The following is a 54,553-nucleotide window of genomic DNA, read 5'->3' on the forward strand; positions in this document are numbered from 1 at the left end:
GCGCTGCCAGTTCAACGGCGACCGCGACGCCGTGCGCCGGCAGACGGTGGCGACCGCGCTGACCGGCCTGCTGCGCATGAGCAACGGCGAGAACCCGGGCTAGCCGCGCCTGCGGGCAACCGTTCGGAACATTCTTCCCGTCGGGGGTAGGCGAGCGACTTGCCCTGTGGAATAATACTGTCTACTTATACAGTTGTTCGTGGCCGTCCGGCCGCCCTGACTTCGCGAGGACTTCAATGGACGAGAACAAGAAGCGCGCCCTGGCCGCGGCCCTGGGACAGATCGAACGCCAATTCGGCAAAGGCGCGGTCATGCGCATGGGCGACCATGAGCGCCAGGCGATCCCGGCCATCTCCACCGGCTCCCTGGGTCTGGACATCGCCCTCGGCATCGGCGGCCTGCCCAAGGGCCGGATCGTCGAGATCTACGGTCCGGAATCCTCGGGCAAGACCACCCTGACCCTCTCGGTGATCGCCGAGGCCCAGAAACAGGGCGCCACCTGTGCCTTCGTCGACGCCGAGCACGCGCTCGATCCCGACTATGCCGGCAAGCTGGGCGTCAACGTCGACGACCTGCTGGTCTCCCAGCCGGACACCGGCGAGCAGGCCCTGGAAATCACCGACATGCTGGTGCGCTCCAACGCGGTCGACGTGATCATCGTCGACTCCGTGGCCGCGCTGGTACCCAAGGCCGAGATCGAAGGCGAGATGGGCGACGCCCACGTCGGCCTGCAGGCACGCCTGATGTCCCAGGCGCTGCGCAAGATCACCGGCAATATCAAGAACGCCAACTGCCTGGTCATCTTCATCAACCAGATCCGCATGAAGATCGGCGTCATGTTCGGCAACCCGGAAACCACCACCGGCGGTAACGCACTGAAGTTCTACGCCTCGGTCCGCCTGGACATCCGTCGTACCGGCGCGGTGAAGGAAGGCGACGAGGTGGTGGGTAGCGAAACCCGCGTCAAGGTGGTGAAGAACAAGGTTTCCCCGCCGTTCCGCCAGGCCGAGTTCCAGATCCTCTACGGTAAGGGCATCTACCGTACCGGCGAGATCATCGATCTGGGCGTGCAATTGGGTCTGGTCGAGAAGTCCGGCGCCTGGTACAGCTACCAGGGCAGCAAGATCGGCCAGGGCAAGGCGAACGCCGCCAAGTACCTGGAAGACAATCCGGAAATCGGTTCGGTACTGGAGAAGACCATTCGCGACCAGTTGCTGGCCAAGAGCGGCCCGGTGAAGGCCGACGCCGAAGAAGTGGCTGACGCCGAAGCCGATTGAGGCCAATGGCGATCGTGCTCGATACGCCCGTCGCCGTGCGGCGGGCGGCCATGGATCTGCTGGCGCGCCGTGAGCACGGGCGCGCCGAGCTTTCCCGCAAGTTGCGCCAGCGTGGCGCGTCTGCCGAGTTGATCGATCCTGCCCTCGACCGCCTGGCCGAGGAAGGTCTGCTCGACGAATCCCGCTATCTCGAAAGCTTCATCGCCAGTCGCGCCCGTAGCGGCCATGGGCCGTTGCGCATCCGTGAGGAACTGGCGCAGCGCGGTCTGCCGCGCGCCGATATCGAAAGGGCGCTGGGTGCCTGCGAGGTCGACTGGAGTGCGCAATTGCGTGAGGTCTGGCGCCGCAAGTTCGCCCGCCTGCCGCAGGACGCCAGGGAAAAGGCCCAGCAGGGCCGCTTCCTGGCGTACCGGGGTTACTCCATGGAGTCGATCAGCCGCCTGTTGAACGGCCGCAGCGACGATTGAGCGCGTGCCGGAGCGGCAGCTTCAGTCCCAGTTTTCCGGCAGGTTGATGTAGTCCAGCAATTCCCGCAGCCGCCCCTGGTCGCGCCCGTTGAACACGAAGGCGAGGCGGGTCAGGTTGCGGAACTCCGGTTCGTCCTGTTCCTGCTCGCTGTAGGCCTGCTGCTGGAAGCCGCCGCTCAGGCAGAGGCTGGCGAAGTGTTCGTGCAGGTGCGCCAGCGCGGCTTCGTTCAGGGCGTGGTTCAGGCGAATCACGAAAGTGCCTTTCAGCCAGCGGCTGGAGTGGAAGTTGCGGTAGAACTGGGCGATTTCCTTCACCGCGTCTTCGGCCGAATGCACCAGGCGCATCAGGCGCATGTCGGCCGGCAGGATATAGTGATTCTCCAGCAACTGTTCCTGCATGAACTCCAGGGCGTGTTCCCAGTAGCGGCCGCCCGGCTGGTCGAGCAGCACGATCGGCACCAGCGGACTCTTGCCGGTCTGTACCAGGGTCAGCACTTCCAGTGCCTCGTCTAGGGTGCCGAAGCCGCCGGGGCAGAGCACCAGGCCGTCGGCTTCCTTGACGAAGAACAGCTTGCGCAGGAAGAAAAAGTGGAACGACAGCAGGTTGCCGCTGCCGTCCACCGTATGGTTGGCGTGCTGCTCGAAGGGCAGGGTGATGTTGAAGCCCAGGCTGTTCTCCAGCCCGGCGCCTTCGTGGGCGGCGGCCATGATGCCGCCGCCGGCGCCGGTGATCACCATCAGGTCGTAGCGGGCCAGTTCCTCGCCCAACTTGCGCGCCAGGGCATAGACCGGATGTTCGACTGGCGTGCGCGCCGAGCCGAACACGGTGACCTTGCGTCGCCGCTTGAACTGCTCGAGGACGCTGAAGGCATGCTCCATCTCGCGCAGGGTCTGCAACATGATCTTGGCGTCCCAGCGGTTGCGGTCGGCCTGGGCCATGCGCGTCACGGTGAAGAGCATCTCGCGGTAGAGCGCGAGATTGGGGCTGTCGCCGGGAGCCGCAAGGGCCGCCAGTTCGTCGACCTTCCGCGCCAGGTCGGTGCCGCTGGTCTGGAAGTGCCGGGAAAGATAGTCATCGGCTTCGTAGGGCATTCGCATACTCCTTCTACAACCACCCTGGACAGGCGGTCATCCGCATACTGCCACGGACTGCGTGACAGTTGCGGACGGCGGCTCAGATCTCGATGCGTTCGCCGGGCTCCGGTATCTCGGCATCCCAGTCGAGACGCTCGCGGATCGCGCCCTGCAGCGCTTCCATCTTTTCCCGCTCGCCATGTATCAGGTATAGCGCTGGACGGTGGGCGAAGTGACCGACCCAGTCGAGCAGCTGCGATTGCCCGGCGTGGGCGGAGAAGCCGCCGAGGGTATGGATCTGCGCCTTGACCGCGATGCGCTGGTGGAACACGCGAACCGCGCTGGCGCCGTCGACGATGTTGCGGCCCAGGGTGCCGCGCGCCTGGAAGCCGGGGAATACCACATGGCATTCCGGGCGCCAGAGGTTGTGCTTGAAGTGATGGACGATACGGCCGCCGGTGCACATGCCGCTGCCGGCGATGATGACCGCGCCGCTCTTGATCCGGTTGATCGCCATCGACTCGTCGGCGCTGCGGGTTACGCGCAGCACCGGCAGCCATTCCTCCAGGCGGGTGGTGCCGGTGCCGCGAATGTACTCGCGGTCGCGGTCGTCGAACTCGTTGCTGTGGCGCAGGTAGATGCCATTGGCACGGGCGGCCATCGGGCTGTCGAGGAATACCGCCTGTTGCGGCAGGCGGCCCTCCTGGTAGAAGCGGCCGAGGTAGTAGAGCAGGTCCTGGGTGCGGCCGACGGCGAACGACGGGATCAGCACGTTGCCGCCGTCGCGGTGCGCCTGGTCGAGAATCGCCGCCAGTTCCTCCAGGGTGTCGTTGCTGTCGCGGTGATCGCGATCGCCATAGGTGGATTCGAGCATCACCACGTCGGCCCGGCTCAGCGGCGAGGGCGCGCGCATCAACGGCGAGCAGGTGTTGCCGAGGTCGCCGGAAAACACCAGGCGGCGCGGTTGCACCTGGTCGTGGAATTGCACTTCGACGATCGACGAGCCGAGGATGTGCCCGGCGTTGTGAAAGGTCACCCGCACGCCACGAGCGACCGCCACGGTGCTGCCGAGGCTGATCGGCCGGCGCAGCTTGAGCGCGCGTTCGGTGTCGGCCTGGGTATACAGCGGCTTGATGCTCGGCTTGCCGATCCGGTTGCGCCAGCGGTTCTCCCAGTCGGCGTCCTTTTCCTGGATGTGCGCGGAGTCCAGCAGCATGAGTTCCAGCAGTTCGCAGGTGGCCTCGGTGGCGAAGATCGGGCCCTTGAAACCCTCGGCCGCCAGGCGCGGCAGCAGGCCGCTGTGGTCCAGGTGGGCGTGGGAGATGACCACCGCGTCGATGCTCGCGGGATCGAAGGGGAAGGGCGCGCGGTTGCCGTTGTCGGCTTCGCGGCGCCCCTGGCGCATGCCGCATTCGAGCAGGACCTTCACGCCATCGAGGGTTTCCAGCAGATAACAGGAGCCAGTGACCTCCTGGGCGGCGCCTAGAAACGTCAGTGATGCCATCGAGCCTCCTCCGTCAGAGCTCTGTCGACACCCCGATACCTTTCGGGGATCGTGGAATGCCATGGAACCTTCGTACAGGGCCAGGGTGAACGAATCGGGGGCGGGGAGCTTGATGCAGGTCAGCGCCCTTTGCCGTGTGCTGCCTAGACTGCAAGGCACCACTAGGGAGGCTACCCACCATGAGTCAGATTCTGCCCAGTCAGGACGAGTTGCTTGCCCATGCGGCGGCCGAGCCGGCGTTTGCCGCGTGGCTGCAAGGCCATGGTCCGCTCCAGCATAGCGCAGAGACCCGCGCCGCCGTGTTCCGCACCGCTCATCAATTGGTCCAAGCCGGGCTGCAACCGGACCTGGCCAGCGTCTACCAGCTGTTCCGCGCCCTCGACCGGCTGACCGCCAGCGCCCTGCGCATCGTCGTGCACATGACCTACGCCCGGCGCATCCGCCTGGACGGCCAGCCGTTGCAGGCCGAGGATTTCAAGACACAGCCCGAGGGCCACACCGGCGGAGCCCTGAACATGGTCCCGGCCTACGCCGGCTATCTGGCACTCAACGTCCTGACCGGCAAGACTCGCGCCTGGCTGATGGGCCAGGGCCATTGCGTGGCCGCCATCGACGCGCTGAACGTCCTGACCGGCAACCTGCACCCGGAGCAGGAGCGCGCCTATGCCGACGGCGAGGAGGGGCTGAACCGCTTGCTGCAGGACTTCTACGGCTACGCCCAGGCCCCCAACGGCGCACCGGCGGCGCCACTGGGCAGCCACGTGAATCCGCATACCGCCGGCGGTATCGCCGAGGGTGGCTACCTCGGCTTCGCCGAATTGCAGTACGCGCACATGCCGTTGCCCGGCGAGATCCTGGTGGCGTTCCTCTCCGATGGCGCCGCCGAGGAACAGCGCGGCAGCGACTGGATTCCGCGCTGGTGGCGAGCCGAGGATTGCGGGGCGGCGCTGCCGGTGATGATCGCCAATGGCCGGCGCATCGAGCAGCGCACCGAACTGGGAACCCATGAGGGCCTGGAGGGCTTCAAGCTGCACCTGCGCCGCTGCGGCTTCGACCCGATCAGCTTCGATGGGCGCGACCCGGCCGCCTTCGTCTGTACGCTCTGGGAGATGGAGCAGCGCCTGGAGCGACGCGTGCAGGAAAAGAACAGCGGCATCCTCCGCTACCCGCTGCCGATTCCCTACGGCATCGCCGAGACGGTCAAGGGCTTCGGTTTCTATGGCGCCGGCAGCAACGCCGCGCACAACCTGCCGCTGCCGGGCAATCCGCATAACGACGAACAGGCCCGGCAACTGTTCAACCAGCATGCAAACGAACTCTGGGTCGAGCCTGAGGCTCTCGAATTGGCCCGCCGGCTGTTCGCCGAGCAGCGCGGCGAGCGCCCCCTCGAACGGGACAACCCGCTGGCCCTGCGCCATCCCATCGAACCGATCATCCCGCCGCTGCGCTATCGCGACGACCCCTGCTCGCCGATGGCCGCGCTGGACCGTTTCTATACCGAGCTGGTGGAGGCCAACCCCGACCTGCGCGCCCGTGTCGGCAATCCCGACGAATTGGCCAGCAACCGCCTCGGCGGCGTGCTCAAGGCGCTCAAGCATCGGGTCAGCGAGCCGGAGAGCGAACTGGAATCGGTGAGCGGTCGGGTCATCACCGCGCTCAACGAGGAGGCGGTGGTGTCCGCCTGCCTGGCCAACCAGGGCGGACTCAACCTGGTTGCCAGCTACGAGGCGTTCTGCGTGAAGATGCTCGGTGCGGTGCGCCAGACCCTGATCTTCGCCCGCCAGCAGAAGGAAGTCGGGCGTCCGGCCGGCTGGCTGGGCTGGCCGCTGGTCGCTACTTCGCATACCTGGGAGAACGGCAAGAACCAGCAGTCGCACCAGGACACCACCTTCTGCGAGGCCCTGCTTGGCGAGATGAGCGACATGGTCCGGGTGCTCTTCCCGGCCGACTACAACAGCGCCCTGGCGCTACTACCGACGATCTACCGCAGCCGGGGGCAACTGGCCTGCCTGGTGATTCCCAAGCGCGACCGGCCGATGGTGTTCGACGCCGTCCAGGCCGAGCACCTGGCCCGTGACGGCGCGATCCTGGTCGAAGAGCGCTGCGGCTCCGATCCGCTGCTGCTGATCGCCAACGGCAGCTACCAGCTCGAACAGATGCGCCGCGCCGCGCAGCGCCTGGCCGAGGCCGGGCAGGCCTACCGGCTGGTCTACCTGCAGGAGCCGGGACGCTTCCGCGCGCCGCGCGATCGCTGGGAGGTCGAGGCGGTGGCCGAGGAAGCGCTGGTGGAGCGGCTGTTCCCGGATAGCCATGAACGCCGGGTGCTGCTCACCCATATGCGTGCGGAAGTGGCGCGTGGGCATCTCTGGCCGATCCTGCCGGATGCCCGGCGCACCTCGGTACTCGGCTATCGCAACCGCGGTGGCACCCTCGACGAGGCGGGCATGCGGTTCGCCAACCGCGCCTGCTGGGGCAACGTGCTGGCGGCTTGCGCCCGCTTGATGGAGGTCCCGCGCACCGCGCTGCTGACCCCGGAGGAAGCGGCGGCGGTGGCCGGCAAGGGCGATCCGGCGTTGTTGCGCTGAGTTCGGCTGCGTATCGGCGGATAACGTCTGTGGCGTTATTCGCCCTGCCGAACGGGGGCGGGTGTCTGGCGAAGGCTGGGTGTGGGCAGGGTATCGGCGGATAGCGTCGGCGACGTCATTCGCCTACGGAGCGGGGGGACGAAGCGGCTTGAGCAGCCCGTCCAGCCCGTCGATCTTCAGTTCCAGGGTCAACTGCATCAGCCGCCCGAGTTCACCGGGCGGGAAGCCTTTCTTGTAGAACCACAGCAGGTACTCCTCCGGCAGGTCGACCAGCATCCGTCCCTGGTACTTGCCGAACGGCATCGGCGTCCTGGCGATCTTCAGCAGATGCTGCTTGTCCAGCATGGCGACCGCGCGGCGCGCTTACTTCTTGCCCTGGATGCGGCAGCTGCCGGCATCGAAGCGTTCGGTGGCGACCGGCTGGTTGGTCTTGTACTCGGTGAAGCTGTAGGTGAGGATCGCGCCGCGGGCGAGCAACTGGCGATAGCCGGTGTTGCTGCACACGCTATCGCCGAGCTGGCTGCGCACGCTGTCCGGGTTGGAGCGCATGCGCTCGGCGTGGCTGGCGCGTACGCTGAGGTGATTGATCAACTGGTTGCCTTCGACGGTGTAGCCCTGGTCGAGGATGTCTTCGTTGATGGCGCGAGGAGTGCCTACGCTGCTTTCCTTGGCCACTTTCTCCAGCATCTTGCTCAGTTCGAAATCCTTGAGCGAGGCGGCATGGGCGGCGGTGGGCAGGACGAAACAAAGGGCAAGGGCCATGAGGCGCGACATCGAAGATCTCCTGGGGCAATAAGCGGATTCGACCGATGAAGGGGCGAATTGTTTCCGTCGGCCCTTTCCCGGGACGGACGGTGGCGAATGGGCGCCATGTTACCGCGTTCGGGGCGGGGCACGGAAACGCAAAAGGGCGACCGAGGGTCGCCCTTTCGTCGATAGCGGTGCGGATCAGCGCAGCTTGATCTCGGTCCAGAGCTTGTTCAGGGCGCGTCGCTGGCGCGAGTTCAGGTCCTTCAGCGGCTCCAGCCTGGCCTGGGTGGCGGCGTCCGGGAACAGTGCGGCGAGCGTCTTGATTTCCGGCCTGATGAAGGGCAGGGCGGCGGCGTTGGGCGTGCCGGTACCGATCTGGTTGGTCAGCTCGGAAGCGTTCCGACCGTCGAGCATGAAGTCGATGAAGCGGTAGGCCAGGTCGGGGTTCTTCGAGCCCTTGTGGATCACCATGTTGTCGATGGCCAGTACCGCGCCCTGGCGGGGCAGGGCGAAGTCGACCTTGAAGGCGCGGCCGGCAGCCTCCGCGTCGGCCCTGGCCTGGTACATGTCGCTGGAGTAGCCATGGGCGACCCAGATGTTGCCCAGGGTCAGCTCCTTGATATAGCTCGACGAGTTGAACGCGGCCCAGTACGGCTTGGCCGCGAGGATCAGCGCCTGGGCTTCCTTCCAGTGCTGCGGGTCGGTGTCGTTGGCGGAGTGGCCGAGGTACTTCAGGGCGGCGCCGAACAGTTCCTGCGGGTCGTCCATCACCGTGACCCTGCCCTTGATCTTCTCCAGGACCGCCGGGTCGAAGATCACCGACCAGTCGGCCGGGTCGATGCCCAGCTTGTCCAGCTCGGTCTTGTTGTAGCCGACCAGGGTGGTGGTGAAGGCGTAGGGCAGGGAATAGCGGTTGCCCTTGTCGAAATCCTTGTCGAGGTAGCCCGCGGCCTCGTTGCTCAGGTTCGCCAGGCGACTCTTGTCCAGCTCCAGCAGGTCGCCCTTGCGGATCAGCGCCTCGACCGCGTTCTGGGTCGGGATGATCACGTCGTAGCCGCTGGCCCCGGCGGCCAGCTTGGCCATCATTTCCTCGGTGCCGGAATAGAACTCCTGCACCAGCTCGCAGCCACATTGCTGCTCGAAGCGTTTCAGCGTGTCCTCGGCGATGTAGTCGTTCCAGTTGAACAGATACAGCTTCTCGGCGGCGGTGGCCTGGGCGGCTCCTGCCATGAGGGTTGCGACGAGCAACAGCTTTTTCATCATGGTTCCTTGTTACGGGGTGGCAGGGCTCCGGAAACCGGAGCAGGGCAAGGCCGCGGGCCTCTCCGGGAGGCCCGCGGGTTTCGGCGGATCAATGGCCCTTGATGGCGCTGGGGGAGAGTTTCGAGGCGATCACGATCAGCACCAGGGTGAGCAGCATCAGCAGGGTGGAGACGGCGTTCACTTCGGGCGTCACGGCGATCTTGATCATGGTGTAGATCTGCGTCGGCAGGGTGGCGAAGCCGCCGCCGGCGGTGAAGAAGGTGATCACGAAGTCGTCGATGGACAGGGTGAAGGCCATCAGCGCGCCGGCGACGATGCCCGGCATGATCAGCGGCAGGGTCACCAGGCGGAAGCTCTGCCAGGGCGTGGCACCGAGGTCGCGGGCCGCCTCGGTGAGGCTTTCGTCCATGCCCGACATGCGCGCCTGCACCACCAGGGCGACGAAGCCGACCGAGAAGGTGATGTGCGCGAGGGTCACCGAGAGCATGCCCAGGCTCATGTTCAGGCCGATGAAGAAGATCACCAGCGAGACCCCCATCAGGAGTTCCGGAATGGCGATCGGGGTCAGCACCAGCAGGGGCAGCACGCGCAGCTTGAAGCGATGCAGGGCGACCCCGGCGAGGGTACCGAGCAGGGTCGCCACGCTGGCCGAAACCAGCGCGATGACCAGCGAGTTGGCGGCGGCCTGGAGCATGTCGCGATTGCCGAACAGCTTGCGGTACCAGTCCAGGGTGAAGCCGACCCACTCGGCGTTCAGTCGCGAGTCGTTGAAGGAGTACAGCACCACGATCACCAGCGGTACGTAGAGGAACAGGTACACCAGCGCGGTGGCGCTCCAGAGCAGGTAGGGCCTACGCATGGGCGCCTCCCTTGCGGGCGCGCGCGGCGCCCATGCCGAGGGCGACCAGCAGCAGGATGCAGCCGGTCAGGGCGATCGACAGCGCGCTGCCGAACGGCCAGTCGCGGGAGTCGAGGAACTGGCTCTTGATCAGGTTGCCGATCATGATGCCGTCGGTACCGCCGACCAGGTCGGGGATGGCGAACATTCCCAGCACCGGGATGAATACCAGTGCCGCGCCGGCGGCCACGCCCGGCAGCGAGAGCGGGAAGGTCACCCGCCAGAAGCGTTGCCAACGACCGGCGCCGAGGTCCTGAGCGGCGTCCAGCAGGGCCGGGTCGTGTTTCTCCAGGTTGGCGTAGAGCGGCAGGATCATGAACGGCAGGTGCACGTAGACCATGCACAGGATCACCGCGAACGGGGTGAACATCAGGCTGATCGGCTGCGCGCCGAACAGGTCCAGCGCGGCGTTGATCCCGCGGGTCAGGGCACCGGACGGCGAGAGGATGATCATCCAGGCGTAGACGCGTACCAGCAGGTTGCTCCAGAACGGCAGGATCACCAGCAGGATCAGCAGGTTGCGCCACTTCGCCGGGGCCCGGGCGAGGGTGGTCGCCACCGGGTAGGCGAGCAGCAGGCAGGCCAGGGTGGTGACCAGGGCGTAGCCGAAGGATTTGACGAACAGTTGCAGGTACACCCAGCTCTCGGTGAGCCGGGTGTAGTTCTCCACGCTGAGGTCGTAGACGGTCTGCCCGTCCTCGCTGTACATCCAGGGCGCCAGGCCGCCGTAGTCGCCGGGAAAGCGGAACGAGGCGAACAGCATGATCAGCGCCGGAACCAGGAAGAAGAACAGCAGATACGCTTGCGGTGGCCAGACCAGCAGCCACTTGCCGAGGTTCTTTCTCATCGTCTCAGGCCCTGACCAGGTGGCCGGCATCGAAGCGCCAGGCGGCTTCCACCGCGTCGCCCACCTCGAAGAACTTGGCTCGGCCGGGCGTGGCGTTGGGCAGCAGGGTTTCCAGGCGCTCGCCGTTCTCCAGCTCGACGATGTACAGGGTCACGTCGCCCAGGTAGAGCAGTTCGGCGACGCGACCGCGGAAGTGCACTTCGTCGCTGTCGGCGGTGACGCTCTGCGCCAGGCGGATCTTCTCCGGCCGCAGGGTCAGCACGCAGGCCTCGCCGGGCTGGGCGTCGAAGGATTTCAGCGCCTGGACCTCGCCCAGGCCCCTGAGGTCGATGCGCACGCGTTCGCCGTCGACCGCCTCGACCGTGGCGTCGAGCAGGTTGCACTGGCCGATGAAGTCGGCGACGAAACGACTGCGCGGGAAGCTGTAGATGGTTTCCGGGGCGTCCAGTTGCTCCACCCGGCCCTGGTTCATCACCGCGATGCGGTGCGACAGCGCCAGGGCTTCGCCCTGATCGTGGGTGACATAGACAAAGGTGATGCCGACGTCCTTCTGCAGGTTGATCAGTTCGATCTGCATTTCTTCGCGCAGCTTGGCGTCCAGCGCCGACAGCGGTTCGTCGAGCAGCAGCAGGCGCGGCCGGTTGACCAGCGCGCGGGCGATCGCCACGCGCTGGCGCTGGCCGCCGGAAAGCTGTGTCGGCATGCGCCCGCCCTTGTCCGCCAGGCGCACGTCCTTCAGGGCCTGTTCGACGCGGGCGTCGATCTCGCTCTTCGCCACTCCGGCCATCTTCAGCGGGAAGGCGATGTTCTGCGCCACGCTCATGTGCGGGAACAGCGCGTAGCTCTGGAACACCGTATGCACCGGGCGCTTCTCCGGCTCGACGCCGGCGAGGTCCTGGCCGTTGAGGCGGATCTCGCCGCTGTCCGGCTGGTCGAAGCCGGCGAGCATGCGCAGGAGGGTGGTCTTGCCGCACCCGGAAGGGCCGAGGAGGGTGAAGAATTCGCCGGTGTTGATCGTCAGGCTGACATTGTCGACGGCGGTGAAGTCGCTGAAGCGGCGGGTCACGTTGCGGATCTCGAGCAAGGGGGGCGTCACTCGTCTGGAGAGGCAGTAAGGTCAGCGGGCGGAGCCGGCTGCCCGGTGTCGAAAAAGGGGGCGGATTATAGGGATCGCATCCCGCTCTAACTAGACGTCTGAGGCCCCTGTGAGGAATTTTTTTTCGCGGCCTCGGACGTTGTCCGACAAAGCAGGAGCCACGCGGGCTCTGATAGAATTTCGCGGTCGCTTTCCAGCCCGTTTCCTCGAGTCTTCGATGTTCCTTCGCCCGTCCTTTCCGTATCGGGAGCCTGCCCGATGAGCCATGCCGTTTCCCGCTTGCGCCAGGAGCGCCTGGCGCGCAGCCTGAAACCCTTCGTCGCGCGCGGTTCGCGCATGCCGCGCTGCGAAGGCTGTCGGCTGCTGCCGAGCTATTGCATGTGCGCCTGGCGGCCGCGGGTCGAGGCGCGCGCCGGCATGTGCCTGGTCATGCACGACATCGAGGCGCTGAAACCGACCAACACCGGCTGGCTGATCGCCGATACCGTGGCCGACACCTTCGCCTTCGGTTGGTCGCGCACCGAGGTCGACCCGCGCTTGCTGGAGTTGCTGGCCGACCCGCAGTGGCAGCCATACCTGGTGTTCCCCGGCGAATACGTGGCGGCGGAGCGGGTGGTGAACGAGGTCGCCCCGCTGGTGGAAGGCAAGCGACCGCTGTTCATCCTGCTCGACGCGACCTGGACCGAGGCGCGCAAGATGTTCCGCAAGAGTCCCTACCTGGAGCCGTTCCCGGTGCTCAGCCTGCTGCCCGAGCAGCTCTCGCGCTATCGCCTGCGTCGCTCGACCCGTGGCGAGCACCTGTGCACCGCCGAAGTGGCGGCGCTGTGCCTGGAGCTGGCTGGCGACGAGGCCGCGGGCGAGGCGCTCGGCGCCTACCTGGAGGTGTTCAGCGAGCGCTACCTGGGCGCCAAGCGGCACATTCCGCTGGACGAGGCCAGCCCGGCGCACCGTGCCCTGGCGCCGTTCCGTGGCTGAGTGTCAGGCCGGGCGCGCTTCGGCGGCGAGCTTGCGCGGCCACAACTGCGCCACCAGCATGCCCGCCAGCATCAGCGCGCAACCGAAATAGCCGCGCAGGTGCAGGGTCTCGGCGAGGAACAGGGCGCCGGCGATGGCGGCGAACACCGCTTCCAGGGACAGGATGATCGCCGCATGGGAAGCGATGGCGTGCTTCTGCGCCACCACCTGCAGGGTGAAGCCGGTGCCGACGCCGAGCAGGCCGCCGTATAGCAGGGCGGGACCGGCCTGGACGATGGCGTCCCAGTGGATTTCCTCGAAGACCAGTGCCAGCAGCAGGCTGACCGCCGCGCAGGTGGCGAACTGCAGGAAGGCCAGGCGGATCGGGTCGTAGCGGCTGGCGAACAGGCCTACCAGCAGGACGTGCGCGCCCCAGACCACCGCGCCGGCCAGTTGCAGCCAGTCGCCGGAGGCGACCTGGAAGCCCGGGCCGATGCTCAGCAGGGCCATGCCGAGCACCGCCAGCGACGCCCCCAGCCAGGTGCCCGCGCCGGTGCGCTGGCCGAACAGCAGGCCGAGCAACGGCACGACGATCACGTAGAGCCCGGTGATGAAGCCGGAGTTGGTCACGCTGGTGAACAGCAGGCCGACCTGCTGCAGGTTGATCCCGGTGGTCAGGGCGACGCCGAGGATCACACCGGCGAGCAACTGTCCGCGATTGAAGGGTTGCGCGCCGTCGCGTCGCGAGCGCAGCATCAGCAGTGGCACCAGCACCAGGGCACCGAGGACGAAGCGCAGGCCGGTATAGAGGAACGGCCCGATGGCGTCCATCCCCAGGCGCTGGGCGACGAACGACACCCCCCAGATCATGGCGGTGATCAGCATCAGGACATCGGCACGCAGGGCTTGGCTTCGCATGGCTCGCTCGACGGGGCGGGGAGGGTCCGCCACTCTGCCAGCAAGCCGGGGTGTTTGAAAAGACGAACGCGGTGTACGAGGTATCCCTCATTCGGCTTGACCGGTCCGCCCTCGGTCGGCATCCTGAGCGCCGCCTCGGCTGGGCCGAACAAACTAGGACATGTCATGGCTTCTTACGAGATCCTGATCGCCGACGATCACCCCCTGTTTCGCAGCGCTTTGCACCAGGCCCTCACCCTCGGGCTGGGCCCCGACGTGCGCCTGGTGGAAGCCGCCAGCATCGCCGAACTGGAAGCGCGGCTGAACGAGAAGGCCGATTGGGATCTGGTCCTGCTGGACCTCAACATGCCGGGGGCCTATGGCTTCTCCGGCCTGGTGCTGTTGCGCGGGCAATACCCGCAGGTGCCGGTGGTGATGATCTCGGCACAGGAGGAGGCCGCGGTGGTGCAGCGCTCCCGCGAGTTCGGCGCCAGCGGCTTCATACCCAAGTCCAGTCCGCTGGAAACCCTGCAGCAGGCGGTGCGCGCGGTGCTCGACGGGGACACCTGGTGGCCGCCGCAGGATGCCGCCGCCGAAGCCCTCAGCGAGGAGGCCAAGGCCGCCAGCGCCGGGCTCGCCAGCCTCACCCCGCAACAGTTCAGGGTACTCACCATGGTCTGCGAAGGGTTGCTGAACAAGCAGATCGCCTACGACCTGAACGTTTCCGAGGCGACGGTGAAGGCCCACGTCACGGCGATCTTCCGCAAGCTCAACGTGCGCACCCGGACCCAGGCCGCGCTGCTGCTGCAACAAATGGAGACGGTTCCCGCTTCTCATTGAGAGACGGCTTAACGCTTTTTTGACCAGCCGGCGGCTAGACTGCCGGCCTTCCGAATCGATGAGAACCCGACGTGTCGCCTTCCCCCTTCAAAGGCCAGACCGGCCTCAAGCGTATCCTCAACGCCACCGGCTATTCCCTCGCAGGTTTCCTCGCCGCCTTCCGCGGTGAAGCCGCCTTCCGCCAACTGGTGCTGCTCAACGTGGTGCTGATCCCGGTGGCCTTCCTCCTCGACGTCAGTCGCGGCGAACGCGCGCTGATGATCGCGGTGTGCCTGCTGGCGCTGATCGTCGAGCTGCTCAACTCGGCGATCGAGGCCACCGTCGACCGCGTCTCGCTGGAACGCCACCCTCTGTCGAAGAATGCCAAGGACATGGGCAGCGCCGCGCAGTTCGTGGCCCTCACCGTGATCACCGTGACCTGGGCGACCATCCTGCTGGGCTGATCTACGCGGACATGAAAAAGCCGGAGGCAGCGATGCCTCCGGCTTTTTCTTGCGTGCGAGGGCGGCGGCTCAGGCCGCCGCGTCGAAGCTGTCGGCCCGCGCCATGTTCCACATGCGCTCGTAGAACTCGCCCTCGATCTTGCCGGAAAGCAGTTCGCCCGGCTTGAGGAAGTAGTGCAGCTGCGAGAACAGGCGGATCTCGGTGTCGGTGATGCGTCGCACCAGGTGCTTGGCTTCGAGCTGCGAGGGATGTTCCAGGCCCGCCGCGGCGAGCATCTCGGCCAGGCCCTTGAGGGTGTTGCGATGGAAGTTGCGCACCCGCTCGGCCTTGTCCGGCACCACCAGCGCGCGCTGGCGCAGCGGGTCCTGGGTGGCGACGCCGGTCGGGCACTTGTTGGTATGGCAGCTCTGCGACTGGATGCAGCCGATGGCGAACATGAAGCCGCGCGCCGAGTTGGCCCAATCCGCGCCGGTGGCCAGGACGCTGGCGATATCGAAGGCGCTGACGATCTTGCCGCTGGCGCCGACCTTGATCTTGTCGCGCAGGTTGAGGCCGACCAGGGTGTTGTGGACGAACAGCAGGCCTTCGCGCAGCGGCACGCCGATATGGTCGGTGAACTCCAGCGGCGCCGCGCCGGTGCCGCCTTCCTTGCCGTCGACGACGATGAAGTCGGGGAGGATGCCGGTCTCCAGCATGGCCTTGGCGATGCCCATGAACTCCCATGGATGGCCCAGGCAGAACTTGAAGCCGACCGGCTTGCCGCCGGACAGTTCGCGCAGCTGGGCGATGAACTGCATCAGCTCGATCGGCGTGGAGAAGGCGCTGTGGCGCGACGGCGAAACGCAATCCTCACCCATCGGCACGCCACGGGTGGCGGCGATCTCGGGGGTGACCTTGTGCTTGGGCAGGATACCGCCGTGTCCCGGCTTGGCGCCCTGGCTGAGCTTGATCTCGATCATCTTCACCTGCGGGTCGAGGGCCTGGGCGGCGAAGCGCTCAGGGTCGAACTTGCCATCGCGGGTGCGGCACCCGAAGTAGCCGCTGCCCAGTTCCCAGACCAGGTCGCCGCCGTTCTCGCGGTGATAGGGACTGATGCTGCCCTCGCCGGTGTCGTGGTAGAAGTTGCCCATCTGCGCGCCACGGTTCAGCGAGCGAATGGCGTTGGCGCTGAGGGCGCCGAAACTCATCGCCGAGACGTTGAACAGCGAAGCGGAGTACGGCTTGCTGCATTGTGGCCCGCCGATGTCGACGCGGAACTCGCAGGGATCGCTGAGCGGCGCCGGACGCATCGAGTGGCTGATGAATTCGTAGCCGGCGGTGTACACGTCGATCAGGGTGCCGAAGGGCTTCTCCGAGCTTTCGTTCTTCGCCCGCGAGTAGACCAGCGAGCGCTGGGCGCGGGAGAAGGGCAGGGCGTCGCCGTCGGCTTCCAGCAGGTACTGGCGGATCTCCGGGCGGATGCCTTCCACCAGATAGCGGATGTTGCCCAGGATCGGATAGTTGCGGCGCACCGCGTGTGGCGTCTGGATCAGGTCGAACAGGCCGAGCAGGCTCAGGGCCACGCCCAGGAGGGTGAACGGCCAGAGCCATTCGGTGCTGCCGAGGAACGGCAGGCTGAGCAAGGTGAACAGGGCGATACAGGCGAAAAACGCATAGCGACTGAGTAGCGACAGATTCATCATGTCTCCAATCTTCAGGCTTCGGTTCAAAATGGTAGTCACCTTCTTCGAGGCGTCTACGACGGGTTCCCCCCGCGCTAACCAAGCGCTGATTATGGGAAACAAACGGGGATAGAAAGCAAGCTAATAATTGTGTCTGGATGGTCGAGCAGCCGAATGGTCGCCGGGAACTCTTTCCGGAGTTGCGAATTATTCTTATCGGAGTAATATGTAACTATATAACATTATGTAGGAGGCATCCCCATGAAACCCGGCATCCATCCCGAATACCGTCCCGTCCTGTTCCATGACACTTCGGCCGACGTGTACTTCCTGATCGGCTCCACCGCGGAGACCGACAAGACCCATACCCATACCGACGGCAAGACCTATCCCTACGTGACGCTGGACGTTTCCAGCGCCTCGCACCCGGTCTACACCGGCGAACAGCGCAAGACCAAGAGCGAAGGCCGCGTGGCCGGGTTCAACAAGCGTTTCGCCGGCTTCGTCGGCGGCAAGGGGGCCTGATGAAAGTCCTCGCCTCGCTGAAACAGGCCAAGCTGCGCCATCGCGATTGCCAGGTGGTGAAGCGCCGTGGCCGGCTCTACGTGATCTGCAAGTCGAATCCGCGCTTCAAGTGCGTGCAGGGCCGGCCGAAGCCGAAGATCAAGCGCCGCTGAGCGGCGACGGGACGGTCGCCCGTCCCGTCAGCCCTGGGCCTGGAGGAACAGGCCGAACAGCTCGGACTGCGACTTGATGCCGAGCTTGCCGTACATGTGCTTGCGGTGGACCTTCACGGTTTCCGCCGAGATCGCCAGCTTGCGGGCGATCTCCTTGCTCGAGCAGCCGCTGAGCATCAGCCTGCCGACCTCCAGTTCGCGCGCCGTCAGCGGCGTGCCCATCTGCTCCGCGACCTTCTCCAGCGAACCCTGCCAGCCCGGCTCCGGCGCCGCGGGGCTGTTCAACACTTCGTCCTCGAAGGCCAGGCGCTGGCGCATCAGCCCGGCCACCCAGGGCTGCACCAGGCCGAGCACGGCGAGTTGCTCGGGGGTGAAGCGGCGCCGCGAGCCGAGCGACAGGCAGAGGGTGCGTTCGCCGGAGAGCTGGACGTTGATCTGGATTTCATCGGCCACCACGTTGAGGCGGAAGTAACGCTGGTAGTAATCGGTCTGCTCGAAGCATTCCGGTGCCACGTCGGCCAGACGGAACAGGCCGCTGCACGGGTTCTCGCGGCTGGCGATGTAGAACGGGTCGAGCAGGTAGAGGCCTCGCAGGTAGTCCTGGAACAGCGGATCCGGCCCGCCGTCGGCGCCCGGGCATTCGGCGAACACCTGTGGCCGGCCCTGGCTGAACAGCAGGGCCACCCAGCTGTCGAACGGAACGTACTGTTCGAGCAGGCGTACCAGGCGAATCCAGAAGTCCGGCGCATCCAGCGCCTCGACCAGTTGCCCGACGGAGCGGTGCCAGGCGATGTCCTGCAAGGTGAAACTCATCTTCTACCCCTGTTGGGTTAACCCTCGGACGTAATTATCGGCGCGGGGAACGCCAAGCATACTGTGCCGACCCCTGCATACGAACAGCGCGCGTGCCGAACAGCGCCGAGAACAACAAGGAATTCCGATGAAAGTCGAACTCGTCCAGATCGCCGGTCGCGATGGTGACACCGCGCACAACCTGGAACGCGCCCTGGCGGCCATCGCCGACTGTGCGGCGGACACCGAACTGGTGGTGTTCCCGGAAACCCACCTGACCGGCTTCCCCAGCGAAGACAACATCGCCGCCCTCGCCGAGCCGCTCGACGGCCCGACGGTCAGCGCGGTGCAGCGCGTCGCCCGTGAACGTAACGTTTCGGTGGCGATCGGCATCGCCGAGGCGGACGCCGGCCGCTATTACAACACCACCCTGCTGATCGCTCCCGACGGCATCGCCCTGAAATACCGCAAGACCCACCTGTGGGCCTCCGACCGCGGCATCTTCACGCCTGGCGACCGCTACGCCACCGCCCTGTGGAACGGCATCCGGGTCGGCCTGCTGGTGTGCTTCGACATCGAGTTCCCGGAAAGCGCGCGGGCCCTCGGCCAACTGGGTGCGGAACTGATCATCGTGACCAATGGCAACATGGACCCCTATGGCCCGACCCATCGCACCGCGATCATGGCCCGCGCCATGGAAAACCAGGCCTACGCGGTGATGGTCAACCGCGTCGGGCATGGCGACGGCGGGCTGGTCTTCGCCGGCGGCAGCGCTGTGGTCGATCCCTACGGCCAGTTGCTCTGCGAGGCCGGGCGCGAAGAATGCCGGCAGATCGTCGAACTGGACCTCGGCCGGTTGCAGGATGCGCGTCGGGATTACCGTTACCTCGAAGAGCGTCGCCTGGTCCTGCCCGGCGAGCGCCGCGAGCACCCGGACGGCCTGCGCGAGCTGCTGATTCCCTGATTCACCGCGGCGCGACAGGAGCGTCGCGTCGTCCTCCGTCCGCCAGCGAGCGGGCGAGGATGGGCCCGGAAAGCCGTAGCACAACGATGGGCGCCCGAGCGTCCGCCGGTCTCCCGGGTGAGGGGAGGCCCCTGCGCCCCGCGGCCCGGCCGGCTGCGGGCCACTGCCATAACAAACGATAATTCCGGAGTAAGCAGTAATGGCCAGACTCAAGCGCACCCTGTCGCTGGGTTCCGTGGTGCTGTTCGGCATCGCCTACATGACCCCCATCATCGTCCTCGGGACTTTCGGCATCCTCGCCGAGACCACCCAGGGACACGTCCCCGCCGCCTACATCGCCGCTTCCCTGGCGATGCTCTTCACCGCCCTCAGCTACGGGCGCATGGCCGCGGCCTTCCCCGTGGCCGGCTCGGCCTATACCTACGTGCGCAAGGCCATCGATTCCCGGCTCGGCTTCATCGCCGGCTGGGCGGTGCTGCTCGACTACCTGTTCCTGCCGATGGCGATCTGGCTGATCGGCGCCGCCTACCTGCACTCGGCCTTTCCCGCGGTACCCAACGCGGTCTGGGTGCTGGCGTTCATCGGCGTGACCACGACGATCAACATCGTCGGCCTGCGCCTGGCGAAGAACGTCAATGGCCTGCTGATGCTGGTGCAGTTCCTGGTCCTCGGCGCCTTCGTCGCGCTCTGCGTGCACTACGTGCTGGGCGACCCGGGCAAGCCGCTATGGTCACTGCAACCGTTGCTCGGTGGCGACCTGCAGGTGCCGCTGGTGATGAGCGGTGCGGCGATCGCCTGCTACTCGTTCCTCGGTTTCGACGCGGTCAGTACCCTGACCGAGGAAACCCGCGACCCGCGGCGCAACATCCCGCGAGCGATCCTGCTGATCACCCTGCTGGGCGGGTTGATCTTCATCGTCACCTCGTACTTCGTGCAACTGGCGCACCCGTCGTTCGCCTTCGACAGCGCGGACTCGGCGGCCTACGAGATCGCCCGCAACATCGGTGGCGACCTGTTCGTGACCTTCTTCCTGGTCGGCCTGATCGTCGGCCAGTTCACCTCCGGTCTCTCGGCCCAGGCCAGCGCCTCGCGCCTGCTCTTCGCCATGGGCCGCGACGGCGTCCTTTCGCGGCCGTTCTTCGGGCGTCTCGGCAAGCGCTTCGAGACGCCGGTGAACAGCATCGTCCTGTGCGGTGTGGTGGCCTTGCTGGCGCTACAGATGGACGTGACCACCTCCACGTCGTTCATCAACTTCGGCGCCTTCCTCGCCTTCAGCCTGGTCAACCTGTCGGTGGTCTTCCACTACTACCTTGGCGCCGAGCGCCGCGGTCCACGGGAAACCCTGTTGTTCCTGGTATTCCCTGGCATCGGCCTGGTCGCCGACCTGTGGCTGATGGCCAGCCTCGACCATCTGGCGATCATCCTCGGCCTCTGCTGGCTGGCGCTGGGCGCGGTGTACCTGGCGGCGATCACCCACGGTTTCCGCGAGCAGCCGCCGGAGATGCGTTTCGAGGAGGGCTGAGAAAGAATCGACGCCCGTTTCGCGGCGGCAAGGCGCAGGCTCCTGGCCTAGAGTGGCTATCCATCGCCTCCCTGGTTCCGGAGCCGGCCATGTCCGACGCAGCGTTGTTCCTTCCCCTTCCCGATGACGACACCCTGTATGCCGCGCTGTTGGCGCGCGACCCCGCCTACGATGGCTTCGCCTTCGTCGGGGTGAAGAGCACCGGGGTGTTCTGCCGCCTGACCTGCCCGGCGCGCAAGCCGAAGCGCGAGAACACCCTGTTCTTCGATTCGATCAAGGGCTGCGTCGAGGCCGGCTTCCGACCCTGCCTGCGTTGCCGGCCGCTGGAGCGGCTCGGCACGCAGGGGCCGCTGGTCAGCGACCTGCTCCAGCGCCTCGGTCGGCAACCGCAGCGGCGCTGGTTCGAAGACGACCTGGCGGCGCTGGGCTATGACCCGTCCACCGTGCGCCGTGCCTTCAAGCGCGAGTTCGGCGTGACCTTTCTGGAAATGGCTCGCCTGCGCCGTCTTGGCCAGGTCGCCGAGCGGCTGTCCTCGGGCGCGCGGGTGATCGACGCGCAACTGGATGCCAGCTTCGACTCTGACAGCGGCTTCCGTAGCGCCTTCGCGCGGCTGCTGGGCGAGCCGCCGTCGCAGTTGCGCGGGCGCGAGCTGCTCAAGGCGGACTGGCTGCAGACCCCGCTCGGCGCCATGCTCGCGGTGGCCGATGCGCAGGCCCTGCACCTGCTGGAATTCTTCGACCGCCCGGCGTTGAGCGGGGAGCTGAAACGCCTGCAGAAGAGCAGCGGATCGAGCATCGGTTTCGGCCGTTTCGCCTCCATCGACAGGATCGAGGCGGAACTCGCCGACTACTTCGGCGGTACTCCAGTGCGCTTCCAGACCCCCTTGGCGCTGAACGCCTCGGCCTTCACCCGCACGGTCTGGCAGGCGCTGCGCGAGGTACCGTGCGGCAGCACGCAGAGCTACGCCGGGCTGGCCAGGTCCATCGGCTCGCCGTCGTCGGTGCGCGCCGTGGCCCGCGCCAACGGAGCCAACCAGATCGCCATCGTGATTCCCTGCCACCGCGTCATCGGTTCGGACGGTTCCCTGACCGGCTATGGCGGTGGCCTGTGGCGCAAGCGCTGGTTGCTGGAGCACGAGCGGCGCATGGGCGCTGCCGGCTAGCCGGGATCGCCGCCCAGAAGCCGGGCGGGGGCGCGCAACACCGGTTCCCGCTCGACCGCTGCGGGCCGCTGCAAGTCCTCGGCGTCGGCGCGCTCGGCGGTCGACAGGTCGCTGGCGTGGAACCCGGTGATCCGCAACAGGGCCAGGGTACAGGCCAGCGAGACCAGCGCGTAGCAGGCCGAGGCCAGGGCCACGCCGACGATGCTGCCGGTACTGTTGAGAATCCACTGGGCCAGTACCGGTGTACCGCCGCCGACCAGCAGCGAGCAGAGCTGGTAGGCCAGCGACAGGCCGGTGTAGCGCACCCGCGCCGGGAAGGCTCGGGCGAGGATACCGCCCACCGCGCCGTAGAACATCGCGTGCGGCACCGTGGCCAGGCACATGCCGACCGCGGCGATCCAGTAGACCTTGGTTTCCACGGCGAAGAACATCGCCGGCATCAGGATAAACTCCGGCAGCACCATCAGGCATGCCGCCTTGCGCATGTCGATGCGCGAAGTGAGCAGCGCCCCCAGTGGCTGGCTGAGGAACTGCACCACCAGCGCGACCACGATGATGCTGAGGAAGGTGCCCTGGCTGTAGCCGAGGGTCTTGGTCGCCCAGGAGAGGGCGAAGGTGCTCTTGAAGTAGGTGACGTGGATGATCGGCAGCACGCCGGCGCCGAGCAGGACGATCTTCCAGTGCTTGCCCAGCACCTCGGCGAGCGGCAGCTTCACCGTGCGCTTCTGCGCCAGCACGCGCTTCATGTCTTCCGACTCCTCCAGCTTCAGGCGGATCACCATGCCGACGATGACCAGCACTGCGGAGAGCAGGAACGGCGCGCGCCAGCCCCAGAGAATGAAGTCCGAGGCGGGCAGGGCGCTGAGGGCGAAGAACACCAGGGTCGCCAGCAGGTTGCCGGTGGGCGAGCCCTGCTGGGCGAAGGCGGCGTACAGGATGCCCTTGCCCTTGGGCGCGCTTTCGCTGGCGATCAGGATCGCGCCGCCCCACTCGCCGCCGACCGCGATGCCCTGGACGATACGCAGCGCCACCAGGGAGATCGGCGCCCAGATGCCGATCTGCGTATAGACCGGCAACAGGCCGATGCAGGTCGTGGCGATGCCCATCATGATCAGGGTGATCACCAGGGTGGTCTTGCGGCCGATGCGGTCGCCGAGATGGCCGAAGATGATCCCGCCCAGCGGGCGAGCGATGAAGCCCGACCAGAGGGTGACGAAGGACAGCAGGGTGGCCAGGCCCGGATCCATGTCGGCGGGGAAGAATACCTTGCCGAACACCAGGGCGGCGGCCAGGCCGTAGATGTAGAAGTCGTACCACTCGATGGTGGTGCCGATGAAGGAGGCGATACCGGCCCTGCGGGCCTTCTTGTGCAGGTCGGCGTCTTCGGGAGAGGGCGTGCGCGGCATGGGTCGAGTCCTGTTTATTGTTGTTCTCGCCGACACGCCGCGCCCTACCGCCCTTCGCTGAAAGGCGGGGCGGAAACGCTGGTTTCCGTGGAGGGAAAGCGTGCGTCGGTGTTGACCCGGGTGCCTCGGAGTCTAGGTGGCACCCCCGCAAATCAATAGTCTTTTAATCTTATGGCTCGATAAGGGATTCCATATCGACGTTTTCCGTCAGCCCTCGCTCAGGCGTCGTCCAGGCCGCTCTTCAGCGTCGCCAGGAACGCCTGCGCCGCCCGGGAAGGTTCGCTGGCCGGAAGGATCGCGTGGATCTCCGAACGCGCGCCGGCCGGCTCGATCTCCAGGTAGCGCACCTCGTTCCGCCAGGCCAGGCAGAGGGTCTCCGGGATCAGCGCGACGCCCATGCCGAGACCGACCATGGCGGCGACGGTCTGCCACAGGCGCGCCTCGTGGCGGATGCGCGGGCTGAAGCCGGCGTCCACGCAGCGGGCGATGATCAGGTCGTGGTAGTGCGGGGAGACATGGCGCGGGAAGAGGATGAAGTCTTCGTCGCGCAGTTCGGCGAGGTCCAGACGCGCCTGGCCAGCCAGGCGGTGCCCGGCGGGCAGGCAGCAGAGGAACGGGTCGCTGATCAAGGGTTCGGAGACGATTTCCGCCGGCAGCCTGCCCCAGTGCACGAAGCCCAGGTCGATCTGCCCGCGCTGCAACGCCTGGGCCTGCTCCGCGCTGTTCATTTCGCCGAGCACCACCTCCATGTTCGGGTGCTCCCGTTCGAAGCGGGACATGGCCCTGGGCAGGCCGCGGTAGAGCATGGAGTTGACGAAGCCGACGCGCAGTTGGCCGACGTCGCCCTCGGCGGATAGCTGGGTCAGGCGTTTCACCTTCTCTGCCTGCAGCAGCAGGTTGCGCGCTTCCACCAGCAGGACCTGGCCGGCGCCGGTGAGCTTCACCGACTTGTTGTTGCGCAGCAGCAATTGGGTTCCGAGCTGTTCCTCCAGCTTCTTGATGTCGAAGCTCAGCGCCGGCTGGGAGATGAACAGGCGAGCCGCGGCGCGACCGAAATGCAGTTCCTCGGCGACCGCGATGAAGTAGCGAAGCTGTCTGAGATCCATGGCAGGCACCTGGTTCTACGATCTGTTTTTCTTATCGTCGATGATTTTTTTTGTATTGGATGCTTATCGAACCACTCGCCTAGTCTCGGCGCAAGACAAGCAGGAGCCGCGCCATGACCGCCATGCCCGAAGTACTTCGCGAAGATACGCTGAACATCCCCGACAGCCGTGGGCTGAATCTCTACACCTGCGATCCGGCCCTGGAGCGGCTGCTGGAGGTATACCTGCCGCCGGCGTTGCTCGCCGAATGGCGGCCGCTCCTCGAACGGCTCGGCGCCCGTGCCGGCGGCGAGCTGGACGTGCTGGCGCTGGCGGCGGACAAGAATCCGCCGGTGCTGGCGCCGCGCACCCGCCGCGGCGAGGATTTGCAGAGCATTCGCAAGCATCCGGACTACGTCGCCCTCGAACGGGTGGCCTATGCCGAACTTGGCCTGGCTTCCATGAGCCATCGCCCGGACGGCCCGCCGCCGCTGGTGAAGTATGCGCTCACCCACCTGTTCGTACAGGCCGAGTTCGGCCTTTGCTGCCCGGTCAGCATGACCGACTCGCTGACCCGCACCCTGCGCAGGTTCGGCGCGCCAGAACTGGTCGAGCGCTACCTGCCGTCCCTCGCCTCGCGGGATTTCGACGAGCTGTTCCAGGGCGCCATGTTCATGACCGAGCAGGCCGCCGGCTCCGACGTGGCGCGGACCCGTACCGTGGCGCGGGAGCAGGGCGGCGAGTGGAAGCTCTACGGCGACAAGTGGTTCTGCTCCAACCCGGACGCCGACCTGGCGATGGTCCTGGCCCGCCCCGAAGGCGCGCCGGAAGGAATGAAGGGCGTGACCCTGTTCCTGTTGCCGAAGGTCCGCGAGGACGGCACGCGCAACGCCTATCGCATCGTCCGCCTGAAGGACAAGCTGGGCAGCCGCTCCATGGCCAGCGGCGAAGTCCGCCTGGAAGGCGCCAGCGCCTACCTGATCGGCGAGATCGGCCGCGGCTTCCAGCAGATGGCCGACATGGTCAACATGTCGCGCCTGTCCAACGGCGTGCGCGCCGCCGGGCTGATGCGCCGGGCGCTGAGCGAGGCGCTGTTCGTCGCCCGCCATCGGCGCGCCTTCGGCAAGCACCTGATCGACATGCCGCTGATGCAGAAGCAGTTGCTGAAGATGATGCTGCCCACCGAACAGGCGCGCTCGATGTTCATGCAGATCGCCACGCTGCTGCCGCGCGCCGATGGCGGCGAGGTCGAGGCGCAGAAATGCGTGCGGATCCTCACCCCGCTGATCAAGTTCCGCGCCTGCCGCGATGCGCGACGGGTCACCGGCGACGCCATGGAGGTGCGCGGCGGGGTCGGCTACATCGAGGAGTGGAGCGACCCGCGGCTGGTGCGTGACGCCCACCTGGGGTCGATCTGGGAGGGCACCAGCAACATCGTGGCGCTGGACGTCGCCCGTGCGGTGAGCCGCGAACAGGCGCTCGAACCCTTGCAGCGCCACCTGCGCCGGCTGCTGGATGACAGCGACCTGCCAGGGGACGCCCGCGACCTCTTCGACGAACTGCTGGTGCGAGTGGTCGCGACCATGGCCGACGTCGCCGAGCGCCGCCAGGATGAACAGGTGCGCCAGGCCGGCAGCGCCCTCTACCACCTGTGCACGGCGATCTTCATGGCCTGGGAAGCCAGCCGCCAGGCACCCGACCAGCGCCGCCTGGCCCTGGCCTTCCTGGTCGCCCGGCACAAGCTGCTGCCGCGCGACCCGCTGCACCTGGAGGGTTGGACCGACCAGGCCGAACTGCTGGCCAGGGTGGTCGGCGAGGTGCCGCTGAGCCAGGCCGAAGCCATGCAATTGCTGCCGGCCTGACTGCCCGCATTCCCGCTCACAACAACCAGAGAGTCGCCATGACCAATCAGACGGGCGCCCTGCGTGGCCTGAAAATCATCGATCTCAGTCGGGTCCTCGGCGGACCCTACTGCTCCCAGGCGCTGGCCGACCACGGCGCCGAGGTGATCAAGCTGGAACCCCTTGGCGGCGACGAAACCCGTGGCTGGGGGCCGCCCTTCGAGGGCGACACGGCGTCCTACTTCAAGGGCGTGAACCGCAACAAGAAGGGCATCGCCGTCGACCTGGCGACGGCGGAGGGCATCGAGCTGCTGCTGCGCTTGCTGGAGGACGCCGACGTACTGCTGGAGAACTTCAAGCCCGGCACCCTGGCGCGCTGGGGGATCGGCTACGAGGAGGTGCTTCGCCAGCGCTTCCCGCGGCTGGTCCACTGCGCGGTATCGGGCTTCGGCGCCGACGGCCCGCTCGGCGGCCTGCCCGGCTACGACGCGGCGATCCAGGCGATGGCCGGACTGATGAGCGTGAACGGCGAGGCCGGCGGCGAGGCGTTGCGCATCGGCCTGCCGATCGTCGACATGGTCACCGGGCTGAACGCCATGGCCGGCATCCTCCTCGCCCTCCACGAGCGCCAGGTCAGCGGGCGCGGGCAGTCGGTGGACATCGCCCTGTACGACTGCGGTATCTCCCTGCTGCACCCGCACCTGCCGAACTACTTTGCTTCCGGACGTACGCCCCGGCGTAGCGGCAACGCCCACCCGAACATCGCGCCCTACGACAGCTACCGCACCGGTACCGAGCCGATCTTCCTCGCCGTCGGCAACGACCGCCAGTTCGCCCGCCTGTGCGAGTACCTGGGAGCGGATGAACTGCCGGGGGACCCGCGCTTCGCCGACAACGGCAAGCGCTCGGTCAACCGCGAGGCGCTGAAGCGCGCCCTGGAGGACTACCTGGCGGCCCACGACGGCCGTGAGCTGGCCGAGCGGCTGATCCGTCTCGGCGTGCCCTGCGGAGCCATCGCCACGGTGGAGCGGGTGGTGGAGCACCCGCACACCCGCCATCGCGGGATGGTCGTCGAACTCGAGGGCTATCGCGGCATCGCCTCGCCGGTGAAGCTTTCGCGCACCCCGGCCAGCTACCGCGCCGCGCCGCCGGTGCTGGGCGGAGACACCCGGGAAGTCCTGGCGGAACTGGGATTGAGCGCCGAGGCGATCGACGCGCTGGTCCGGCGCGGCATCGTCCGCGCCTGAAACCCCTCACGGCACGGCCTGCGCCGTGCAACTCAATCCCCGGGCAATTGGAGATGGCCATGGATTCCTCCCCTGGGGCGGTGCGCCCCGAACTCGTGCTGCTGGAGCGGCCGGAGCAGGGCGTGGCCCTGTTGCGACTGAACCGCCCGGCAGTGCTCAACGCCCTGAACATGCGCCTGCGCGAGGCTCTGGCGGAGCACGTACGGCGCCTCGACGAGTGCGCCGATACCCGGGTCATCGTCCTCACCGGAAATGGCGCGGCGTTCGCCGCCGGCGCCGATCTCAACGAACTGGCGGAGGCGTCCGTGCTGGAGATCCAGCAGCGCGGGGTGGAGCGCCACTGGCAGGCCCTCGCCGCCTGCCGCAAACCGCTGATCGCCGCCGTGGAGGGCCATGCCCTGGGTGGAGGCTGCGAGTTGGCGATGCACTGCGACCTGATCGTCGCCGGTGCCTCGGCGCGCTTCGCCCAGCCGGAAGTTCGTGTCGGCGTGATGCCCGGCGCCGGCGGCACCCAGCGCCTGGTGCGAGCGGTGGGCAAGTTCCAGGCGCTGCGCATGCTGTTTACCGGTTGCACGGTACGGGCGCCGGAGGCCCTGGCCATAGGGTTGGTCAGCGAGGTGGCGGCGGATGGCCAGGCATTGGATCGCGCCCTCGAACTGGCTCGCCAGATCGCCGGCCTGCCGCCGCTGGCGCTGGCGCAGATCAAGGAAGTGGTCCTGGCCGGCGCCGACCTGCCGCTGGACCAGGCCCTGGCGCTGGAGCGCAAGGCCTTCCAGTTGCTGTTCGACAGCCACGACCAGAAGGAGGGCATGCGTGCCTTCCTGGAAAAACGCACAGCGGAGTACCTGGGAAAATGAGCGAGCCATCGATCGTTCTCATCGGTATCGTCGGTACCGGTGCCATGGGCCAGGGCATCGCCCTGCTCGCTGCCTGTGCCGGGCTGTCGGTGCTGCTCTACGACAGCCGCCAGGGGGTGGCGCTGCAAGCGCGCGAGCAGATCGCCACGGTCCTTGCCCGGCAGGTGGAGCGGGGCCGGCTGGAGGCGGAGGCTGTCGAGCGCGCGATGGGCAATCTGCGGGTGGTCGAGGACTTGCGGGTCCTAGGCGGCTGCCAGTTGGTGATCGAGGCGATCGTCGAGAACCTGGAGGCCAAGCAGGCGTTGTTCCGCCAATTGGAAGAGGTGGTCGGCGACGAAGCGATCCTCGCCAGCAATACCTCCTCGCTGTCGGTTACCGCGATCGCCTCGGCCTGTCGCGATCCCGGCCGGGTCGCCGGTCTGCACTTCTTCAATCCGGTGCCGCTGATGCGTCTGGTGGAGGTGATCGAGGGTCTCGCCACCCGCACCGGCATCGCCGAGCGACTGTGCGCCCTGGTGGCGACCTTCGGCCACCAGGCGGTGCGTGCCACGGACAGCCCCGGCTTCATCGTCAACCATGCCGGACGGGCCTTCGGCACCGAGGCGCTGCGTATCCTCGGCGAGGGCGTGGCGCCGGTGGCGGCGATCGACGAAGTCCTGCGCGAGGGCGCCGGCTTCCGCATGGGCCCGTTCGAGCTGTTCGACCTGGTCGGGTTGGACGTCAGCCTGCCGGTGATGGAGTCGATCTACCGGCAGTACTACGAGGAGCCGCGTTATCGTCCGCATCCCTTGCTGCGCCAGATGCTCGCCGCCGGCCGCCTGGGGCGCAAGAGCGGCCAGGGCTTCTACCGCTACGACGGCGCTGGGCAGGTGCCCGTCGCCGCCCCGGCGGTTGCGCCAGGCGCGGCGTTGCCGCCGGTGTGGCTGGGCGTCGACGACGAACATGACCGCGCGCCATTGCTGACGTTGCTACAACGTCTGGGCGCCGAGGTGGAGAGCGGCGAGCGTCCTTCCGGGGCGGCGTTGTGCCTGCTTGCGCCACTGGGCGCCGACGTCAGCGCCGCAGCGCGGCGGTTCGCCGTCGATCCGACGCGCAGCCTGGCCATCGACGTGCTGTCGGACCTGGAGCGACACCGCTGCCTGATGGCCTGCCCGGCGACCCGAGCGGAGCTGCAGCAGGCCGCTCGCACCCTGTTCGCACGGGACGGCGTGGGCGTCACGCTGATTCGCGACAGCGCCGGGTTCATCGTCCAGCGCACCCTCGCCTCGATCGTCAATCTCGCCTGCGACATCGCCCAGCAGGGTATCGCTTCGGTGGAGCACATCGACCTGGCGGTGCGCCTCGGTCTCGGCTATCCGCTGGGGCCGCTGGAGTGGGGCGACCGACTGGGCGCCGGGCGCGTGCTGCGCATCCTCGAACGCCTGCATGCGCTCAGCGGCGACCCGCGCTATCGCCCCAGTCCCTGGCTGCGCCGGCGCGCCCAACTGGGCCTTTCCCTGCGCCAGCCGGACAGCCCGTTGGCCTCCTGATCCCTTGGCGGAGAAACACACCATGCTCGATGCCTATATCTACGCCGGCCTGCGTACGCCTTTCGGCCGGCATGCCGGTGCACTCTCGACGGTGCGTCCGGACGACCTGGCCGGCCTGCTGCTGGCGCGTCTCGCGGAAACCTCCGGGTTCGCCGTCGACGACCTGGAGGATGTGATCCTCGGTTGCACCAACCAGGCCGGCGAAGACAGCCGCAACCTGGCGCGCAACGCGCTGCTCGCAGCCGGCCTGCCGGCGCGGCTGCCCGGGCAGACGGTCAACCGCTTGTGTGCCAGCGGACTGTCGGCGGTGATCGACGCGGCGCGCGCGATCAGTTGCGGCGAGGGTCGGCTGTACCTGGCCGGCGGCGCCGAAAGCATGTCCCGGGCGCCGTTCGTCGTGGCCAAGGCGGAGAGCGCCTTCAGCCGCACGCTGGAGGTCTTCGACAGCACCATCGGCGCGCGCTTCGCCAACCCCAGGCTGGTCGAGCGCTATGGCAACGACAGCATGCCGGAGACCGGCGACAACGTGGCCCGCGCCTTCGGCATCGCCCGCGAAGACGCCGACCGTTTCGCCGCTTCTCCCCAGGCGCGCTACCAGGCTGCGCTGGAGGAGGGCTTTTTCCTCGGCGAGATCCTTCCGGTGGAGGTGCGTGCCGGACGCAAGGGCGAGACGCGGCTGGTGGAGCGCGACGAGCATCCGCGGCCGCAGGCCGACCTGGCGGCCCTGGCGCGCTTGCCGGCGTTGTTCGCCGGCGGGGTAGTGACCGCCGGCAATGCCTCGGGGATCAACGACGGGGCGGCGGTAGTGCTGCTGGGCGACCGCGCGATCGGCGAGCGCGAGGGCATCCGGCCGTTGGCGCGGATCCTCGCCAGCGCCAGCGTCGGCGTCGAGCCCCGGTTGATGGGCATCGGCCCGCAGCAGGCGATCCTCCGCGCGCTGCAACGCGCCGGCATCGGCCTGGACGAGGTCGGCCTGATCGAGATCAACGAAGCCTTCGCGCCGCAAGTCCTGGCCTGCCTGAAGTTGCTCGGCCTCGACTACGAGGACCCGCGGGTCAATCCCCATGGCGGCGCCATTGCCCTCGGCCATCCGCTCGGCGCCTCCGGTGCGCGCCTGGTGCTCACCGCCGCCCGCGGGCTGCAACGCATCGAGCGGCGCTACGCGGTGGTCAGCCTGTGCGTCGGGCTCGGCCAGGGCGTGGCGATGGTGATCGAGCGCTGCCGATGAGACACCGTTCCCCCTAGAAAAAGAGGCGCCCAGGCGCCCGTTCGGAGTGCGTATGAACAACAACAAGAAATGCGCGTTTTTCCTGCTGCCGATCCTTGCCGGCGATAGCGTTCCCGCCTTGGCCGAGGGCTTCCTCGAAGACTCGCGGGCCAGCCTGGCCTTGCGCAACTTCTACATGAACCGCGACTTCCGCGATGGCGCGGGGCGTGCGAAAAGCGAGGAGTGGGCCCAGGGCTTTCTCTTCGACTACCGCTCGGGCTATACCGAGGGCACCCTCGGCGTGGGTCTCGACCTGCTGGGCAAGCTCGGCGTCCGGCTCGATTCCGGCGCGGGGCGTAGCGGCACCGGCCTGCTTCCGCTTCGCGACGATGGCAGCGCGGCGGGCGACTACGCGCGGCTGGACGCGACCGCCAAGCTGCGCCTGTCGCGCAGCGAACTGAAGGTCGGCGGCCTGGTACCGAAGCTACCGACCATCCAGCCCAACTACGGGCGGCTATTCCCCCAGGTGTTCCAGGGTGCGCTGCTGACTTCCGGTGAACTGAGCGGACTGAGCCTGAACCTGGGACGGCTGACCGAGGTCAGCCAGCGCAACGAGGCGGGCACCAGCGACCTGGCGCTGTTCAACCGCAACCGGCGGTTCGCCGGCGCGGCGCAGGCGGACCGTTTCGACCTGGCCGGCCTGGACTACCGTATCGCCCCGGACTGGACCGGCAGCTACCACTATGGCGAACTGGAGCAGGTCTACGCCCAGCATTTCCTCGGTCTCAAGGGGCGCATCGGCATCGCTGCGGACAGCCTGGAGAGCGACTTGCGCCTGGCGCTCAGCCGGGATACCGGCGGCGCTCGCGGCGGGCGCATCGACAACCGTTCCTTCAGCGGGTCGCTCACCTACCGCCTGCGCAACGGCCAGGCCTTCGGCCTGGGCTACCAGCGGATGAGCGGCGACCACGGTTTCCCCTACCTGGAGGGGACCGATCCGTACCTGGTCAATTTCGGCCAGTACAACGACTTCGCCGAGGCTGGCGAATCCTCCTGGCAACTGCGCTACGACTGCGACTTCGCGCCGCTCGGGGTGCCCGGCCTGAGCCTGATGACGCGCTATTTCAGCGGCCATGGCGCGAAACCGAAGGGCGCCGACGGCAGTCGCGAGTGGGAACGCGACAGCGACCTGCGCTACGTGTTGCAGGGCGGTGCGCTGAAGGGACTGGGGCTGGTCTGGCGCAACGCTACCTACCGTTCGGCCTTCAGCCGCGACATCGACGAGAACCGCCTGTACCTGACCTATGAGCTGCCGCTGTTCTGAGCCGTTCAGCCCTTGGCGGCGCTGACCCCTTCGAGGGTGGCGAAGGAGGTGTCCTTGGCGGTGAGCAGGAAGTCGCGCATGAATGGCGCATCGAACATGTCCGTGCGGATGGCGGCGAAGAGCGTGCAGTACAGGCCCTTTTCACCGAGGCGCCGGGCCGTCACGTAGCCGCGCGAGCTGTACTCGTGCAGGGCCCAGTTCGGCAGGCAGCAGACGCCGCGACCGGAGGCCACCAGTTGCATCATCATCACGGTCAGCTCGGCTATGCGCACCTGCGCCGGCTCCACGTCGGCGGGGTCGAGGAAGCGGGTGAAGACGTCGAGACGGTCGCGTTCCACCGGATAGGTGATCAGGGTTTCCCGCTCCAGGTCCTCCGGGACGACGTACGGCCGGCTAGCCAAGGCATGCTGATTGGCCACCGCCAGCAGCGCTTCGTAGGTGAACAGCGGCACGTAGGTGATGCCGGGCAACTCGACCGGGTCGGCGGTCACCACCAGGTCGAGGTCGCCGCGGGCCAGGGCCGGCAGCGGCGCGAAGGAGAAGCCCGAGGCCAGGTCCAGTTCGACTTCCGGCCAGGCGTCGCGGAACTGGTCGATGGTCGGCATCAGCCACTGGAAGCAACTGTGGCATTCGATGGCCATGTGCAGGCGCCCGGCGGTACCGCCGGCGAGCCGTGCCAGGTCGCGCTCGGCGGTGCGCAGTTGGGGCAGCAGCGAGTCGGCCAGTTGCAGCAGGCGCAGCCCGGCGCTGGTGAAGCGTACCGGCTTGGTCTTGCGCACGAACAACTGCATGCCCAGGCGCTCTTCCAGTTCCTTGAACTGGTGCGACAGCGCCGACTGGGTAAGGTGCAGGCGCTCGGCGGCTTCCACCAGGCTGTCGGCTTCGCGCAGCGCGTGCAGGGTCTTGAGGTGGCGAAGTTCGAGCATGGCGGCCTCTGTATGAGCAAAACTTGATAGCGGTGCGGATTCGTTGAGTTTGTCTCATACGCCAGGGGCTGTCGACAAGCGATGGCCTCGATCCCGCAGAGCGTGCGATCGTGGAGCGACGGGGAGAAGAGCCCGGCACACGGGACGGCGGCACGGAGCAGCGGCGCAACGCCGCAGAGCCACAACGCCACGACCGCCTGGCGGCATTCATCAAACTGTCACGCTACTGTGGCAGCGCGCTGGACGAAATTTAATCAGAATCGCGCTCCACTGGGGTTTTGCGTTCTGGGTTTTCTTCATGCGTGCTTTCATCTTCCTGGCCGCCTTGTTGTGCAGCCTCTCCTCCTTTGCGGCGGCGCGTTGCGACGCACGCGTACCTACCGAGACGGTCGAACTGGGCGACGTGCGCCTGGCCTACCAGAGCATCGGCCGCGACAGCGATCCGGCCCTGCTGCTGGTGATGGGCCTGGGCGGGCAACTGATCCACTGGCCGGACGAGGTGGTCAGCGCCCTGTGCGAGCAAGGCTTCCGGGTGATCCGCTACGACAACCGCGACGTCGGCCTGTCGGCCTGGAACGTGCCGGTGCCCAGTTCGCGGCTGACCTACGAAGTGGTGCGTTATCGCCTCGGCCTGCCGGTCAGCGCGCCCTATACCCTCACCGACATGGCCGGCGATGCCCTGCATCTGCTCGACGCGCTGGATATCCCCCAGGCCCATGTGCTCGGCGCCAGCATGGGCGGGATGATCGCCCAGCACATCGCCGACATGGCGCCGCAGCGCCTGCTCAGCCTGACCCTGGTGATGACCAGCTCCGGCGCCGAAGGCCTGCCGGCGCCCAGCGAGTCGCTGCTGCGCCTGCTGGCGCGGCGCGAGGCGGCCAGCCGCGAGCAGGCGGTCGAGCAGCAGGCCGACCTGCTGGCGGCGCTGGGCAGTCCGGAAGTGCGCGATGATCGCCAGCAACTTCTGTTGCAGGCCGCACGTTCCTACGACCGCGCCTTCAACCCGGAAGGCGTGCAGCGGCAATTGCTGGCGATCCTCGCCGAACCCAGCCGGGTGCCGCTGCTGAACCGTCTGCAGGTGCCGACCCTGGTGATCCATGGCACCGCCGATCCGCTGCTGCCGGTGATGCACGGCGTGCACGTGGCGGCGCATATCCGTGGCTCGGAGCTGAAGCTGATCCCCGGTCTCGCCCATCGCTTCCAGGAAGCCTTCAAGGAGCCGTTGCTGGCGGCGGTGGTGCCTTACCTGAAGGCCCATCGGCAGGCCAGCGTCGTCCAGCTCTGAAGCCGCGCTCGCGGTCTCAGGCGTGCAGGCGTACCCAGAGGCCCACCAGCACGCTTGCCGCCACCAGCCAGGCCAGCGCCGCCAGGGCCAGCGAGGTCTCCAGGCGGAAGCGCTCGACCAGCAGGTAGAGCGCGGCGAGATAGACGAAGTAGGGGATGATCGACCACATGCCGAAGACGATGGTGGTCTTCAGGTCGTCCAGCGAACGGCCCTTGCCGACGATGTAGTGGGCAATCAGGGCGAAGGTGGGAAACAGCGGCACCAGGCCGGCGATGTAGTAGTTGCGGGTCTTCGACAGGACGGCGAGGAGCACGACCACGGCGGCGCCGATCAGCGCCTTGAACATCAGGTCCACGGGATTCTCGACTGCGGCGGCGCCACCGGCTTGGTGGCGCCGCGCATTATGCCCGGATCGTCCCGTACCCTTCCATAACGAACGAGGCCCGCAAAAGCGGGCCTCGACGTTTCTGGCTGGCGATCAGGCCGCATGCACCCGCGGGCGATGCGGATGCTCGCTCTGCAGGTACTGGCCGAGGCGCACCTGCTGGCTCGGCGAGAGGAACAGGCCGAGCTTGCTGCGGCGCCAGAGGATGTCCTCGGCGTCCTGGGCCCACTCGTGCTTGCACAGGTAGTCCACTTCGCGGGCATACAGGCCGCCGCCCAGGTGCTCGCCGAGATCGGCTTCGCCATTGACCCCGTCCAGCAGGCGCCACACCCGGGTGCCGTAGGTGCGCGCCCAGCGCAGCGCCAGTTCGCGGTCGAGCCAGGCGTAGCGGTTGGCCAGTTGCTCGGTGAGCGCCTCGACGCTCTGCATCTGCTCGCCGCCCGGCAGCGGTGCCTTGGCGGTCCAGGCCGGGCCGAGATTGGCGAAGAACGGCTGGAGCTGCGTCAGCGCCGATTCGGCCAGCTTGCGGTAGGTGGTCAGCTTGCCGCCGAACACCGAGAGCAGCGGCGGCTCGCCGTTGCCGGCGGAGAGCGACAGGGTGTAGTCGCGGGTGATCGCCGAAGGCTCGTCCGACTCGTCGTCGCACAGCGGACGCACGCCGGCGAAGCTGTGCAGGATGTCGGCGGCCGCGAGTTGCTGCTTGAAATGGGCGTTCACCACTTGCAGCAGGTAGGCGGTTTCCTCTTCGCTGATCGCCACCTTGGCCGGGTCGCCCTGGTACTCGCGATCGGTGGTGCCGATCATGGTGAAACGGTCCAGATAGGGGATGGCGAAGACGATGCGGCGGTCTTCGTTCTGCAGGATGTAGGCGTGCTCGCCTTCGTACAGCTTCGGCACGATGATGTGGCTGCCCTGGATCAGGCGGATACCGTAGGGCGACTTCTGTTTCAGGTCGTCCTGGATGAAGCGCGCCACCCAGGGGCCGGCGGCGTTCACCAGGGCGCGGGCGCGGATCGAATACAGGCTGCCGTCGCTGCGCTCCAGGTGCAGGTGCCAGAGTCCCTTGCTGCGACGGGCGCTGACGCAGCGGGTGCGGGTATGGACGTGGGCGCCGTGCTCGCGGGCGGAGATCGCGTTGAGCACCACCAGGCGCGCATCGTCCACCGCGCAGTCGGAGTACTCGAAGCCACGGCGGATCTCGGCCTTCAGCGGGCTGCTGCCGGTGAAGCGCAGGCCGCGCGAGGCGGGCAGCTTCTCGCGCTTGCCGAGGTGATCGTAGAGGAACAGGCCGGCACGGATCATCCAGGCCGGGCGCAGGTGCGGACGGTGCGGCAGGACGAAGCGCAGCGGCTTGACGATGTGCGGCGCCTTGGCCAGCAGGACCTCGCGCTCGGCCAGGGCTTCGCGGACCAGGCGGAATTCGTAGTGTTCGAGGTAGCGCAGGCCGCCGTGGATCAGCTTGCTGCTGGCCGAGGAGGTGTGCTGGGCCAGGTCGTGCTGTTCGCAAAGGAACACGGACAGGCCGCGCCCGGCTGCGTCGGCGGCGATCCCTACACCGTTGATGCCACCGCCGACCACGGCGACATCGTAGACTTCGGCGAGTGGAGCGGAGGGGGTGTGCGCTTGACTCATGTGAAAGGCCCTGAAGTCGAAAGTGAACGTAGTATTGTTCGAATTCGAAAATAGCTTAGTCGATTGCGCAGTTATTGACCAGCCCGATGCATCAGGCTTTTTCAATTTCGAAGGGTTGCCCGGGCGCTACCGGTTTGCCCGTCCGCGCGGGAACAGCCCCTCTTCCGCATGCGGGAAAGCGGCCACCGAGGGTCGTGGCGCATGGGCAGGGGTCGGCAGGTGGCTTTTCTGAAACGAACATTCACGGCGCCGAACGGCGCCGTGGCAGGGGAAATGCCTCAGACCAGGTCCAGGTGAACCTTGTGCTGTGCCATCAGGCGGGCGATGGCGGCGGGCGGCGGGCTGTCGCTGATGACCCGGTTGACCAGCGAGATCGGTCCCAGGCGGACCACCGCGTTGCGCCCGAACTTGCTCGAGTCGGCGGCCAGGAACACTTGCCGCGCGTTGTCGATGATCGCCTGGGATACGCGCACTTCCTGGTAGTCGAAGTCGAGCAGGCTGCCATCCTCGTCGATGCCGCTGATGCCGACCAGGGCGAAGTCGACGCGGAACTGCTGGATGAAATCCACCGCGGCCTGGCCGACGATGCCGCCGTCGCTGCGTACGGTGCCGCCGGCGACCAGCACTTCGAAGTCTTCCTTGGCGCTGAGGGTGGCGGCCACGTGCAGGTTGTTGGTGATGATCTTCAGGTTGCGGTGGTTGAGCAGGGCGCGGGCGATGGCCTCGGTGGTGGTGCCGATGTTGATGAACAGCGAGGCGTTGTCCGGCACCAGGCTGGCCACGGCTTCGGCGATGCGCTGCTTCTCGTCGCGCATCTGGTCGGCGCGCATGGTGTAGGCGGTGTTCTCGATGCTCGAATCGTAGGCCGCACCGCCGTGGTAGCGGCGCAGCAGTCCCTGTTCGGCGAGCTGGTTGATGTCGCGGCGGATGGTCTGCGGGGTGACCGCGAACATCTGCGCCATCTCCTCGATGCTCAGGTAACCGCGCTCGCGGACCTCCTCGATGATGCTTTGCTGTCGGGGGGGCAGGTTCATGGGTTGTTCTCGTGCTGCCGGGCCGGGACCCTGGAAAGTCGCCAAGAATGCCGCACGCGGGGGGCCGTTGTCAGCCGTGCATGAGTCGTAGAGGGCGCCGCGGCGGCACCCGGCCGCCGCGCGCAAACGTTACCCAGGGCATGCCAGAGCGGCGCGCGGGAACACGCCATTCGCCGCATCGCGGCGGACGAATGGCGCCAGCTCGTCACAGTTCGCCGTCGTCCCAGCCGCGAGTGCGCTCCACCGCTTTCTTCCAGCCGGCATAGAGCTTTTCGCGCCGGGGCTCGTCGCACTCCGGCTCGAACACCCGCTCGATCACCGCCTTGCTCTTCAGCTCGTCGAGGCTGCTCCAGAAGCCGCAGGCCAAGCCGGCCAGGTAGGCGGCGCCGAGGGCGGTGGTCTCGCGCATCACCGGACGTTCCACGCGGGTGCCGAGGATGTCGGCCTGGAACTGCATGAGGAAGTTGTTGGCCACCGCCCCGCCGTCGACGCGCAGGGCGCGCAGGCGTTCGCCGGCATCGCGCTGCATGGCGTCGAGCACGTCGCGGGTCTGGTAGGCGATGGATTCCAGGGTAGCGCGGATCAGGTGGTCGGCCTTGACTCCACGGGTCAGGCCGAACACTGCGCCGCGCGCATAGGGGTCCCAATAGGGCGCGCCGAGTCCGGTGAAGGCCGGTACCAGGTAGACGCCGTTGCTGTCCTTGACCTTGGTGGCGAAGTATTCGGAATCGAAGGAGTCGTTGATCACCTTCAGTTCGTCGCGCAACCACTGCACCGTGGAGCCGCCGTTGAACACCGCGCCCTCCAGGGCGTAGCCGACCTCGCCGCGCGGGCCGCAGGCGATGGTGGTGAGCAGGCCATGGGTGGACTTCACCGCCTTGTCGCCGGTGTGCATCAGCAGGAAGCAGCCGGTGCCGTAGGTGTTCTTCGCCTGGCCCGGTTCCACGCACATCTGGCCGAACAGGGCGGCCTGCTGGTCGCCGGCGATCCCGGCGATCGGCAGCTCGCCGCCGCCGACCCCGCCGATCCGGGCGTTGCCGTAGACCTCCGAAGAGTTGCGCACCTCGGGCAGCATCGAGCGGGGAATGTCGAGCACCTCGAGCATCCGTGCGTCCCAGTCGAGGCTGTGGATGTTGAACAGCATGGTCCGCGAGGCATTGGTGTAGTCGGTGACGTGGACCTTGCCTTCGGTGAGCTTCCAGATCAGCCAGGTGTCGATGGTGCCGAACAACAGGTCGCCGTTGCGCGCGCGTTCGCGGGCGCCTTCGACGTTGTCGAGGATCCACTTCAGCTTGGTCCCGGAGAAGTACGGGTCGGTGACCAGCCCGGTGGTTTCGCGGATGTAGTCTTCCAGCCCGTCGCGCTTGAGCTGCGCGCAGATCGCCGCGCTGCGCCGGCACTGCCAGACGATGGCGTTGTGGATCGGCCGACCGCTGTGACGGTCCCAGACCACCGTGGTCTCGCGCTGGTTGGTGATACCGATGGCGGCCACCTGGTCGTGCTCGATGCTGGCCTGGGCGAGGGCCTCGACCAGGGTCGAACTCTGCGTGGCCCAGATTTCCATCGGGTCGTGCTCGACCCAGCCGGCCTGCGGATAGAACTGGGCGAACTCGCGCTGGGCCTGGCTGACCACGTTGGCATCGCGGTCGAAGACGATGGCGCGGGAGCTGGTGGTGCCCTGGTCCAGGGCGACGACGTATTTCTTGTTGTGCTTGTCGGTCATGGCTGTGGCCTTGTGGCTATGGCAGGAAAGAACGGGCGGTCAGGAAGCGCGAACCTTCTCCGGCTCGGCTTCGGCGGGCGCCGCGGCGCTCGGCAGATGGCGCGCGATCAGTACACGATAGCCGCCGGCGCCGAGGCAGGCACCGAGGATCGGGGCGAAGATCGGCACCAGGAAATAGGGAATCTCGCGGCCGCCGGTGAAGGCGATGGGCCCCCAGCCGGCCAGGTAGGTCATCAGCTTGGGGCCGAAGTCGCGCGCCGGGTTCATCGCGAAACCGGTCAGCGGGCCCATGGCGCTACCGATCACGGCGATCAGCAGGCCGATCAGCAGCGGCGCCAACGGACCGCGCGGCAGGCCGTTGCCGTCGTCGGTAAGGGCCATGATCACCGCCATGAGGATGGCCGTGATCACCACTTCGACGAGGAACGCCTGGCCGACCGACAGCGCCGGGTGCGGATAGGTGGAGAACACCGAGGCCAGGGCCAGGCTGTCCTGGCTGCCGCGGACGATGTTCTGCGCCTGTTCGAACTCGATGAACAGGCTGCTGTAGAGGGTGTAGACCAGCGCTGCGGCGCAGAACGCACCGGCCACCTGGGCGGTGATGTAGAACGGCAGCTTGCGCCCCTCGAAGCCGGCGAACAGCCACAGCGCGATGCTCACCGCCGGGTTCAGGTGGGCGCCGGAGACGCCGGCGCTGAGGTAGATCGCCATGCTCACGCCGACCCCCCAGATGATGCTGATTTCCCACAGGCCGAAGCTGGCGCCGGCGACCTTCAGGGCCGCGACGCAACCGGTGCCGAAGAAGATGAGGAGGGCGGTGCCGAGGAACTCGGCCAGGCATTGGCCGAACAGGGACGGGGTCGGGGCGGCGGTGGTCATGGGGCCTCTCTTGTCTGTTCTTGTAATTATGGCGGGCAGCCGTGAAAATTGTTCAGTTTCGAAAAAATATATTCACAAAGGAATGCTGTCAAAGCGCGAAGATGAACGTTTGTCCGAAAAACGACCCTCCGGTTTCGTTTTCGCGGCCAATCGAAGATCGCTACCGAGGCACGCGGGCCGCGGCATCGGCGCCCGTGCAGCAGGGGCGGCGATGGCTTAAGGTAGGCGCCGGTTTTCAGCCAACGTTCTTCTCCGGGAGTGACCATGACCCCTGCCATCGACCTGCTGAAAAAGGCCCGCGCCGCGCACAAGGTGCTCAGCTACAGCCACGACCCCAAGGCACCTTCCTATGGCCTGGAGGCCGCGGAAAAGCTCGGCCTGGACCCGCAGCGGGTGTTCAAGACGCTGCTCGCCGCCACGGAGAAGGGCGAGTTGCTGGTGGCGGTGGTGCCGGTGATCGGCAGTCTCGACCTGAAGGCCCTGGCCCATGCGGCGGGGGCGAAGAAGGCCGACATGGCCGATCCGCAGGCGGCGCAGCGGGCTACCGGCTACCTGGTGGGCGGGATCAGCCCGCTGGGGCAGAAGAAGCGCCTGCGTACCTTCATCGATGAAAGCGCGCGGCAGTACCCGAGCATCCATGTCAGCGCAGGACGGCGCGGGCTGGAGGTGGAGCTGGCGGCCGAGGTGCTGGCCCAGCTGACCCAGGGTTCGTTCGCCGCCATCGGCCGTGAATGAGCCGCTAATCCCGCCGGCCTAGCGGTCGGCATTCGTCTTACTTTTCAATCTGTCAGGTTTTCCATGTCCCACTATCTCCTCGCCATCGACCAGGGCACCACCAGCTCCCGCGCCATCGTGTTCAGTGCCCAGGGCTTGCCGGTGGCGAGCTGCCAGCAGGAATTCAAGCAGTACTTCCCGAAGGACGGCTGGGTGGAGCACGACGGCGAGGAAATCTGGCTGACCACCCTCCAGGTCTGTCGCGACGCGCTCGCCCGCAAGGGCTTGCGCGCGGCCGACATCGCCGCCATCGGCATCACCAACCAGCGCGAGACCACGCTGGTCTGGGACGCCGCCAGCGGCGACCTGATCCACCCGGCCATCGTCTGGCAGGATCGTCGTACCGCCGACTACTGTGCCGAACTCAAGGCCGCCGGCCACGAGGCGAACGTCAGCGCGCGCACCGGGCTGCTGATCGATCCGTATTTCTCCGCCACCAAGCTGCGCTGGATCCTCGACAACGTGCCCGGCGCCCGCCAGCGCGCCGAACGCGGCGAGCTGCGCTTCGGCACCGTCGACTGCTTCCTGCTCTGGCGCCTGACCGGCGGCCGCTCCCATCGCACCGACGCGACCAACGCTTCGCGCACCCTGCTGTTCAACATCCACAGCCAGGACTGGGACGAGGAATTGCTGGCGCTGTTCGAGATCCCGCGCAGCCTGCTGCCGGAGGTACTCGACTGCGCGGCGGAGTTCGGCGTCAGCGAGCCGTCGCTGCTTGGCGCGGCGATCCCGGTGCTGGGCATGGCCGGCGACCAGCAGGCCGCGCTGATCGGCCAGGCCTGCTTCCAGCCGGGCATGGTGAAGAGCACCTACGGCACCGGCTGCTTCATGATCCAGAACACCGGCGAGCAGCCGGTGACCTCGAAGAACCGCCTGCTCACCACGGTCGGCTACCGTCTGGACGGCAAGGTCAGCTACGCGGTGGAGGGCAGCATCTTCGTCGCCGGCGCCGCGGTGCAATGGCTGCGCGACGGCATCAAGCTGATCGACCACGCCCACGAGAGCGAAGCCCTGGCGATCCAGGCCGGCGACTCCAACGGCGTCTACCTGGTGCCGGCCTTTACCGGCCTCGGCGCGCCCTACTGGGACCCGAAGGCGCGCGGCGCGATCTTCGGCCTGACCCGTGACACCGGAATCAAGGAGATCGTCACCGCCGGTCTGCAATCGGTCTGCTACCAGACCCGCGACCTGCTCGAAGCGATGCGCCAGGACGGCACGCCGCCCAGCGCGCTGCGGGTGGACGGCGGGATGGTGGTGAACAACTGGGTGATGCAATTCCTCACCGACATCCTTGGTGTCACCGTGGAGCGCCCGGAAGTCACCGAGACCACCGCCCTCGGCGTGGCCTACATGGCCGGGCTGAAGGCCGGCTTCTATCGCGACCTGGACGACATCGCCAGCCACTGGCACCTGCAGCGCCGCTTCGCCGCACACATGGCCGAGGAGCGCCGCGGCGAACTCTACGCCGGCTGGCAGAACGCGGTGCGACGGGTGCGCAGCGAGGCCTGAGCGGCGTTTCGCGGAAAAAGGCGGCGTTTTTGCCGGCGGCTTCACAACGCCGGCAGGTCGCCGCAAACGCCCGCTCGGGCAATGGGTCGAAGGCAGGGCGAAGTCCCACTGTTACGATCGGAAAAGATCGCACTGTATCGCCCATCCCGGAGCCTGCGGCGGCATGCTGTGGCGATCGTTCCCAGGAGGTCTGCCATGCAGCTCGAGTTCCACCAGGTCGACGCGTTTTCTTCCCGCCCGTTCAGTGGCAATCCCGCCGTGGTCTATCGCCTCGACGCCTGGCTGGCGGACGAGCTGATGCAGATGATCGCGACCGAGCACAACCTCTCCGAGACCGCCTTCGTCGTTCGCGAAGGAGAGGCCTGGCGGATCCGCTGGTTCACCCCGAGCGTCGAGGTGGCGCTCTGCGGCCACGCCACACTGGCTGCGGCCCACGTACTGTTCGAGGTCTACGACGAGCCGGGCGAGCGCCTGGAATTCATCTCGCGCTCCGGTGCGCTGCGGGTCAACCGCGAGGACGAGCGGCTGGTCCTGGATTTCCCCGCGCAGTATCCGAGCGAGGTCGGTAGCACCGTCGAGCTGGAGCAGGCCCTGGGCCTGCCGCCGGTGGACGTGCTGGGCTCCACCGACAAGCTGCTGGTGCTGCTCGAGTCCGAAGAGGCGGTGCGCGCCTGTCGCCCCGACTTCGCGGCCCTGGCGCGGCTGCCCTGGCGTGGAGTGATCGTCACCGCGCGGGGCCTGCAGAAGGATTTCGTCTCGCGCTTCTTCGCCCCGGCGATGGGCGTCGACGAAGACCCGGTCACCGGCTCCGCGCATTGCAGCCTGATTCCCTACTGGGCCCAGCGCTTGAACAAACTGTCGCTGACCGCCCAGCAGTGCTCGGCGCGCGGCGGCGAGCTGTGGTGCCGGTTGGAGGGCGAGCGGGTGAGTATCGCCGGGCATGCGGTGCTGGTGGCGAGCGGAAGGATTCGATTGGGCTGAGGGGCGCTTCAGGAGGGGGATGACCTCGTGCATGCCAGACTTCCACATACCGAAGCCCTGATCCGTAGAGTGAATGACCGCAAGCGGTTATCCGCCCTACGGATCGGGCTCCTGGCATGCCCTCCGAGTAGTGGGGCGAGTCTTTTGGACGCTTGCAGAAGGAACTCGCCTGGAAAGGCGAAACAAGAGACCAAGGCAAGCACGACGCCCGCTCAAGCGCTAAGCAACAGCTTCCCCCCTTAGTGCCGTGCAGGCAGCGACGGGAGCTGGGGGCCAGTCACGCATTCACGGCCCGCCAGGCAGTCCCCGTGCACCCGGTGCCGAAACGCCACCTTCGTGCCCTGAGTCATGGCCAATGCTCCACGGCAAGTCGCTACCCCTCAGTACCCATCCGCCACCGGTGCCAGGTAGAGCCCGCCCGCACCGAGGGTAATGCGCAGGTTGCGGATCTCTCCGGCGCGCAGGGTCAGGGTCTGTCCGGCGAGGATGGTCATGCCGTTCCGGCAGGCGTCGCCAGGACCGTTCGGCGCAAGACGCACGTCCACCGCGCCGGGTTGCAGGTTCAGGGCCAGGCTGGCGCCCGGTTGCAGGTTGCCGACCAGTTCGTCGTGGACGTACAGGCCGATATCGCAGGCAGTGCCGGACTCGACCCGCTCGCGGGAAACGTTCAGCACCGCATAGCCGATCGGCGCCGGGTCGGGTTGCGCCCAGCCACCGCTGGCCGGTTGCGGGTCCGCGGCGAGCGCCGGGAGGGCGCAGGCCAGGGCGGCGGTATGGAGCAGCGGGCGAAGGATGGGGAACATGGCGGGCCTCGGCGGCGGGGGGCGTAGGGAAAAGCTTGGTCGAAGCCGGGGTCCGGGACAAGTCGGGACGGGCATCCGCGTGCCCGTCCGTCGCTGGGATCAGGCGCCGCGTTGCGGCAGCATGGCGCGCAGTACGTCGTCCTTCTGCACGCGGTGGTGCCAGATGGCCGCGGCGGCGTGGCCGAGGATCAGCGCGAAAAGCAGGTACTGGACGGTGACGTGGGTGCCGCCGGCGAACGCCTTGAAGGCTTCCGGCAGGTCGAACGGGCCGATCTGCACCAGCCAGAACAGGTCCAGCGGACGCTTGCCGGCGAGCATGCCGGAGAGCGGCATGACGATCAGCACCGCGTACAGCAGGAAATGCCCGGCCTTGGCGGCCGCGCGCTGCCAGTCCGGGTTCCCCTCCAGGGTATCCGGGACACCCTGGACGCGGCGCAGCGCCAGGCGTGTCAGGGTCAGCAGGAGTACCGCCACGCCCAGCGACTTGTGCAGGGTGAAGACGTTGCCCTTGCCGCCGAGCAGGCCGGCGAAGAAGTCGGCGCCGTAGGGCAGGGCGATGATCAGCAGGACCGCGACGGCGCTGAGCCAGTGCAGGGCGATCTGTGACGGGGAATAGCGGCGGATGGACATGGTTCTACCTCGTGAAGAACAAGGTGAACATGTTAACCATGTGCTTTGTAGGGTTTAAGCCTCTTTACTCCGCCTTTACCCGTTCTTGACGCTTTGTCGGTTACCGGATATTTCGAGGATTGACCTTGACACCATGTCAAGGTCGAAAATCGCACCATCGATGACCAACAGGAGGCAATACCATGCAAGTCTTCAAGGTTCAGGGCATGACCTGCGGCCACTGCGTACGGGCGATCACCCATGCGGTGCAGGCGAAGGATTCGGCGGCGGACGTCCAGGTGGATCTTGGCGCCGGCGAAGTCCGGGTCGCCAGCCGGCTCGACAGCGCCCAGGTACTCGAGGCGATCCGCGAGGAGGGCTACGGCGCCGAGCTGGCCTGACCCCAGTCGCGCACCAGGCCACGGAACATCGGCTCCAGCAGGTGTTCCGCGTCCGTATCCGGATCGAACAGGCGCGGGTCGCGCAACCAGTCGTTGAACAGGCCCAGGATCAGCGCGTGCAAGGCGCGCGAGGCGATCCTCGGGGTCATGCCCGGATGCAGCCGCACACGGCATTCGTCGCGGGCGAACAACTGCTCGCAGAGTTCGATGAACATCTGCACGAAGGCGTTGTTGCGTTCCTGCGCCTCGCGCAGTTCCTCGGTGAATTCGCAACGTTGCATCAGGATGGTCAGGATGCGGCGCTTCTTCTCCTGCGTCAGCAACGATTGCACGGCCTCCAGGCAGAGGTCGTAGAGCGAGCGCAGCGGGTCGCTGCCATCGCAGCCGGACAGGCGCTCGGTGAGTTGCTCCGGCGGCAGGCGTACCTGGTTGAGCATCTCGTTGAACAGGTGGGCCTTGTTCTGGAAGTGCCAGTAGACGGCGCCACGGGTCACCCCGGCGGCCCTGGCGATCTGTTCCAGGCTGGTATGGGACACGCCCTTTTCCAGGAACAGTTCCTCGGCGGCCAGGAGGATGGCCGTACGGTTTTTTTCAGAATCTTCCTTTGTGCGTCGCATGCTGTGCTGGGTAGTCGAATCGGTCTCGGCAACGGGGCGGGGAGTGTACCGATTTTAGCCGCGCTCGGGCGGACTCGAAGTATTTCGACACCACCTTTGTCTAATGCTGCTCATTCATGAGTCGTGGATTCCGCGGTTCCACGGTCTCCGGCCATGATCGGCGGGCGTCTTCGGTGTTATGCTGCGCGCTGCTTTTTCGGCGACTCCCCGGCTGTCCGTAGCATCTTCCCGCCAGTACCGGCCTCAGGCCTGGAGCCGCCCGCCCTCACAGACGATTCAATGATAGGCGTCGTCGTCCCGCTTGCCGGGAGCCGCGCAGGGAAGTGCCTTGCCTGCCACCGACGCGCCCCGTGCCGAGCGATCCATGAACCTGCGCATCCTGCTGATACTGGGAGCCCTGAGCGCCTTCGGGCCACTGGCCATCGATTTCTACCTGCCGAGCTTCCCGACCCTGGCCAAGGCCTTCGCCACCGACGTCGAGCACGTCCAACTGAGCCTGGCTGCCTACTTCGCCGGCCTGTCCATCGGCCAGTTGCTCTACGGCCCGGTGGCCGACCGCTATGGCCGGCGCCTGCCGCTGCTGGTGGGGGTGAGTATCTTCACCCTGGCCTCGGCCGCCTGCGCCCTGGCGCCGAGCCTGGAGTGGCTGATAGCCGCGCGCTTCGTCCAGGCCCTCGGCGGCTGCGCCGGGATGGTCATCTCGCGGGCAGTGGTGCGTGACCTGTGCGATCCGATCGGCGCCGCCAAGGCGTTTTCCCAGTTGATGCTGGTGATGGGCCTGGCGCCGATCCTCGCCCCCGTGGCCGGCGGCCTGCTGCTGGACTGGCAGGGCTGGCAATCGATCTTCGTCTGCCTGACCCTGTTCGCCGCCCTGGCCGGCCTCGGCGTGGCGTTGTGGCTGCCGGAAACCATCCCGGCCGACGGCGAGCGACCGCCGCTGTCCGGCGCGCTGGGGCAGTACCGGCGGCTGTTCGCCGACCGCCTGTTTCTCGCCTATGGCCTTTCCGGCGGGGTGGCGATGGCCGGGATGTTCGCCTACATCGCCGGTTCGCCCTACGTGTTCATCCAGCTCTACGGGATTCCCGCCGAGCACTATGGCTGGCTGTTCGGCAGCAATGCCGCGGGCTTCATCGTCATGGCACAGGTCAACGCGCGGCTGCTGCGCTATCGCGGGCCGGCGTTCTGGCTGCGGCGGATCATCTGGGGCTACCTGGTGTGCGGCCTGGCCCTGCTGGGCATCGCTTCGCTGCAACCGGCCACGCTGTGGCCGCTGCTGGTTCCGCTGTTCGGATGCGTGGCCAGCCTCGGCTGCATCATTCCCAACGCTTCCGCCTGCGCCATGGCCGGACAGGGACAGCACGCCGGCAGCGCCTCGGCGCTGATGGGCAGCCTGCAGTTCAGCGTGGCGGCGGGCGCTTCGGCGCTGGTCGGCGTGCTCCACGACGGCACGGCGATCCCCATGACTCTGGTGATCGCCGTCTGCGGCGCGGTCGCGACCCTGCTCGCCTGGCAGACCGGGCGCCTGGAGCGCCAGGCCGTCTGAGCGCGGATCAGGCCGTTCGCTGTTTCAGTTCGGGCAGCACATGGGGCGCGCGCAGGCGCGCCTCGAGGCGGTCGACGAAACGCCGGGCCTCGCTTTCGCTACGGAAGTTGACGGCCTGCTGGTCGAGGCAGACTTGCCAGCATTGGCCTTTCGGGGTTTGCGACGGGCGGACGAGGATGTTCATGGCGATTCATCCATCGGGGCTGGAAAGGGAGCTTCAGTCTAGTCCTGTCGGCCCGGAAAACACTGACCGGGATCAGTTTGCCGACAACTGGTCGCCGCTTCGTTTACAGCCCCGCCGCAGAGCGCTTCAGGCTCCTCCCTCGCCCTGCCTTACCCGCTGCCGGTAGGCGCTCGGCGACAAACCCATGACCTTGCTGAACAGGCGCGAGAAGTAGTAGCTGTCGTCGTAGCCGACCGCCTGGCCGACCCGGGCCACGCTCTGGTCGCTGCTGTCCAGCAACTGGCAGGCGTACTCGATCTTCAGGTGCAGGAAGTGCTGGATAGGCGTACGGCCGGTGATCGCCTTGTAGCGACTGACGAAATGGAACTTCGACAGGTTGCAGAAGGCCGCCAGGCGTTCCAGTTCGAGGCGCGCATGCAGGTGTTCGCGCATGTAGGCGTGCAGCCCGTCGAGGTCCAGGCTGCCCTCGCGCAGCGGGCGCAGCAGCGGTAGCTGGCAGAGCAGGCTGCGCAGGCGGCTGGCGGCGAGCAGGAAGTGCTGGAAGCGGTAGCCGCTGTGGCGCACCTCCAGCAGTTGCTCGAAGCCGCCGAGCAGGGCGTGTTGCAGGCCCCAATGGCGCAGCGGGGTGTCGCGGTAGCCGGCGCTGTGTTGCAGCCAGGTGGCGCTGTCGCCGCGCAGGTGGGTCCAAAAGATGGTCCAGGGTTGGCGGTCGTCGGCGGCGTAGTCGTGGGCCATGCCCGGCGGCAGCCAGAGTAGGTCGCCGCTGCCGACCCGGTATTCGCGCCAGGCGTCGCCCTCGCGCACGCGCAACAGGCCCTGGCCTTCGCTGCAATAGATCAGCAGGTGCTCGTCATGGCGCTCGCGGCTCATGCGGTGGTCGCGGGCGCGCCGGTAGTGGCCCAGGGAGGTGGGGTAGAGGTCGCGGCTGAGCGGGTGGACCGCCAGTTTCTCCAGCAGCGCCGCCGGGATCGGCAAGCGCAGGCTGTCGGCCGGCAGGGGCCAGTCGGAGGTGTGCGACATGTCGGTAGCCGGCTCCGCAATATAGTCCATGAACAACACAATTTAGTCGATCTCGCGACCTTCCGCCCAGTGATAGCTTCTTGGCCAAAGCGAGGTCCGAATCGACCTCGTACCAGTCCGCCACAACAATAAAAGCCGGCCTGGCCGGTGCAGGAGGGTTCATGTCAGTCCCAGTCCGCCACCTCATCGCGGGAGCCTTCGTCGAAGGTCTCGGCGCCCAGCGCATCCCGGTCAGCAATCCCCTCGACAACAGCACCCTGGCGGAGATCGCCTGCGCCAGCGCGGAGCAGGTCGAGCAGGCGGTGGCCAGTGCCCGCGAAACCTTCGCCAGCTGGAAGGAAACCCCGGTTTCCGAGCGCGCGCGGGTGATGCTGCGTTACCAGGCGTTGCTCAAGGAACACCACGACGAACTGGCGAAGATCGTCTCCAGCGAGCTGGGCAAGACTTTCGAGGACGCCAAGGGCGACGTCTGGCGCGGTATCGAGGTGGTCGAGCACGCCTGCAACGTGCCCTCGCTGCTGATGGGCGAGACGGTGGAGAACGTCGCCCGCAACATCGACACCTACAGCATCACCCAGCCGCTGGGCGTGTGCGTTGGCATCACCCCGTTCAACTTCCCGGCGATGATCCCGCTGTGGATGTTCCCGCTGGCCATCTCCTGCGGCAACGCCTTCATCCTCAAGCCTTCCGAGCAGGTGCCGCTGACCAGCGTGCGGCTCGCCGAGCTGTTCCTCGAGGCCGGTGCGCCGAAGGGCGTGCTGCAGGTGGTGCATGGCGGCAAGGAACAGGTCGACCAGTTGCTCAAGCACCCGCAGGTGAAGGCGGTGTCCTTCGTCGGCTCGGTCGCCGTCGGCCAGTACGTCTACCACACCGGCACCGCGCACAATAAGCGCGTGCAGAGCTTCGCCGGGGCGAAGAACCACATGGTGATCATGCCCGACGCGGACAAGGCACAGGTCATCAGCAACCTGGTCGGTGCCTCGGTGGGCGCGGCCGGGCAGCGCTGCATGGCGATCTCGGTGGCGGTGCTGGTGGGGGCCGCCCGCGAGTGGATTCCGGAAATCCGCGACGCGCTGGCCAAGGTCCGCCCCGGCCCATGGGACGACAGCGGCGCCAGCTACGGCCCGGTGATCAACCCGCAGGCCAAGGCGCGCATCGAGCGCCTGATCGGCCAGGGCGTGGAGGAGGGCGCGCAACTGCTGCTGGATGGCCGCGGCTACAAGGTCGAGGGATACCCGGACGGCAACTGGGTCGGCCCGACGCTGTTCGCCGGGGTGCGCCCGGACATGGCGATCTACCGCGAAGAGGTGTTCGGCCCGGTGCTCTGCCTGGCCGAGGTCGACAGCCTGGAGCAGGCGATCCGCCTGATCAACGAAAGCCCCTACGGCAACGGCACCTCGATCTTCACCAGCTCCGGCGCCGCGGCGCGGACCTTCCAGCACCACATCGAGGTCGGCCAGGTGGGCATCAACATCCCGATTCCGGTACCGCTGCCGTTCTTCTCCTTCACCGGTTGGAAGGGCTCGTTCTACGGCGACCTGCACGCCTACGGCAAGCAGGGCGTGCGCTTCTACACCGAGACCAAGACCGTGACCGCGCGCTGGTTCGACAGCGATAGCGTGGCCGGGACCAACTTCTCGATCCAGATGCGCTGAAAGGGAGACGGACCGATGACCGACATCGCATTCCTCGGCCTGGGCAACATGGGTGGGCCGATGGCCGCCAACCTGCTCAAGGCCGGCCACCGGGTGAATGTCTTCGACTTGCAGCCCAAGGCCGTGCTGAGCCTGGTCGAGCAGGGCGCGCAGGGCGCCGATAGCGCCTTGCAGTGCTGCGAAGGCGCCGAAGTGGTGATCAGCATGCTGCCGGCCGGGCAGCACGTGGAAAGCCTGTATCTCGGCGACGACGGCCTGCTCGCGCGGGTCGCCGGCAAGCCCCTGCTGATCGACTGCTCGACCATCGCCCCGGAGACCGCGCGCAAGGTCGCCGAGGCCGCCGCGGCGAAGGGCCTGACCCTGCTCGACGCGCCGGTTTCCGGCGGCGTCGGCGGCGCCCGCGCCGGCACCCTGAGCTTCATCGTCGGCGGCCCCGCCGAAGGCTTCGCGCGGGCCCGGCCGGTCCTCGAGAACATGGGCCGGAACATCTTCCACGCCGGCGATCACGGCGCCGGCCAGGTGGCGAAGATCTGCAACAACATGCTCCTCGGCATCCTCATGGCCGGCACCGCCGAGGCCCTGGCGCTGGGGGTGAAGAACGGCCTCGACCCGGCGGTGCTGTCCGAGGTGATGAAGCAGAGTTCCGGTGGCAACTGGGCGCTGAACCTCTACAACCCCTGGCCCGGGGTGATGCCACAGGCGCCGGCGAGCAACGGCTATGCCGGCGGTTTCCAGGTGCGCCTGATGAACAAGGACCTCGGCCTGGCGCTGGCCAACGCCCAGGCGGTGCAGGCCTCGACGCCGCTCGGCGCGCTGGCGCGCAACCTGTTCAGCCTGCACGCCCAGGCCGATGCCGAGCACGAGGGGCTGGACTTCTCCAGCATCCAGAAGCTCTACCGCGGCAAGGACTGACCTCTACGACCAAAGGTTGATGGCGGGTGCCCGGCGCCCGCCCATACTCCAAGGCTCACTCACTGCTTCATCCCTAATAAGAACAATCAGAGGGCTGGAACATGACGTACCTGCAGCAGCACGCCCGCTCGATCGCCGAGCCGGCCGCGTTCTGGGCCGAACAGGCCCGTTCCCTGGCCTGGTACCAGGCGCCCGCGAACATCCTCGAAAGCCTGCCCGACGGCACCCATCGCTGGTTCGCCGATGGCCGTCTGAACAGCGCCTACCTGGCCCTCGACCGGCAGATCGAGGAGGGGCGCGGCGAACAGACCGCGCTGATCTACGACTCGCCGGTGACCGGCACCCAGGACCGCTACAGCTACCTGCGGCTGCGCGACGAAGTGGCGCGCCTGGCCGGCGCCCTGCGGGCCCTCGGGGTCGGCAAGGGTGACCGGGTGATCATCTACATGCCGATGGTGCCGCAGGCGGCCATGGCGATGCTCGCCTGCGCGCGCCTGGGCGCGGTGCATTCGGTGGTGTTCGGTGGCTTCGCTCCCTACGAGCTGGCCCTGCGCATCGACGACGCCACGCCGAAGCTGGTGCTCACCGCTTCCTGCGGGCTGGAGTTCGATCGGGTGATCGAATACAAGCCGCTGGTGGACAAGGCCCTCGAACTGGCGATCCACCAGCCTGCCCACGTCATGGTCTGGCAACGCCCGCAGGCGCCCGCGCGCCTGCACCCGGGCCGCGACCTGGACTGGCAGGACTGCCTCGCCGCCGCCGAGCCGGCCGATCCGCTGCCGGTGGCCAGCGGCGATCCGCTGTACATCATGTACACCTCGGGCACCACCGGTAAGCCCAAGGGTATCGTCCGCGACAACGGTGGCCACGCGGTCGCGGTGTGCTACGCGGTCCGCACTATCTACGGCATGCAGGCCGGCGACGTCTGGTGGGGGATCTCCGACGTCGGCTGGGTGGTCGGCCACTCGCTGATCGTCTACGGCCCGCTGATGTGCGGCTGTACCACGGTGTTCTACGAAGGCAAGCCGGTGCGCACGCCGGATGCCGGCGCCTACTGGCGGGTGATCGAAGAGCACAGGGTGAACAGCCTGTTCTGCGCGCCGACGGCGATCCGCGCGATCCGCAAGGAAGACCCGCATGGCGAACGGGTGAAGCGCTACGACCTGGGTTCGCTGCGCCACCTGTTCCTGGCCGGCGAGAAGCTCGACAGCAGCACCCAGCACTGGCTGGAGGAGCACACCGGGCGGCCGGTCCACGACCATTGGTGGCAGACCGAGACCGGCTGGCCGGTGACCGCGCCCTGCATCGGGATCGCCGGCCACGACCTGCGGGCCGGCTCGACCAACCGCGCGGTGCCCGGCTACCACGTGCAGGTGCTGGACGACGAAGGCCGGCCGCTGGGAGCGAACCGCCAGGGCGCGATCGTCATCGCCCTGCCGTTGCCGCCGGGCTGCGCGCAGACCCTCTGGGGCGACCACCCGCGCTACCTGCAGGCCTACCTGGGCAACTATCCCGGCTACTACCACACCGGCGACGGCGGTTATCTCGACGAGGACGGCTTCGTCTACATCATGGGGCGCACCGACGACGTGATAAACGTTTCCGGGCATCGCCTCTCCACCGGCGAGATGGAGGAACGCGTGGCGCAGCACCAGGCGGTTGCCGAGTGCGCGGTGATCGGCGTGCGGGACGAACTCAAGGGCCACGTGCCGCTGGGCCTGGTGGTGCTCAAGGACGATGCCGGGATCGCCGCCGAGCAACTGCAGCGCGAGCTGGTGGCGCTGGTCCGCGAACAGATCGGCGCGCTGGCCTGCTTCCAGCGGGTGGTGGTGGTCAAGCGGCTGCCGAAGACCCGCTCCGGGAAGATCCTCCGCGCGGTGCTGCGCAAGATCGCCGATGGCGAGGACTACGCGGCGCCATCGACCATCGACGACCCGACGATCCTTGGCGAGATCGAGGCTGCGCTGAGGGTGCGCAAGGCGGGATAGCAAAGGCCAGGGGCACGGCGGTAGGGTGGAAAACGCCGCGCCCCGTGGTCCTGCCGTTCAGAACCCTTCGAGAACGATCTTGCCCTTGGCCCGGCCGCTCTCCAGCAGCGCGTGGGCGCGGCGCAGGTTGGCCGCGTCGATGCGGCCGAAATGCTCGCCGACGGTGGTCTTCAACACGCCTTCGTCGATCAGCCCGGCGACCCGCTCCAGCAGCCGGTGCTGCTCGATCATGTCGTCGGTCTGGAACATCGAGCGGGTGTACATGAACTCCCAGTGCAGCGACAGGCTCTTCTGCTTCAGCTTGCCGATGTCCAGCGACGCCGGGTCGTCGATCAGCGCCAGGCGGCCTTGCGGGCGCAGCGCGGCGACGATCTGTTCGAGGTGCTGGTCGGTGTGGGTCAGGCTGGCGACGTGGCTGACCTCGGCGACACCGATCCGCTTCAGCTCTTCGGCCAGCGGCTTGCCGTGGTCGATCACATGGTGCGCGCCGAGGTCGCGGACCCAGGCCTGGGTCTCTGCGCGCGAAGCGGTGCCGATCACGTTCAGGCCGGTCAGTTGCCGGGCCAGTTGGACCAGGATCGAACCGACCCCGCCGGCGGCACCGACCACCAGCAGGCTCTGGCCCTGGTCGGCCTTGCCTTCGGCGATCTGCAAGCGCTCGAAGAGCAGTTCCCAGGCAGTGATGGTGGTCAGCGGCAGGGCCGCGGCCTGGGCGAAGTCGAGGCTTTTCGGCAGGTGCCCGGCAATGCGCTCGTCGACCCGATGCAGCTCGCTGTTGCTACCGGGGCGGGTGATGTCCCCGGCGTACCAGACCCGATCGCCAGGACGGAACAGGCTGACCTCGCTGCCGACCGCGCGCACCACGCCCGCCGCGTCCCAGCCCAGCACCTTGGCCTGGCCGGCTTCCGGCTGGGCGCGCTGGCGGACCTTGGTATCCACCGGGTTGACCGAGATGGCGCGGACCTCCACCAGCAGGTCGCGCGGGCCCGGCGTGGGCTCGGGCAGTTCGAGGTCGAGCAGGGCGTCGGGATGGTCGATGGGCAGGGATTGGTAGTAACCGACAGCTTTCATGGGAACTCCGGGAAACGGGCCTCAGGCGAGGCGATAGAGTTGGTCGATCTTCACGTTCTGCAGCAGGGCTTCGTTGCCGCGGCTGAAGCGCAGGAAGTGTTCGGTGTTCTGGTGCCGCTCCAGGGCGGCGTCGTCGCGCCACTGCTCGATCATGTAGAACAGGTGGGAGTCGTGGCGGTCCTGGTGCAGGTCGTACTGCAGGCAACCAGCCTCGGCGCGCGACGGGGCGACCAGGGCGCGCAATTCGCGTTCCAGGGCCTCGGCGTGGCCGGGGGCGGCGGTGATGGTGGCGATCAGGGTGAGGGGTGTGCTCATGGTGGGTTCCTTCGATGGGGCGGAGTCAGGATGGGCTATTTCAAATCGCTGAAAAACAGGCTATCAGGGAAGACTCTTTCAAAGGAATCTTGAAAATGCTGCGTTACGACGACCTCCAGGTGTTCGTCCACACCAG

General features: G+C 67.3%; 54 protein-coding genes (2 of these 54 cut by a window edge). 28 read left to right on the forward strand and 26 right to left on the reverse strand.

The window, feature by feature from the left end; all coding sequences use genetic code 11:
- From ACM0M4_RS07865 to recX, 3 genes are all read left to right on the forward strand, one after another.
- A protein-coding gene (locus ACM0M4_RS07865) for a CinA family protein (RefSeq protein WP_054376276.1) crosses the window boundary here: on the forward strand, positions 1–103 show its 3' portion. It extends 404 nt beyond the left edge of the window; only the last 103 of its 507 coding nucleotides appear in the window; the start codon falls outside the window, past its left edge; its stop codon occupies positions 101–103.
- 133 nt (positions 104–236) lie between these two features.
- Positions 237–1,277 (forward strand): recombinase RecA, encoded by a 1,041-nt coding sequence (gene recA, locus ACM0M4_RS07870; RefSeq protein WP_003092260.1) that lies wholly within the window; start codon positions 237–239, stop codon positions 1,275–1,277.
- 5 nt (positions 1,278–1,282) lie between these two features.
- The gene (recX, locus tag ACM0M4_RS07875; protein ID WP_003098485.1) at positions 1,283–1,744 is read left to right on the forward strand and encodes a recombination regulator RecX; all 462 of its coding nucleotides are present in this window, start codon (positions 1,283–1,285) and stop codon (positions 1,742–1,744) included.
- Positions 1,745–1,765: 21 nt separating this feature from the next.
- Here the strand turns inward: recX and ACM0M4_RS07880 are convergent, their stop codons facing one another.
- Entirely contained in the window at positions 1,766–2,836 is a 1,071-nt protein-coding gene (locus ACM0M4_RS07880) for an LOG family protein (RefSeq protein WP_004345445.1), read from the reverse strand.
- 82 nt (positions 2,837–2,918) lie between these two features.
- Entirely contained in the window at positions 2,919–4,322 is a 1,404-nt protein-coding gene (locus ACM0M4_RS07885) for an MBL fold metallo-hydrolase RNA specificity domain-containing protein (protein ID WP_003119356.1), read from the reverse strand.
- Positions 4,323–4,501: 179 nt separating this feature from the next.
- On the opposite strand from ACM0M4_RS07885, the gene ACM0M4_RS07890 reads away from it, so the two are divergent.
- Positions 4,502–6,907, forward strand: coding sequence for a xylulose 5-phosphate 3-epimerase (locus tag ACM0M4_RS07890; protein WP_115288726.1), 2,406 nt, complete (start codon positions 4,502–4,504; stop codon positions 6,905–6,907).
- 123 nt (positions 6,908–7,030) lie between these two features.
- On the opposite strand, the gene ACM0M4_RS07895 is transcribed toward ACM0M4_RS07890, so the two are convergent.
- The 6 genes from ACM0M4_RS07895 to ACM0M4_RS07920 all read right to left on the reverse strand — a co-directional run bounded on the left by ACM0M4_RS07895 (position 7,031) and on the right by ACM0M4_RS07920 (position 11,761).
- Positions 7,031–7,252, reverse strand: coding sequence for a DUF3820 family protein (locus tag ACM0M4_RS07895; RefSeq protein ID WP_003092249.1), 222 nt, complete (start codon positions 7,250–7,252; stop codon positions 7,031–7,033).
- Between the two features lie 18 nt (positions 7,253–7,270).
- Positions 7,271–7,681 (reverse strand): quorum-sensing-regulated virulence factor family protein, encoded by a 411-nt coding sequence (locus ACM0M4_RS07900; RefSeq protein WP_003109703.1) that lies wholly within the window; start codon positions 7,679–7,681, stop codon positions 7,271–7,273.
- A 174-nt stretch (positions 7,682–7,855) separates the two neighbouring features.
- On the reverse strand, positions 7,856–8,920 hold the full coding sequence (locus tag ACM0M4_RS07905; protein WP_003129956.1) for a polyamine ABC transporter substrate-binding protein: 1,065 nt from the start codon (positions 8,918–8,920) through the stop codon (positions 7,856–7,858).
- A gap of 88 nt (positions 8,921–9,008) precedes the next feature.
- Positions 9,009–9,779 (reverse strand): ABC transporter permease, encoded by a 771-nt coding sequence (locus ACM0M4_RS07910; protein ID WP_003092244.1) that lies wholly within the window; start codon positions 9,777–9,779, stop codon positions 9,009–9,011.
- Complete coding sequence (locus ACM0M4_RS07915) at positions 9,772–10,665, reverse strand: ABC transporter permease (RefSeq protein WP_003092241.1); 894 nt, start codon at positions 10,663–10,665, stop codon at positions 9,772–9,774. The genes ACM0M4_RS07910 and ACM0M4_RS07915 overlap by 8 nt, the downstream gene beginning before the upstream one ends.
- Before the next feature lie 4 nt (positions 10,666–10,669).
- On the reverse strand, positions 10,670–11,761 hold the full coding sequence (locus tag ACM0M4_RS07920; RefSeq protein WP_079741999.1) for an ABC transporter ATP-binding protein: 1,092 nt from the start codon (positions 11,759–11,761) through the stop codon (positions 10,670–10,672).
- A gap of 258 nt (positions 11,762–12,019) precedes the next feature.
- Between ACM0M4_RS07920 and ACM0M4_RS07925 the strand changes: the two genes are divergently transcribed.
- Complete coding sequence (locus ACM0M4_RS07925; RefSeq protein WP_003098478.1) at positions 12,020–12,736, forward strand: tRNA-uridine aminocarboxypropyltransferase; 717 nt, start codon at positions 12,020–12,022, stop codon at positions 12,734–12,736.
- 3 nt (positions 12,737–12,739) lie between these two features.
- Here the strand turns inward: ACM0M4_RS07925 and ACM0M4_RS07930 are convergent, their stop codons facing one another.
- Positions 12,740–13,666: a DMT family transporter gene (locus ACM0M4_RS07930; protein WP_003119360.1), complete on the reverse strand. Its 927-nt coding sequence runs from the start codon at positions 13,664–13,666 to the stop codon at positions 12,740–12,742.
- A gap of 132 nt (positions 13,667–13,798) precedes the next feature.
- On the opposite strand from ACM0M4_RS07930, the gene erdR reads away from it, so the two are divergent.
- Both erdR and ACM0M4_RS07940 read left to right on the forward strand, forming a co-directional pair.
- Positions 13,799–14,452, forward strand: a complete 654-nt coding sequence (erdR, locus tag ACM0M4_RS07935; protein WP_003092229.1) for a response regulator transcription factor ErdR — start codon at positions 13,799–13,801, stop codon at positions 14,450–14,452.
- A 71-nt stretch (positions 14,453–14,523) separates the two neighbouring features.
- Positions 14,524–14,895, forward strand: a complete 372-nt coding sequence (locus ACM0M4_RS07940) for a diacylglycerol kinase (protein WP_003092226.1) — start codon at positions 14,524–14,526, stop codon at positions 14,893–14,895.
- Between the two features lie 69 nt (positions 14,896–14,964).
- Here the strand turns inward: ACM0M4_RS07940 and ACM0M4_RS07945 are convergent, their stop codons facing one another.
- Positions 14,965–16,575, reverse strand: a complete 1,611-nt coding sequence (locus ACM0M4_RS07945) for an FMN-binding glutamate synthase family protein (RefSeq protein WP_003092223.1) — start codon at positions 16,573–16,575, stop codon at positions 14,965–14,967.
- A 243-nt stretch (positions 16,576–16,818) separates the two neighbouring features.
- Between ACM0M4_RS07945 and ACM0M4_RS07950 the strand changes: the two genes are divergently transcribed.
- Entirely contained in the window at positions 16,819–17,082 is a 264-nt protein-coding gene (locus tag ACM0M4_RS07950; protein WP_003092213.1) for a type B 50S ribosomal protein L31, read from the forward strand.
- Positions 17,082–17,234, forward strand: a complete 153-nt coding sequence (ykgO, locus tag ACM0M4_RS07955) for a type B 50S ribosomal protein L36 (protein ID WP_003092209.1) — start codon at positions 17,082–17,084, stop codon at positions 17,232–17,234. Before ACM0M4_RS07950 ends, ykgO begins: the two co-directional genes overlap by 1 nt.
- 27 nt (positions 17,235–17,261) lie before the next feature.
- Here the strand turns inward: ykgO and ACM0M4_RS07960 are convergent, their stop codons facing one another.
- On the reverse strand, positions 17,262–18,047 hold the full coding sequence (locus ACM0M4_RS07960) for a helix-turn-helix transcriptional regulator (protein WP_061181539.1): 786 nt from the start codon (positions 18,045–18,047) through the stop codon (positions 17,262–17,264).
- 127 nt (positions 18,048–18,174) lie between these two features.
- Between ACM0M4_RS07960 and ACM0M4_RS07965 the strand changes: the two genes are divergently transcribed.
- From ACM0M4_RS07965 to ACM0M4_RS07975, 3 genes are all read left to right on the forward strand, one after another.
- A complete protein-coding gene (locus tag ACM0M4_RS07965; RefSeq protein WP_003092205.1) occupies positions 18,175–18,990 on the forward strand; it encodes a carbon-nitrogen hydrolase family protein in 816 nt (271 codons plus the stop codon).
- 199 nt (positions 18,991–19,189) lie between these two features.
- Positions 19,190–20,512, forward strand: a complete 1,323-nt coding sequence (locus ACM0M4_RS07970) for an APC family permease (RefSeq protein WP_019726590.1) — start codon at positions 19,190–19,192, stop codon at positions 20,510–20,512.
- A gap of 89 nt (positions 20,513–20,601) precedes the next feature.
- Positions 20,602–21,675, forward strand: coding sequence for a bifunctional transcriptional activator/DNA repair enzyme AdaA (locus ACM0M4_RS07975; protein WP_003119362.1), 1,074 nt, complete (start codon positions 20,602–20,604; stop codon positions 21,673–21,675).
- Here the strand turns inward: ACM0M4_RS07975 and ACM0M4_RS07980 are convergent.
- Both ACM0M4_RS07980 and ACM0M4_RS07985 read right to left on the reverse strand, forming a co-directional pair.
- Positions 21,672–23,081, reverse strand: coding sequence for an MFS transporter (locus ACM0M4_RS07980; protein ID WP_003159507.1), 1,410 nt, complete (start codon positions 23,079–23,081; stop codon positions 21,672–21,674). The two genes, ACM0M4_RS07975 and ACM0M4_RS07980, sit on opposite strands and share 4 nt — an antisense overlap.
- A 218-nt stretch (positions 23,082–23,299) precedes the next feature.
- Positions 23,300–24,187 (reverse strand): LysR substrate-binding domain-containing protein, encoded by an 888-nt coding sequence (locus ACM0M4_RS07985; protein WP_003092195.1) that lies wholly within the window; start codon positions 24,185–24,187, stop codon positions 23,300–23,302.
- A gap of 113 nt (positions 24,188–24,300) precedes the next feature.
- Between ACM0M4_RS07985 and ACM0M4_RS07990 the strand changes: the two genes are divergently transcribed.
- The 6 genes from ACM0M4_RS07990 to ACM0M4_RS08015 are packed head-to-tail and all read left to right on the forward strand — an operon-like array spanning position 24,301 to position 32,171.
- A complete protein-coding gene (locus ACM0M4_RS07990; protein WP_003098471.1) occupies positions 24,301–26,028 on the forward strand; it encodes an acyl-CoA dehydrogenase family protein in 1,728 nt (575 codons plus the stop codon).
- A gap of 38 nt (positions 26,029–26,066) precedes the next feature.
- Positions 26,067–27,254, forward strand: a complete 1,188-nt coding sequence (locus tag ACM0M4_RS07995; protein ID WP_003143270.1) for a CaiB/BaiF CoA transferase family protein — start codon at positions 26,067–26,069, stop codon at positions 27,252–27,254.
- A gap of 59 nt (positions 27,255–27,313) precedes the next feature.
- Positions 27,314–28,111: an enoyl-CoA hydratase gene (locus ACM0M4_RS08000; RefSeq protein WP_010793349.1), complete on the forward strand. Its 798-nt coding sequence runs from the start codon at positions 27,314–27,316 to the stop codon at positions 28,109–28,111.
- Positions 28,108–29,640: a 3-hydroxyacyl-CoA dehydrogenase gene (locus ACM0M4_RS08005; RefSeq protein ID WP_023114578.1), complete on the forward strand. Its 1,533-nt coding sequence runs from the start codon at positions 28,108–28,110 to the stop codon at positions 29,638–29,640. The genes ACM0M4_RS08000 and ACM0M4_RS08005 overlap by 4 nt, the downstream gene beginning before the upstream one ends.
- Before the next feature lie 22 nt (positions 29,641–29,662).
- On the forward strand, positions 29,663–30,868 hold the full coding sequence (locus ACM0M4_RS08010) for a 3-oxoadipyl-CoA thiolase (RefSeq protein ID WP_221345523.1): 1,206 nt from the start codon (positions 29,663–29,665) through the stop codon (positions 30,866–30,868).
- Between the two features lie 52 nt (positions 30,869–30,920).
- Positions 30,921–32,171, forward strand: a complete 1,251-nt coding sequence (locus ACM0M4_RS08015) for an OprD family porin (protein ID WP_003098463.1) — start codon at positions 30,921–30,923, stop codon at positions 32,169–32,171.
- A gap of 5 nt (positions 32,172–32,176) precedes the next feature.
- On the opposite strand, the gene metR is transcribed toward ACM0M4_RS08015, so the two are convergent.
- Entirely contained in the window at positions 32,177–33,097 is a 921-nt protein-coding gene (gene metR / locus ACM0M4_RS08020; RefSeq protein ID WP_004345413.1) for a transcriptional regulator MetR, read from the reverse strand.
- Positions 33,098–33,395: 298 nt separating this feature from the next.
- Here metR and ACM0M4_RS08025 point away from each other — a divergent pair, with 298 nt between their 5' ends.
- Positions 33,396–34,382, forward strand: coding sequence for an alpha/beta fold hydrolase (locus tag ACM0M4_RS08025; protein WP_003098462.1), 987 nt, complete (start codon positions 33,396–33,398; stop codon positions 34,380–34,382).
- Positions 34,383–34,398: 16 nt separating this feature from the next.
- On the opposite strand, the gene ACM0M4_RS08030 is transcribed toward ACM0M4_RS08025, so the two are convergent.
- From ACM0M4_RS08030 to glpF, 5 genes are all read right to left on the reverse strand, one after another.
- Positions 34,399–34,728 (reverse strand): GlpM family protein, encoded by a 330-nt coding sequence (locus ACM0M4_RS08030; protein ID WP_003119370.1) that lies wholly within the window; start codon positions 34,726–34,728, stop codon positions 34,399–34,401.
- Positions 34,729–34,860: 132 nt separating this feature from the next.
- Positions 34,861–36,399: a glycerol-3-phosphate dehydrogenase gene (gene glpD, locus ACM0M4_RS08035; RefSeq protein WP_003098460.1), complete on the reverse strand. Its 1,539-nt coding sequence runs from the start codon at positions 36,397–36,399 to the stop codon at positions 34,861–34,863.
- A 278-nt stretch (positions 36,400–36,677) separates the two neighbouring features.
- Positions 36,678–37,433 (reverse strand): DeoR/GlpR family transcriptional regulator, encoded by a 756-nt coding sequence (locus tag ACM0M4_RS08040; RefSeq protein ID WP_003092173.1) that lies wholly within the window; start codon positions 37,431–37,433, stop codon positions 36,678–36,680.
- Between the two features lie 205 nt (positions 37,434–37,638).
- Complete coding sequence (gene glpK, locus ACM0M4_RS08045) at positions 37,639–39,156, reverse strand: glycerol kinase GlpK (RefSeq protein WP_003092168.1); 1,518 nt, start codon at positions 39,154–39,156, stop codon at positions 37,639–37,641.
- Positions 39,157–39,195: 39 nt separating this feature from the next.
- Positions 39,196–40,035 (reverse strand): glycerol uptake facilitator protein GlpF, encoded by an 840-nt coding sequence (gene glpF, locus ACM0M4_RS08050; RefSeq protein ID WP_003092166.1) that lies wholly within the window; start codon positions 40,033–40,035, stop codon positions 39,196–39,198.
- A gap of 264 nt (positions 40,036–40,299) precedes the next feature.
- On the opposite strand from glpF, the gene ybaK reads away from it, so the two are divergent.
- From ybaK to ACM0M4_RS08065, 3 genes are all read left to right on the forward strand, one after another.
- Entirely contained in the window at positions 40,300–40,770 is a 471-nt protein-coding gene (ybaK, locus tag ACM0M4_RS08055; protein ID WP_003098459.1) for a Cys-tRNA(Pro) deacylase, read from the forward strand.
- A 63-nt stretch (positions 40,771–40,833) separates the two neighbouring features.
- Positions 40,834–42,318, forward strand: coding sequence for a glycerol kinase GlpK (gene glpK, locus ACM0M4_RS08060; protein WP_003092161.1), 1,485 nt, complete (start codon positions 40,834–40,836; stop codon positions 42,316–42,318).
- A 195-nt stretch (positions 42,319–42,513) separates the two neighbouring features.
- Positions 42,514–43,299: a PhzF family phenazine biosynthesis protein gene (locus ACM0M4_RS08065; RefSeq protein ID WP_003159513.1), complete on the forward strand. Its 786-nt coding sequence runs from the start codon at positions 42,514–42,516 to the stop codon at positions 43,297–43,299.
- A 380-nt stretch (positions 43,300–43,679) separates the two neighbouring features.
- On the opposite strand, the gene ACM0M4_RS08070 is transcribed toward ACM0M4_RS08065, so the two are convergent.
- Complete coding sequence (locus tag ACM0M4_RS08070) at positions 43,680–44,102, reverse strand: hypothetical protein (protein ID WP_003143305.1); 423 nt, start codon at positions 44,100–44,102, stop codon at positions 43,680–43,682.
- Positions 44,103–44,201: 99 nt separating this feature from the next.
- The gene (locus ACM0M4_RS08075) at positions 44,202–44,732 is read right to left on the reverse strand and encodes a cytochrome b (protein WP_003092155.1); all 531 of its coding nucleotides are present in this window, start codon (positions 44,730–44,732) and stop codon (positions 44,202–44,204) included.
- A gap of 182 nt (positions 44,733–44,914) precedes the next feature.
- On the opposite strand from ACM0M4_RS08075, the gene ACM0M4_RS08080 reads away from it, so the two are divergent.
- Positions 44,915–45,112, forward strand: a complete 198-nt coding sequence (locus tag ACM0M4_RS08080) for a heavy-metal-associated domain-containing protein (RefSeq protein ID WP_003111818.1) — start codon at positions 44,915–44,917, stop codon at positions 45,110–45,112.
- On the opposite strand, the gene nalD is transcribed toward ACM0M4_RS08080, so the two are convergent.
- Positions 45,091–45,729, reverse strand: coding sequence for an efflux system transcriptional repressor NalD (gene nalD / locus ACM0M4_RS08085; RefSeq protein WP_031687995.1), 639 nt, complete (start codon positions 45,727–45,729; stop codon positions 45,091–45,093). The genes ACM0M4_RS08080 and nalD overlap by 22 nt on opposite strands.
- A 364-nt stretch (positions 45,730–46,093) precedes the next feature.
- Here nalD and ACM0M4_RS08090 point away from each other — a divergent pair, with 364 nt between their 5' ends.
- A complete protein-coding gene (locus ACM0M4_RS08090; RefSeq protein WP_034038832.1) occupies positions 46,094–47,272 on the forward strand; it encodes a multidrug effflux MFS transporter in 1,179 nt (392 codons plus the stop codon).
- 7 nt (positions 47,273–47,279) lie between these two features.
- Here ACM0M4_RS08090 and ACM0M4_RS08095 read toward each other — a convergent pair whose 3' ends face one another.
- Together ACM0M4_RS08095 and mmsR are read right to left on the reverse strand one after the other, a co-directional pair.
- The gene (locus ACM0M4_RS08095) at positions 47,280–47,456 is read right to left on the reverse strand and encodes a hypothetical protein (protein WP_003104346.1); all 177 of its coding nucleotides are present in this window, start codon (positions 47,454–47,456) and stop codon (positions 47,280–47,282) included.
- 126 nt (positions 47,457–47,582) lie between these two features.
- Positions 47,583–48,506 carry an MmsAB operon transcriptional regulator MmsR gene (gene mmsR / locus ACM0M4_RS08100; protein WP_004345397.1) on the reverse strand — a complete coding sequence of 308 codons (924 nt, stop codon included), beginning with the start codon at positions 48,504–48,506 and terminating at the stop codon, positions 47,583–47,585.
- A gap of 131 nt (positions 48,507–48,637) precedes the next feature.
- Between mmsR and mmsA the strand changes: the two genes are divergently transcribed.
- The 3 genes from mmsA (at position 48,638) to ACM0M4_RS08115 (ending at position 53,031) form a co-directional block, all read left to right on the forward strand.
- Complete coding sequence (gene mmsA, locus ACM0M4_RS08105) at positions 48,638–50,131, forward strand: CoA-acylating methylmalonate-semialdehyde dehydrogenase (protein ID WP_009876901.1); 1,494 nt, start codon at positions 48,638–48,640, stop codon at positions 50,129–50,131.
- Positions 50,132–50,146: 15 nt separating this feature from the next.
- A complete protein-coding gene (gene mmsB / locus ACM0M4_RS08110; RefSeq protein WP_003119529.1) occupies positions 50,147–51,043 on the forward strand; it encodes a 3-hydroxyisobutyrate dehydrogenase in 897 nt (298 codons plus the stop codon).
- Between the two features lie 101 nt (positions 51,044–51,144).
- Positions 51,145–53,031, forward strand: coding sequence for a propionyl-CoA synthetase (locus tag ACM0M4_RS08115; protein ID WP_016263180.1), 1,887 nt, complete (start codon positions 51,145–51,147; stop codon positions 53,029–53,031).
- Positions 53,032–53,088: 57 nt separating this feature from the next.
- On the opposite strand, the gene ACM0M4_RS08120 is transcribed toward ACM0M4_RS08115, so the two are convergent.
- Together ACM0M4_RS08120 and ACM0M4_RS08125 are read right to left on the reverse strand one after the other, a co-directional pair.
- Complete coding sequence (locus ACM0M4_RS08120) at positions 53,089–54,102, reverse strand: zinc-binding alcohol dehydrogenase family protein (protein ID WP_003104356.1); 1,014 nt, start codon at positions 54,100–54,102, stop codon at positions 53,089–53,091.
- 21 nt (positions 54,103–54,123) lie between these two features.
- The gene (locus ACM0M4_RS08125) at positions 54,124–54,417 is read right to left on the reverse strand and encodes a putative quinol monooxygenase (protein WP_003104358.1); all 294 of its coding nucleotides are present in this window, start codon (positions 54,415–54,417) and stop codon (positions 54,124–54,126) included.
- Positions 54,418–54,512: 95 nt separating this feature from the next.
- Here ACM0M4_RS08125 and ACM0M4_RS08130 point away from each other — a divergent pair, with 95 nt between their 5' ends.
- Positions 54,513–54,553: the beginning of a LysR family transcriptional regulator gene (locus tag ACM0M4_RS08130; protein WP_023102912.1), read on the forward strand. The gene runs 880 nt beyond the window's last position; the window shows 41 of its 921 coding nt (coding positions 1–41); its start codon is at positions 54,513–54,515; its stop codon lies beyond the right edge, outside the window.

The organism is Pseudomonas sp. 18-147, assembly GCF_051048045.1.
In the GTDB taxonomy this organism is placed as follows: Bacteria; Pseudomonadota; Gammaproteobacteria; order Pseudomonadales; family Pseudomonadaceae; genus Pseudomonas; species Pseudomonas aeruginosa.

Coding starts and splice junctions, on each gene's coding strand:
- ACM0M4_RS08000 (WP_010793349.1), top strand. CDS start 27,314: ATGGATTCCTCCCCTGGGGCGGTGCGCCCCGAACTCGTGCTGCTGGAG.
- ACM0M4_RS08070 (WP_003143305.1), bottom strand. CDS start 44,102: ATGTTCCCCATCCTTCGCCCGCTGCTCCATACCGCCGCCCTGGCCTGC.
- ACM0M4_RS08090 (WP_034038832.1), top strand. CDS start 46,094: ATGAACCTGCGCATCCTGCTGATACTGGGAGCCCTGAGCGCCTTCGGG.
- mmsA (WP_009876901.1), top strand. CDS start 48,638: ATGTCAGTCCCAGTCCGCCACCTCATCGCGGGAGCCTTCGTCGAAGGT.
- ACM0M4_RS07885 (WP_003119356.1), bottom strand. CDS start 4,322: ATGGCATCACTGACGTTTCTAGGCGCCGCCCAGGAGGTCACTGGCTCC.
- ACM0M4_RS08125 (WP_003104358.1), bottom strand. CDS start 54,417: ATGAGCACACCCCTCACCCTGATCGCCACCATCACCGCCGCCCCCGGC.
- ykgO (WP_003092209.1), top strand. CDS start 17,082: ATGAAAGTCCTCGCCTCGCTGAAACAGGCCAAGCTGCGCCATCGCGAT.
- ACM0M4_RS07980 (WP_003159507.1), bottom strand. CDS start 23,081: ATGCCGCGCACGCCCTCTCCCGAAGACGCCGACCTGCACAAGAAGGCC.
- ACM0M4_RS08075 (WP_003092155.1), bottom strand. CDS start 44,732: ATGTCCATCCGCCGCTATTCCCCGTCACAGATCGCCCTGCACTGGCTC.
- ACM0M4_RS07910 (WP_003092244.1), bottom strand. CDS start 9,779: ATGCGTAGGCCCTACCTGCTCTGGAGCGCCACCGCGCTGGTGTACCTG.
- ACM0M4_RS08025 (WP_003098462.1), top strand. CDS start 33,396: ATGCGTGCTTTCATCTTCCTGGCCGCCTTGTTGTGCAGCCTCTCCTCC.
- ACM0M4_RS07900 (WP_003109703.1), bottom strand. CDS start 7,681: ATGTCGCGCCTCATGGCCCTTGCCCTTTGTTTCGTCCTGCCCACCGCC.
- ACM0M4_RS08120 (WP_003104356.1), bottom strand. CDS start 54,102: ATGAAAGCTGTCGGTTACTACCAATCCCTGCCCATCGACCATCCCGAC.
- ACM0M4_RS08115 (WP_016263180.1), top strand. CDS start 51,145: ATGACGTACCTGCAGCAGCACGCCCGCTCGATCGCCGAGCCGGCCGCG.
- glpD (WP_003098460.1), bottom strand. CDS start 36,399: ATGAGTCAAGCGCACACCCCCTCCGCTCCACTCGCCGAAGTCTACGAT.
- nalD (WP_031687995.1), bottom strand. CDS start 45,729: ATGCGACGCACAAAGGAAGATTCTGAAAAAAACCGTACGGCCATCCTC.
- ACM0M4_RS07890 (WP_115288726.1), top strand. CDS start 4,502: ATGAGTCAGATTCTGCCCAGTCAGGACGAGTTGCTTGCCCATGCGGCG.
- mmsB (WP_003119529.1), top strand. CDS start 50,147: ATGACCGACATCGCATTCCTCGGCCTGGGCAACATGGGTGGGCCGATG.
- ACM0M4_RS08005 (WP_023114578.1), top strand. CDS start 28,108: ATGAGCGAGCCATCGATCGTTCTCATCGGTATCGTCGGTACCGGTGCC.
- ACM0M4_RS07960 (WP_061181539.1), bottom strand. CDS start 18,047: ATGAGTTTCACCTTGCAGGACATCGCCTGGCACCGCTCCGTCGGGCAA.
- ACM0M4_RS07915 (WP_003092241.1), bottom strand. CDS start 10,665: ATGAGAAAGAACCTCGGCAAGTGGCTGCTGGTCTGGCCACCGCAAGCG.
- mmsR (WP_004345397.1), bottom strand. CDS start 48,506: ATGGACTATATTGCGGAGCCGGCTACCGACATGTCGCACACCTCCGAC.
- ACM0M4_RS08065 (WP_003159513.1), top strand. CDS start 42,514: ATGCAGCTCGAGTTCCACCAGGTCGACGCGTTTTCTTCCCGCCCGTTC.
- ACM0M4_RS08040 (WP_003092173.1), bottom strand. CDS start 37,433: ATGAACCTGCCCCCCCGACAGCAAAGCATCATCGAGGAGGTCCGCGAG.
- ACM0M4_RS07905 (WP_003129956.1), bottom strand. CDS start 8,920: ATGATGAAAAAGCTGTTGCTCGTCGCAACCCTCATGGCAGGAGCCGCC.
- ACM0M4_RS07945 (WP_003092223.1), bottom strand. CDS start 16,575: ATGAATCTGTCGCTACTCAGTCGCTATGCGTTTTTCGCCTGTATCGCC.
- ACM0M4_RS08030 (WP_003119370.1), bottom strand. CDS start 34,728: ATGTTCAAGGCGCTGATCGGCGCCGCCGTGGTCGTGCTCCTCGCCGTC.
- ACM0M4_RS07950 (WP_003092213.1), top strand. CDS start 16,819: ATGAAACCCGGCATCCATCCCGAATACCGTCCCGTCCTGTTCCATGAC.
- ACM0M4_RS07965 (WP_003092205.1), top strand. CDS start 18,175: ATGAAAGTCGAACTCGTCCAGATCGCCGGTCGCGATGGTGACACCGCG.
- ACM0M4_RS07970 (WP_019726590.1), top strand. CDS start 19,190: ATGGCCAGACTCAAGCGCACCCTGTCGCTGGGTTCCGTGGTGCTGTTC.
- ACM0M4_RS07880 (WP_004345445.1), bottom strand. CDS start 2,836: ATGCCCTACGAAGCCGATGACTATCTTTCCCGGCACTTCCAGACCAGC.
- recA (WP_003092260.1), top strand. CDS start 237: ATGGACGAGAACAAGAAGCGCGCCCTGGCCGCGGCCCTGGGACAGATC.
- ACM0M4_RS07895 (WP_003092249.1), bottom strand. CDS start 7,252: ATGCTGGACAAGCAGCATCTGCTGAAGATCGCCAGGACGCCGATGCCG.
- erdR (WP_003092229.1), top strand. CDS start 13,799: ATGGCTTCTTACGAGATCCTGATCGCCGACGATCACCCCCTGTTTCGC.
- ACM0M4_RS07990 (WP_003098471.1), top strand. CDS start 24,301: ATGACCGCCATGCCCGAAGTACTTCGCGAAGATACGCTGAACATCCCC.
- metR (WP_004345413.1), bottom strand. CDS start 33,097: ATGCTCGAACTTCGCCACCTCAAGACCCTGCACGCGCTGCGCGAAGCC.
- glpK (WP_003092161.1), top strand. CDS start 40,834: ATGTCCCACTATCTCCTCGCCATCGACCAGGGCACCACCAGCTCCCGC.
- ACM0M4_RS07995 (WP_003143270.1), top strand. CDS start 26,067: ATGACCAATCAGACGGGCGCCCTGCGTGGCCTGAAAATCATCGATCTC.
- glpF (WP_003092166.1), bottom strand. CDS start 40,035: ATGACCACCGCCGCCCCGACCCCGTCCCTGTTCGGCCAATGCCTGGCC.
- glpK (WP_003092168.1), bottom strand. CDS start 39,156: ATGACCGACAAGCACAACAAGAAATACGTCGTCGCCCTGGACCAGGGC.
- ACM0M4_RS07975 (WP_003119362.1), top strand. CDS start 20,602: ATGTCCGACGCAGCGTTGTTCCTTCCCCTTCCCGATGACGACACCCTG.
- ACM0M4_RS08015 (WP_003098463.1), top strand. CDS start 30,921: ATGAACAACAACAAGAAATGCGCGTTTTTCCTGCTGCCGATCCTTGCC.
- ACM0M4_RS07985 (WP_003092195.1), bottom strand. CDS start 24,187: ATGGATCTCAGACAGCTTCGCTACTTCATCGCGGTCGCCGAGGAACTG.
- recX (WP_003098485.1), top strand. CDS start 1,283: ATGGCGATCGTGCTCGATACGCCCGTCGCCGTGCGGCGGGCGGCCATG.
- ybaK (WP_003098459.1), top strand. CDS start 40,300: ATGACCCCTGCCATCGACCTGCTGAAAAAGGCCCGCGCCGCGCACAAG.
- ACM0M4_RS07925 (WP_003098478.1), top strand. CDS start 12,020: ATGAGCCATGCCGTTTCCCGCTTGCGCCAGGAGCGCCTGGCGCGCAGC.
- ACM0M4_RS08095 (WP_003104346.1), bottom strand. CDS start 47,456: ATGAACATCCTCGTCCGCCCGTCGCAAACCCCGAAAGGCCAATGCTGG.
- ACM0M4_RS08010 (WP_221345523.1), top strand. CDS start 29,663: ATGCTCGATGCCTATATCTACGCCGGCCTGCGTACGCCTTTCGGCCGG.
- ACM0M4_RS08080 (WP_003111818.1), top strand. CDS start 44,915: ATGCAAGTCTTCAAGGTTCAGGGCATGACCTGCGGCCACTGCGTACGG.